At 70.5% G+C, this 53,385-nt stretch carries 48 protein-coding genes and 1 riboswitch; of the genes, 25 read left to right on the plus strand and 23 right to left on the minus strand.

Annotation, left to right across the window (positions count from 1 at the left end):
• Positions 1-43: 43 nt before the first annotated feature.
• Positions 44-2,245 carry an MMPL family transporter gene (locus tag ACWGO0_RS29795; RefSeq protein ID WP_453541788.1) on the minus strand — a complete coding sequence of 734 codons (2,202 nt, stop codon included), beginning with the start codon at positions 2,243-2,245 and terminating at the stop codon, positions 44-46.
• Positions 2,246-2,457: 212 nt separating this feature from the next.
• Positions 2,458-3,129 carry a hypothetical protein gene (locus ACWGO0_RS29800; RefSeq protein WP_453541791.1) on the minus strand — a complete coding sequence of 224 codons (672 nt, stop codon included), beginning with the start codon at positions 3,127-3,129 and terminating at the stop codon, positions 2,458-2,460.
• 277 nt (positions 3,130-3,406) lie between these two features.
• On the opposite strand from ACWGO0_RS29800, the gene ACWGO0_RS29805 reads away from it, so the two are divergent.
• Positions 3,407-4,504: a fatty acid desaturase family protein gene (locus tag ACWGO0_RS29805; RefSeq protein WP_453541794.1), complete on the plus strand. Its 1,098-nt coding sequence runs from the start codon at positions 3,407-3,409 to the stop codon at positions 4,502-4,504.
• Positions 4,505-4,594: 90 nt separating this feature from the next.
• Here the strand turns inward: ACWGO0_RS29805 and ACWGO0_RS29810 are convergent, their stop codons facing one another.
• The 11 genes from ACWGO0_RS29810 to ACWGO0_RS29860 form a co-directional block, all read right to left on the minus strand.
• A complete protein-coding gene (locus ACWGO0_RS29810; protein WP_453541797.1) occupies positions 4,595-5,812 on the minus strand; it encodes an ABC transporter permease in 1,218 nt (405 codons plus the stop codon).
• Entirely contained in the window at positions 5,809-6,522 is a 714-nt protein-coding gene (locus ACWGO0_RS29815) for an ABC transporter ATP-binding protein (RefSeq protein ID WP_453541800.1), read from the minus strand. The genes ACWGO0_RS29810 and ACWGO0_RS29815 overlap by 4 nt, the downstream gene beginning before the upstream one ends.
• On the minus strand, positions 6,519-7,775 hold the full coding sequence (locus tag ACWGO0_RS29820) for a peptidoglycan-binding protein (protein ID WP_453541803.1): 1,257 nt from the start codon (positions 7,773-7,775) through the stop codon (positions 6,519-6,521). Before ACWGO0_RS29820 ends, ACWGO0_RS29815 begins: the two co-directional genes overlap by 4 nt.
• On the minus strand, positions 7,772-8,326 hold the full coding sequence (locus ACWGO0_RS29825) for a hypothetical protein (protein WP_453541806.1): 555 nt from the start codon (positions 8,324-8,326) through the stop codon (positions 7,772-7,774). The genes ACWGO0_RS29820 and ACWGO0_RS29825 overlap by 4 nt, the downstream gene beginning before the upstream one ends.
• Positions 8,327-8,461: 135 nt before the next feature.
• A complete protein-coding gene (locus ACWGO0_RS29830; protein ID WP_453541809.1) occupies positions 8,462-9,973 on the minus strand; it encodes an ATP-binding protein in 1,512 nt (503 codons plus the stop codon).
• The gene (locus tag ACWGO0_RS29835; RefSeq protein ID WP_453541812.1) at positions 9,973-10,701 is read right to left on the minus strand and encodes a response regulator transcription factor; all 729 of its coding nucleotides are present in this window, start codon (positions 10,699-10,701) and stop codon (positions 9,973-9,975) included. Before ACWGO0_RS29835 ends, ACWGO0_RS29830 begins: the two co-directional genes overlap by 1 nt.
• A gap of 47 nt (positions 10,702-10,748) precedes the next feature.
• Complete coding sequence (locus ACWGO0_RS29840; protein ID WP_453541918.1) at positions 10,749-11,543, minus strand: serine hydrolase; 795 nt, start codon at positions 11,541-11,543, stop codon at positions 10,749-10,751.
• The gene (locus ACWGO0_RS29845; RefSeq protein ID WP_453541815.1) at positions 11,440-12,237 is read right to left on the minus strand and encodes an ATP-binding cassette domain-containing protein; all 798 of its coding nucleotides are present in this window, start codon (positions 12,235-12,237) and stop codon (positions 11,440-11,442) included. The genes ACWGO0_RS29840 and ACWGO0_RS29845 overlap by 104 nt, the downstream gene beginning before the upstream one ends.
• Before the next feature lie 208 nt (positions 12,238-12,445).
• The gene (locus ACWGO0_RS29850; protein WP_453541817.1) at positions 12,446-13,327 is read right to left on the minus strand and encodes an MBL fold metallo-hydrolase; all 882 of its coding nucleotides are present in this window, start codon (positions 13,325-13,327) and stop codon (positions 12,446-12,448) included.
• 11 nt (positions 13,328-13,338) lie between these two features.
• Positions 13,339-13,406, minus strand: a riboswitch (guanidine-III (ykkC-III) riboswitch).
• Positions 13,407-13,609: 203 nt separating this feature from the next.
• Positions 13,610-15,049 carry an NADP-dependent phosphogluconate dehydrogenase gene (gene gndA / locus ACWGO0_RS29855; RefSeq protein WP_453541820.1) on the minus strand — a complete coding sequence of 480 codons (1,440 nt, stop codon included), beginning with the start codon at positions 15,047-15,049 and terminating at the stop codon, positions 13,610-13,612.
• A 123-nt stretch (positions 15,050-15,172) separates the two neighbouring features.
• Positions 15,173-15,682, minus strand: coding sequence for a DUF5709 domain-containing protein (locus ACWGO0_RS29860; protein WP_453541823.1), 510 nt, complete (start codon positions 15,680-15,682; stop codon positions 15,173-15,175).
• A gap of 218 nt (positions 15,683-15,900) precedes the next feature.
• Here ACWGO0_RS29860 and ACWGO0_RS29865 point away from each other — a divergent pair, with 218 nt between their 5' ends.
• The 4 genes from ACWGO0_RS29865 (at position 15,901) to ACWGO0_RS29880 (ending at position 20,870) form a co-directional block, all read left to right on the plus strand.
• A complete protein-coding gene (locus ACWGO0_RS29865) occupies positions 15,901-16,053 on the plus strand; it encodes a hypothetical protein (RefSeq protein WP_453541826.1) in 153 nt (50 codons plus the stop codon).
• Positions 16,054-16,295: 242 nt separating this feature from the next.
• The gene (locus ACWGO0_RS29870; RefSeq protein ID WP_453541921.1) at positions 16,296-17,771 is read left to right on the plus strand and encodes a UDP-N-acetylmuramoyl-L-alanyl-D-glutamate--2,6-diaminopimelate ligase; all 1,476 of its coding nucleotides are present in this window, start codon (positions 16,296-16,298) and stop codon (positions 17,769-17,771) included.
• 149 nt (positions 17,772-17,920) lie between these two features.
• Positions 17,921-19,432, plus strand: coding sequence for a carboxylesterase/lipase family protein (locus ACWGO0_RS29875; protein ID WP_453541829.1), 1,512 nt, complete (start codon positions 17,921-17,923; stop codon positions 19,430-19,432).
• Positions 19,433-19,589: 157 nt separating this feature from the next.
• Complete coding sequence (locus ACWGO0_RS29880) at positions 19,590-20,870, plus strand: transglycosylase family protein (RefSeq protein ID WP_453541832.1); 1,281 nt, start codon at positions 19,590-19,592, stop codon at positions 20,868-20,870.
• On the opposite strand, the gene ACWGO0_RS29885 is transcribed toward ACWGO0_RS29880, so the two are convergent.
• Positions 20,840-22,039 carry a DMT family transporter gene (locus ACWGO0_RS29885; RefSeq protein WP_453541835.1) on the minus strand — a complete coding sequence of 400 codons (1,200 nt, stop codon included), beginning with the start codon at positions 22,037-22,039 and terminating at the stop codon, positions 20,840-20,842. The two genes, ACWGO0_RS29880 and ACWGO0_RS29885, sit on opposite strands and share 31 nt — an antisense overlap.
• A 223-nt stretch (positions 22,040-22,262) precedes the next feature.
• On the opposite strand from ACWGO0_RS29885, the gene ACWGO0_RS29890 reads away from it, so the two are divergent.
• Complete coding sequence (locus tag ACWGO0_RS29890; RefSeq protein ID WP_453541838.1) at positions 22,263-22,973, plus strand: (2Fe-2S)-binding protein; 711 nt, start codon at positions 22,263-22,265, stop codon at positions 22,971-22,973.
• A 4-nt stretch (positions 22,974-22,977) separates the two neighbouring features.
• Here ACWGO0_RS29890 and ACWGO0_RS29895 read toward each other — a convergent pair whose 3' ends face one another.
• A complete protein-coding gene (locus tag ACWGO0_RS29895) occupies positions 22,978-23,433 on the minus strand; it encodes an ATP-binding protein (protein WP_328907247.1) in 456 nt (151 codons plus the stop codon).
• A 127-nt stretch (positions 23,434-23,560) separates the two neighbouring features.
• Complete coding sequence (locus tag ACWGO0_RS29900) at positions 23,561-24,475, minus strand: RNA polymerase sigma factor SigF (protein ID WP_453541842.1); 915 nt, start codon at positions 24,473-24,475, stop codon at positions 23,561-23,563.
• A gap of 203 nt (positions 24,476-24,678) precedes the next feature.
• On the opposite strand from ACWGO0_RS29900, the gene ACWGO0_RS29905 reads away from it, so the two are divergent.
• Complete coding sequence (locus tag ACWGO0_RS29905; RefSeq protein WP_453541845.1) at positions 24,679-26,175, plus strand: SDR family NAD(P)-dependent oxidoreductase; 1,497 nt, start codon at positions 24,679-24,681, stop codon at positions 26,173-26,175.
• 363 nt (positions 26,176-26,538) lie between these two features.
• Positions 26,539-26,712, plus strand: coding sequence for a hypothetical protein (locus ACWGO0_RS29910; RefSeq protein WP_328907250.1), 174 nt, complete (start codon positions 26,539-26,541; stop codon positions 26,710-26,712).
• 13 nt (positions 26,713-26,725) lie between these two features.
• Here ACWGO0_RS29910 and ACWGO0_RS29915 read toward each other — a convergent pair whose 3' ends face one another.
• The 3 genes from ACWGO0_RS29915 to ACWGO0_RS29925 are packed head-to-tail and all read right to left on the minus strand — an operon-like array spanning position 26,726 to position 29,559.
• Positions 26,726-28,189 carry a lipase maturation factor family protein gene (locus tag ACWGO0_RS29915; RefSeq protein WP_453541848.1) on the minus strand — a complete coding sequence of 488 codons (1,464 nt, stop codon included), beginning with the start codon at positions 28,187-28,189 and terminating at the stop codon, positions 26,726-26,728.
• A 21-nt stretch (positions 28,190-28,210) separates the two neighbouring features.
• Positions 28,211-28,726 (minus strand): DUF1990 family protein, encoded by a 516-nt coding sequence (locus ACWGO0_RS29920; protein ID WP_453541851.1) that lies wholly within the window; start codon positions 28,724-28,726, stop codon positions 28,211-28,213.
• Entirely contained in the window at positions 28,723-29,559 is an 837-nt protein-coding gene (locus tag ACWGO0_RS29925) for a YndJ family protein (RefSeq protein WP_453541854.1), read from the minus strand. The genes ACWGO0_RS29920 and ACWGO0_RS29925 overlap by 4 nt, the downstream gene beginning before the upstream one ends.
• A gap of 183 nt (positions 29,560-29,742) precedes the next feature.
• On the opposite strand from ACWGO0_RS29925, the gene ACWGO0_RS29930 reads away from it, so the two are divergent.
• The 7 genes from ACWGO0_RS29930 (at position 29,743) to ACWGO0_RS29960 (ending at position 38,023) form a co-directional block, all read left to right on the plus strand.
• Positions 29,743-30,864, plus strand: coding sequence for a DUF6777 domain-containing protein (locus ACWGO0_RS29930; protein ID WP_453541856.1), 1,122 nt, complete (start codon positions 29,743-29,745; stop codon positions 30,862-30,864).
• 87 nt (positions 30,865-30,951) lie between these two features.
• Complete coding sequence (locus tag ACWGO0_RS29935; protein WP_453541859.1) at positions 30,952-33,021, plus strand: SpoIIE family protein phosphatase; 2,070 nt, start codon at positions 30,952-30,954, stop codon at positions 33,019-33,021.
• 364 nt (positions 33,022-33,385) lie between these two features.
• Positions 33,386-34,801 (plus strand): wax ester/triacylglycerol synthase family O-acyltransferase, encoded by a 1,416-nt coding sequence (locus ACWGO0_RS29940; protein WP_453541862.1) that lies wholly within the window; start codon positions 33,386-33,388, stop codon positions 34,799-34,801.
• A gap of 135 nt (positions 34,802-34,936) precedes the next feature.
• Entirely contained in the window at positions 34,937-35,944 is a 1,008-nt protein-coding gene (locus tag ACWGO0_RS29945; protein WP_453541865.1) for an aldo/keto reductase, read from the plus strand.
• 1 nt (position 35,945) lies between these two features.
• Positions 35,946-36,257 (plus strand): L-rhamnose mutarotase, encoded by a 312-nt coding sequence (locus tag ACWGO0_RS29950; RefSeq protein ID WP_453541868.1) that lies wholly within the window; start codon positions 35,946-35,948, stop codon positions 36,255-36,257.
• Between the two features lies 1 nt (position 36,258).
• A complete protein-coding gene (locus tag ACWGO0_RS29955) occupies positions 36,259-37,107 on the plus strand; it encodes an amidohydrolase family protein (protein ID WP_453541871.1) in 849 nt (282 codons plus the stop codon).
• A gap of 55 nt (positions 37,108-37,162) precedes the next feature.
• A complete protein-coding gene (locus ACWGO0_RS29960) occupies positions 37,163-38,023 on the plus strand; it encodes an Fpg/Nei family DNA glycosylase (RefSeq protein ID WP_453541874.1) in 861 nt (286 codons plus the stop codon).
• A 20-nt stretch (positions 38,024-38,043) separates the two neighbouring features.
• Here ACWGO0_RS29960 and ACWGO0_RS29965 read toward each other — a convergent pair whose 3' ends face one another.
• The gene (locus tag ACWGO0_RS29965) at positions 38,044-38,700 is read right to left on the minus strand and encodes a zf-HC2 domain-containing protein (protein WP_453541877.1); all 657 of its coding nucleotides are present in this window, start codon (positions 38,698-38,700) and stop codon (positions 38,044-38,046) included.
• Positions 38,701-38,782: 82 nt separating this feature from the next.
• On the opposite strand from ACWGO0_RS29965, the gene ACWGO0_RS29970 reads away from it, so the two are divergent.
• The 4 genes from ACWGO0_RS29970 (at position 38,783) to ACWGO0_RS29985 (ending at position 42,632) form a co-directional block, all read left to right on the plus strand.
• On the plus strand, positions 38,783-39,535 hold the full coding sequence (locus ACWGO0_RS29970) for a LytR/AlgR family response regulator transcription factor (RefSeq protein ID WP_453541880.1): 753 nt from the start codon (positions 38,783-38,785) through the stop codon (positions 39,533-39,535).
• 63 nt (positions 39,536-39,598) lie between these two features.
• Positions 39,599-39,961, plus strand: coding sequence for a hypothetical protein (locus ACWGO0_RS29975; RefSeq protein ID WP_453541883.1), 363 nt, complete (start codon positions 39,599-39,601; stop codon positions 39,959-39,961).
• Positions 39,958-41,448, plus strand: coding sequence for a sodium/solute symporter (locus ACWGO0_RS29980; RefSeq protein ID WP_453541886.1), 1,491 nt, complete (start codon positions 39,958-39,960; stop codon positions 41,446-41,448). Before ACWGO0_RS29975 ends, ACWGO0_RS29980 begins: the two co-directional genes overlap by 4 nt.
• Complete coding sequence (locus ACWGO0_RS29985) at positions 41,445-42,632, plus strand: sensor histidine kinase (RefSeq protein ID WP_453541889.1); 1,188 nt, start codon at positions 41,445-41,447, stop codon at positions 42,630-42,632. The genes ACWGO0_RS29980 and ACWGO0_RS29985 overlap by 4 nt, the downstream gene beginning before the upstream one ends.
• A gap of 16 nt (positions 42,633-42,648) precedes the next feature.
• Here ACWGO0_RS29985 and ACWGO0_RS29990 read toward each other — a convergent pair whose 3' ends face one another.
• Entirely contained in the window at positions 42,649-43,158 is a 510-nt protein-coding gene (locus tag ACWGO0_RS29990; RefSeq protein WP_453541892.1) for a hypothetical protein, read from the minus strand.
• 127 nt (positions 43,159-43,285) lie between these two features.
• On the opposite strand from ACWGO0_RS29990, the gene ACWGO0_RS29995 reads away from it, so the two are divergent.
• A complete protein-coding gene (locus tag ACWGO0_RS29995; RefSeq protein WP_453541895.1) occupies positions 43,286-43,483 on the plus strand; it encodes a zf-HC2 domain-containing protein in 198 nt (65 codons plus the stop codon).
• Here the strand turns inward: ACWGO0_RS29995 and ACWGO0_RS30000 are convergent.
• A complete protein-coding gene (locus tag ACWGO0_RS30000; RefSeq protein ID WP_453541898.1) occupies positions 43,417-43,986 on the minus strand; it encodes a sigma-70 family RNA polymerase sigma factor in 570 nt (189 codons plus the stop codon). The genes ACWGO0_RS29995 and ACWGO0_RS30000 overlap by 67 nt on opposite strands.
• A 258-nt stretch (positions 43,987-44,244) precedes the next feature.
• Between ACWGO0_RS30000 and ACWGO0_RS30005 the strand changes: the two genes are divergently transcribed.
• A complete protein-coding gene (locus tag ACWGO0_RS30005) occupies positions 44,245-45,456 on the plus strand; it encodes a CapA family protein (RefSeq protein WP_453541901.1) in 1,212 nt (403 codons plus the stop codon).
• Between the two features lie 29 nt (positions 45,457-45,485).
• On the opposite strand, the gene ACWGO0_RS30010 is transcribed toward ACWGO0_RS30005, so the two are convergent.
• Complete coding sequence (locus ACWGO0_RS30010; protein ID WP_453541904.1) at positions 45,486-48,389, minus strand: glycoside hydrolase domain-containing protein; 2,904 nt, start codon at positions 48,387-48,389, stop codon at positions 45,486-45,488.
• A 97-nt stretch (positions 48,390-48,486) separates the two neighbouring features.
• Between ACWGO0_RS30010 and ACWGO0_RS30015 the strand changes: the two genes are divergently transcribed.
• The 4 genes from ACWGO0_RS30015 (at position 48,487) to ACWGO0_RS30030 (ending at position 53,346) form a co-directional block, all read left to right on the plus strand.
• Positions 48,487-49,626, plus strand: coding sequence for an ROK family protein (locus ACWGO0_RS30015; protein ID WP_453541907.1), 1,140 nt, complete (start codon positions 48,487-48,489; stop codon positions 49,624-49,626).
• 94 nt (positions 49,627-49,720) lie between these two features.
• The gene (locus ACWGO0_RS30020) at positions 49,721-50,740 is read left to right on the plus strand and encodes an ABC transporter permease (protein ID WP_453541909.1); all 1,020 of its coding nucleotides are present in this window, start codon (positions 49,721-49,723) and stop codon (positions 50,738-50,740) included.
• On the plus strand, positions 50,737-51,657 hold the full coding sequence (locus ACWGO0_RS30025; protein WP_453541912.1) for a carbohydrate ABC transporter permease: 921 nt from the start codon (positions 50,737-50,739) through the stop codon (positions 51,655-51,657). Before ACWGO0_RS30020 ends, ACWGO0_RS30025 begins: the two co-directional genes overlap by 4 nt.
• Before the next feature lie 48 nt (positions 51,658-51,705).
• Positions 51,706-53,346 (plus strand): extracellular solute-binding protein, encoded by a 1,641-nt coding sequence (locus tag ACWGO0_RS30030; protein WP_453541915.1) that lies wholly within the window; start codon positions 51,706-51,708, stop codon positions 53,344-53,346.
• Positions 53,347-53,385: the final 39 nt, after the last annotated feature.

Here is a 53,385-nt window from a genome sequence, read left to right on the forward strand (position 1 = left end):
GGTGCACGCACCGGTCCGGCTCCGACGCCCGCTTGAACAGCGGTCAGTGTCTGGCGTCCGCATACTCCTTCTCAGTGCCGGGCACGAGGGCAGGCCCGGGTGCGGGTTGGCCTTCCACGGACAGGTGCGGCAATACCTTGTCCAGCCACCGTGGCAGCCACCAGTTGGCCTTGCCGAAGCGGTGCATGAGGGCCGGTACGAGGACCATCCGCAGGACGAGCACGTCGAGCAGGACGGCTACGGCGAGTCCGAGGCCGAACTCGGCGATCATCCGTGTTCCGCTGAAGAGGAACGAGCCGAAGACACAGGCCATGATGACGGCCGCGGCAGCCAGGACCCGTCCGGTCTCGGCCTGCCCGACCCGTACGGCACGCCGGTTGTCGCGGCGGTGGTGCCACTCCTCGTGCATCCGGCTGATCAGGAAGACCTGGTAGTCCATCGACAGCCCGAACAGAATCGCGATGATCATGATCGGGGCGGCGGCCTCCACCGGGCCGGCAGCCCCCAGGCCCAGCGCCTCCACTCCCCACCCCCACTGGAAGACCGCGACGATCGCACCGAACGCGACACCCATGGTCAGCAGGTTCATCCCGATGCCGATCAGCGGGACCAGGACACTGCGGAAAGCGATCATCATCAGCAGCCCGCCCAAGGCCACGATCACCGCCAGGAAGACCGGCAGCTTGCCGATCAGCACGTCGGCGAAGTCGGCCGCCATCGCCGTCGCACCCCCGACATGGACCTGCAGTCCGGTGCCCTGCTCCGCTTGCGGGATCACGTCGTCGCGCAGGTGCGTGATCAGATCGGCGGTCTCCACCGACTGGGGTGAGGTCGTGGGCACCACACGGACCATGCCGGTCGTTTCACCGGGCCGCATCGGCATCGCCGCGACCGAGGCCACGCCGTCCACGGAACGCATGTCGTCGGCGAGTGCGGTCAGAGCTGCCCCGTCCTGTGCCGCCGGCACCTCGGCGACGAGCATGAGGGGACCATTGGAACCGGGGCCGAAGCCCTTGGCCATCGTGTCGTAGGCCTGCCGCGTCGTCGTGGTCTGCGGGTCGTTGCCCGCGTCGGAGGCTCCCAGCCGCAGCGAGAACAGCGGCAGTGAGACCGCGACCATGACCAGGACCGCTAGCACGGCCTTGCCGGTGGGCCTGGCCTGCAGCCTGGCCGCCCACCGTCCCCACATCCCGACCGGCTCCAGGGCGACCGGTCCGTGCTCGGCCAGCTGCCTGCGCTGGGCCCGGCTGAGCACCCTGAGTTTCAGCAGACCGAGCAGGGCCGGCAGCAGCGTGATCGCGGCCAGCACCGTCAGGGCCACGGTCGCGGCGGCGGCGATGGCCATGCCGTTGAGGAAGCCGATCCCCAGCGCGAACATGCCCAGCAGCGCGATCATCACGGTCAGGCCGGCGAAGACCACCGCGCGGCCGGACGTATCAAGGGCCCGGGTGACGGAGTCCGCCACACTCAGACCGGACATCAGTCCCTTGCGGTGCCGGTTGACGATGAACAGGGCGTAGTCGATGCCCACGCCCAGACCCACCAGCATGGCCAGGGTCGGCGCGATGGAGGCGATACTCATGGTGTGGCTGGCCAGTCCGGTGGCCATGACCCCGGTGGCAACGCCCGCCACCCCCGTGAGGATCGGCAGCACGGCAGCCCATGCCGAGCGGAAGACCAGTCCCATCACCAGCAGCGCGGCGGCGATACCGATCAGTTCGCTGGTCCCGCCGGAGGACTCGTCCGCGTTCTTGACGGCTGCGCCGCCGATATTGACGTCCAGCCCGTCGGTGCGGGCGTCTTCGGCCAGGTCCATCACATGCTGGACCTGTGCGGGATCCGCCGCATCGGCGTCCTCGACGAGGTTCACCTGTGCGTAGGCGATGGTGCCGTCCTTGCTGATCTGCGCGGCGCCCTGCTCGCTGTACGGGCTGACCACCGCGGCGACACCCGGGGCGCGGGAGATCTCTGTGAGGGTGCTGCTCATCCGGTCCTTGACCGCGGGGTCGTTCACCGAACCGCCGGAGGTCTCCCACACCACCGTCTCGGTGTCTCCCGAGGAGGCGGGCATGGTCTTCTTGAGCAGGCCCATCGCCTTGCTCGACTCGGTGTCGGGCAGCGACATGCTGCTGCTGTAGCTGGTGCCGACCGCGGTGGACGCCGCGCCGAGGCCCACCAGCAGCCCCACCCACAGCAGGACGGTCACGAGCCGGTGCCGGTGGCACCAGCGGGCAAGGGTGGACATCAAACCTCCGAGGGCTGTTGCGTCAGGACATCGGGAGCCACTGCGGAGCCGTGACGTCCCGTGTAACGGTCATCGACCCCAGGAGATCCACTGATGCAGTGATCCGGTGATCCGGCGCTCCCGATTGCTTCCAACCCTGCCCGTCCGGCGTCCCGCAGTCGTCACACTCACACGTGCGATCGGAGCCGCTCAGCTACCACGAAAGCAGTAGGTCATCCCCCACCCAGCGCAGGCCGCGGCGGGCGAGGCCCGCACATCGGGGAGCCCGCCGCTCCTGCTTCCGCCTCCGTTCCCGGCCGACTCCCGGCACGGTCTGCCGGCGCGCGGCGCAGCCAGCTCTCCGTCGCCGTCGAGCCGGTCTGCGACGGTGCGAATCCGAAGGGGCTCAGCAGCTCGGCCTGGAGGCAGGCGAGCGTGGTGGCGTAGATGGGCAGACGTACGGCGTCCGCCCATCGGAGGACCGGGTTCATCAGGGTCTCAAGGGTCGTGTGGTGGGCGCCTGGGGCAACTCCTACGGCGGCCAGTCGCACGTGCTCTTCGCCCGCTGTCAGGGGCTGGAGTTCCCTTGAACGCGTCGTGGTTGGTGGCTCGAGTCCGTGGAGACCCAGGAGCGCCTTCTGTTCGTCCGCGCCGAAGACAACGCCAGGGGGCATCCACACCGCGGTTGCCAGGAGCGTCCCGGCGTCGGACTCGGCGACCAGGACATCGCCCGCCTCCAGACCGAAGTGAGCCAGCGTCAGACGCAGTTGGGGCTGGAACTCCGAGATGAATGCGGCCTGTTCGGCGGTCAGCCGATGGTCGCTGGTCAGGAGCCGGACGATTGCGTTGACATCCTGCAGTGATGCGCGGCGTGCGGTGACACGGCGTGCGTGGACAACTGTCATGACTTGCGCCTTTCGGTGTGGAAGGCGTTAACGCTATCGAAACGGGCGTAAGCGTTCTGTTCGCCGGCGTGGACTGCGAACTGCCGCATCGGCACGACGGCTCGACCGCCTGCCCACCATCAGGTGCCCGGTGTGCGGCGGCGGGGTGGGCGGCCTACCGCGTGCGTGGTAGGTGAGCGGCTCCGATTGCACGTGTGAGCGTGACGACCGCAAGGTCTCGTGCGGGCACGGTTGGAAGCCGCGGGGGATGCCGGATCGCCCAGAGATCGGAGACGTAATGTCCCAGGCCGTAGCCGCTGTCGCGGAAGATGTCCCTGACGGCGAGCACAAGGACCGAAGTGCTGAGAGCTCCGGAGTTGGTGGGAGCGCTTCGAGTGTCGCCGGTGCGGGGAGTGACTTTGCTCCGCTGCTGCGTGCCGTGAAGGGGCAGGGGCTTCTCGAGCGGCGCGGAGGCTGGTACGCGGCAGGCATTGCCGCCAATCTGGTCGCCCTGGGGGCGGTGGCCGCCGGCCTCGTGGTGCTCGGCGACTCCTGGTGGTCGCTGCTGCTGGCCCTGCCGTTGGCCGTCTTCTGGACCCGTACGGCATTCGTAGGACACGACGCGGGACATGCCCAGATATCCGGCCACCGTGCGGTGAGCCGGGCGATAGGTCTGGTGCACGCGAACCTGTTCCTGGGGATGAACGAGGCCTGGTGGAACGACAAGCACGTACGCCACCACGCTCATCCCAACCACGTCGACAAGGACCCCGATGTCGGGGCCGGCGCCCTGGTGTGGACCCAGAAGCAGGCTGCGCAGCGTAAGGGCTTCGCCCGCCGGCTCACCCGCAACCAGGCTCGGCTGTTCTTCCCGATGCTGCTCCTGGAGGGCATCGCGCTGAAGGTTTCCGGTCTGCGGTACCTGCGCCGGCAGCCGGCGGGGGAGCGGGTGCTGTCCGGAGCACTGATGATCGCCCACCTCGGTCTGTATGCCGGGTTCCTGCTCACTGTCATGTCCCCGGGCAAGGCCCTCGTCTTCGCACTGGTCCACCACGCGCTGTTCGGTCTCCACCTGGGCATGGCCTTCGCGCCGAACCACAAAGGCATGGAGATGCCCGCACCGGATGGTGAGCGCTGGGGACACCTGCAGCGACAGGTCCTCACTTCGCGCAACGTACGGGGCGCCGTCCTGACCGACTGGTTCCTGGGCGGGCTCAACTACCAGATCGAACACCATCTCTTCCCCAGCCTGCCCCGCCCGCACCTGAACCTGGCCCAGCCTCTGGTCCGGGAGCACTGCAGGCAGATCGGCATGCCGTACACGGAGACCGGACTGATCGAGTCCTACCGGCAGGCACTCCAGCACATGCACGAGGTCGGCGAACCCCTGCGCTAGCCACGCGGACGAGTCGAGCAGCCTTCGGCGGAAGTTGTGGGGGTGGTGCCCCCTGCCTCGGGGGAAGTGGGCAGGGGACACCACCGGTCCTCAGGAGGCGGCGAGCGCCTCTGTGGGTGGCAGGCGTGCTGCCCGTACGGCTGGGTAGAAGCCGGCCAGACCGCCGATGACGAGCGTGGCGCCCACCCCACCGAACATGGCCCAGGCGGGGACCACGGTGGGCCAGCCCTGGTAGGTGGCGTAACCTCCGGTGACGCCGATGCCCAGGAGCACGCCGCCGGCGCCGCCGAGGGCGGACAGCAGCAGGGATTCGCACAGGAACTGGGTACGGATCTGGCCCCGTGTCGCGCCGAGCGACCTGCGCAGGCCGATTTCGGCGCGGCGCTCCAACACCGAGATGACCATGGTGTTGGCCACGCCGACGCCGCCGACGAGCAGGGCGACAGCGCCGAGGCCGAGGAGCAGCCCGCTCAGGGTGTCGTCGGTGGCTTCCTTGGCCGCCAGGGCGTCGGAGGGCCGGGAGACCTCGACGGAGCTGGGGTCTTCGGGATTGGCGGTTGCACCGAGCACAGCCTGTACGTCGCTGACGGCCGCACCGTCCGCGCGAGTGTAGACAGTGCTCGGGTAACCGTCGAAGTCGAGTTCCCGTTCGGCGGCCTCCCAGCCGACGAACGCGCCGGAGTCCAGCTCGGATGCGAGCTCGTTGGCCTCAAGGATCCCCACGACGGTGAACCACTCACCTCCCAGCCACACCTGGGTGTCGGGGTCGGCCTCGGAAACGGCCAGTTGTTCAGCGGCCTTGGGACCCAGGACGACGGCCGGGTACTTCCCGTTGGCGTCATTGAGCCACTGGCCGGTCGCCACCTGGCCGCCGACGGTGGCGGGGAGGTCGGTGCGGGCGGCGTACACGCCGATGCCGCCGGTTTCCTGCTTGGGGATGCGGTCGTTGCGGTAGATCTTGGCGTCTGTCTTGCCGATGGCTGATACGGACTCGACAGAACCGATTCTGCCGACCATGTCGACGGCTTCATCGGGCAGATGCGCATCGCCGCCGCCGAATGACTGGCCCGGAGAGACGGTGAGCAGATTGGTGCCCAGTGCGTCCAGTTTGCGGTTGAGCTCCTCGCTGGACGACGTGGAGATACCCACGACGCCGATCATCGCGGCGATGCCGATGGCGATGCCGAGTGCGGAGAGGAACACGCGCATCGGGCGAGAGCGCAGGCCCGAGCCGCCGACGCGCAGTACGTCCGACGGGCTCAGACGGGCCGCCTTGGGGCGGGGCCTGGGTGGTGCTGCCGTACTCATATCCCGGCCCTCTCGTAGGCGTGGCCCGGTACGCCGGAGTCATGTTCGATGCGGCCGTCCTTGATACGGACCTCGCGGGGGAGAGATGCGGCGATGTCGCGGTCGTGGGTAATGATCACGACAGTGGTTCCGGACTCGTGCAATTCGTGGAGCAGTTCCATCACGACCGCGCCGGAGCGGGAGTCGAGCGCGCCGGTCGGCTCGTCGGCGAGGAGCAGCGGCGGATCGCCGAGTACGGCGCGGGCGATAGCGACGCGCTGCTTCTCGCCGCCGGACAGCTGGTGCGGTTCGTTGTGGAGCCTGTGGCCCAGGCCCACCCGGCGCAGGGTCTGTTCGGCGAGCTCGCGTCGTTCGCTGCGGGGCTTTCCGCTGTATAGCAGTCCGTCGGCCACGCTGTCCAGTGCGGGGACGCCAGGGGCAAGGTGGAACTGCTGAAACACGAAACCGATCGTGCCGGCACGCAGTGCGGACAGCTCGCGGTCGCTGAGATCAGCGATGTCGTGGCCGTCGATGGCCACGGTTCCGGTGGACGGCCGGCTGAGCGTACCGATGATGTTGAGCATGGTGGACTTGCCGGAACCGGAAGGACCCACCACGGCCAGGAGTTCACCGCGCTGTACGACCAGGTCGGCTCCGGCGAGTGCGGCCACATCTCCGTACGTCTTGGTCACGCCGGTCAGCTCGATCACCGGAGGGGCAGCGGGGCTCACTTGGGAACCCCTACGACCAGGCCCTCGGTGACTGCCTCGCCGGAGACCTCGACCAGCCCGCCGGCGAACATGCCGAGCTCGACCGGCACGTACTCGATGCCCTTGGTGCCGACGGTCTCCAGGGCGTAGCCGCCTTCGCGCAGCGCCACCAGGGCGTTGATCGGAACCGCCAGTACGTCCTTGCGGGTCTCGGCCTCAAGGGTGATGTCGACCGGTGCGGCCTGGTAGCGGCCGAGCTTCTTCTGGTCCTTCACTTCGAGCTCGACGGGCAGTGTGGCGTCCTTGGATTCGCTGCTGGAAGCCCCTGCGCCGCCGGCGCCGTCCTCGGCCGGCGCGGCGGTGGCCGCGGTGCCGATGTCCTTGACCGTGGCGTCGACCGTGGTGCCGTCGGGGAGCTTGACCGTGGCCTTCGTGCCGTCGTCGACCAGGTCCTCGAACTTCACCTCGAGGTCGACGGTGACGATGCGTTCCGTGCCGGTCCAGGTCAGGATGTCCCCGGTGGGTGAACTGCCGCTGGTGGCCATGATGTCGGCCACGCGCCGCTCGCCGGCGGCCACAACGGCGTCGCCCGGCGCAACATTTCCGGTCTCTTCCCTGCCGAGGTCCTCCTGCCATGCCTTCACGGCCTCGGCGGTGCCGTCGGTGTACTCGTCGTCCACGGTGAACCCGGTATGGCCGAGGGCGGCGAGATTCTCCTCCAGCAGTTTCACGTCCTTGCCTTCGCTGCCGGACCCGACCGTGCGGTACAGGGGAGTTGAACCGTACAGAAGCGGCACCTTCACATCATCGAGTCGGTACACGGTGCCGCCGCGCTTGATGGTGTCGCCCCCCTCCGGCAGCCAGGTGACCAGGCCCGAACCGCTGCTCTCTGCGCTCTGCTCGCCCTGTGTGGCCTCCTTGTCGGCGCCGGCGGACGAGGCGCTTCCGGAAGCAGCCTGAACCGAGGTGGCATCGCCGTAACCGAGGCTGCCGTTGACCGTTTCCGTGCGCGTGAGCGATGTGCTCTCGACCTTGGCGGTCTTGGGCGGGCCCGTCGGGGCTGCGGAGGCGGACGTATCGCTGTCGCCCCCCAGGGCCCCGGTCCCTGCGGCGACGCCCGCGGCTGCGGCGACGGCCACCGCGATGGTGATCACCGACGTGCGCAGCGGGCGCTTCCTGCGGCGACTCGTCGCCGGTGCCTTGTCGCCGGCGCCGTCGCCGCTCCCTGTGCGGTCCGCGGCCAGAAGGCTCTCGGTGCTCTCGTGGACGGTCACTGCCGGCCTCCCATCATGCCGCCGAGGAACTCACGGCACTCACCCATGGCGTCCTGGAAATTGGGATCGCTCATGTTCATCGACTCCCTGTCCAGGCCTTCGGGTCCCGGGTCGTCCATGTCGACACCGTTCTCCCGCATGCACGCGGCGAACTTCTTCATGTCTTCCAACTGCGCGGCATCCGGGTTGCCCTGGCCGCCCTGGCGGTCCTTCATCGCCTGCGGCGCCTTGTCGCGGCAGGCTTCCATCGCGGTGCGCAGCGCCTCGGAGTTCGCGCCTCCGCCCATCACCGATTGCATGTCCAGCTGCCCGGTCTCCGGGTCCGGGTCCTCCATGTCGACGCCGTTGTCGCGCATGCACGTCACGAACGCCTGAGACTGCTCCGCGTCGCTCTTCTCCGAGCCGCCACCGCCCGACGAGCCGCCCTCACCGTTGACGGAGGCCACCTTCGAGCTGTCGCCGTCCGAGCCGCCGCAGGCTGTCAGCAAGCCCATCGCCACGATCGCGGCGGCCGGAAGCGTCAGTACACGCGCCTTGAGCGCACTCCGCATCGTCACCACTCCTTGAATTCGAATGCCGCCGGCCGCTCACGCAGCCGACTTGCCGTACGAATGGCGATGCTGGCACCACAGGTTCAGCGCACCCTGGGCCCAACCTCAAAGGCACCTGGGAATCCCGAACCGGATTCAAGAAAGCGGCAGGACCACGCGGAAGGTCGCGCCCGTGCCCGGGGACTGCGCGGCCAGATCCATCCGGCCGCCGTGCGCCTCGACGATGGCAGCGGCGATCGAGAGCCCCAGCCCGGCGCCACCGCCGGTGCGGGCGGGATCGGCACGATACAGACGCTCGAACACGTACGGGGCATGGCCGGACGGCACTCCGGGGCCCGTGTCGGCCACCTCGAGCACCGCGGCCGGCCTGTCGGGGAGCAGCAGGGTGCCGGCGGCCGCGACGGCCGGGCCGAGCGCGTCAGGCCGCCTGGATCCGAGCCGTATCGTGATCTGTGCGCTGGGTGGCGTATGACGGTCGGCGTTGGCCAGCAGGTTGCCGAGCACTTGGCGTAGCTGAAACGGATCGCCGGTCGCGACTACGGGTTCGATCAGCCCGCCCGACTCGTCCAGGTCCAGGATCCGCACCACGCGGCTCGTGGAGCGGGCGTGAAGACCCCGTGCCACATCCACCGTGAGTTCCAGGAGATCGACGGGCGTCTGCTGCGGCTCGCGCTGCTCGTCGAGCCGGGCGAGCATCAGCAGGTCCTCCACGAGCACACCCATCCGAGCGGCCTCGGCCTCGATGCGCCGCATGGCGTCCTCGCCGTCACCGCCGCGCCGGTAGAGCTCGGCGAAGCCGCGAATAGAGGTCAAAGGAGTGCGCAGTTCGTGGGAGGCGTCGGCGAGGAAACGTCGCAGCTTCAGCTCGGAGGCCGCGCGGGCCGTGATCTCGTCCTCCACCCGGCCGAGCATGGCGTTCATCGCTCCGCCCAGGCGTCCCGGCTCGGTATGCGGATCGGTGTCAGGCACCCGCTGTGAAAGGTCCCCCGCCGCGATGAACCCGGCGGTGGCTTCCATCCGTGTCAGCGGGCGCAGTCCTACTCGAACCAGGAACGTGGCCCCGACACCCAGCAGGACGAGCGCGCCCGCCACGACAGCCGCGTCGATGACCAGCAACCGCTCAGTGGTCTCGTCGACCTGAGCCAGGGAGATCGCGGTGACGATGAATCCGCCCTTCTCCAGACCGGCCGTCGGCTCCACCACCCTGACCACGGCCCGCCAGGCGGCGCCGCCGTCCTCACCCGGGACCGTGAACGGCGCATCGGTACGGTCGGCCAGTTCGGCCGCCGCCGGCAGGACGGGGCCGGGCTCGGTGGCGTCCTCGGGGTACACGCCACGCTCACTGGTCTCTTCGTACAGGTAGATCCGGGAATCCGCGCCGAAGACCTCGGACAGGAATTTCTCGCCCGGGCTTTGGTTGGACTGCCCGCCCGTCGAGCCGCTGCCAAGGCTCCCTACCAGCCTCTGCTGCTGTCCCCCCAGTCCAGGAACCGCCAGCTGCCGGTCGACGCGGTCGACGAGATACGAGCGCAGCAGAAGCATCCCCGCCGTGCTGGCGCCTATGAGGGCGAGCGCCGTCAGGACCGCGCTCACCACCACGAGACGGGACCGCAGCGTCCAGTGACGCCAACGGCGAAGACGGGGCATCACTGCTCCCCGTGCGGCAGCCGCAGGCTGTATCCCACGCCCCGGACGGTGTGGATGAGCCGCGGACCGGTGGAATCGAGCTTCTTGCGCAGGTAATACACGTACGACTCCACGATCCGGCTGTCACCGCCGAAGTCGTAGGACCACACCCGGTCCAGGATCTGTGCCTTGCTGATGACGCGGCCCGGATGCTCCAGCAGGAAGCGCAGAAGGTTGAACTCGGTCGGCGACAGTTCGATACGCCGCCCGCCCCTGCGCACCTCGTGCCGGTCCTCGTCGAGCTCCAGGTCGGCATAGCGCAGCACCGGATCCGGTGCTGCTTCCATGTGCGCCCCTGTCACCGACCGGGTGCGGCGCAGAATGGCACGAATACGCAGCACCACCTCCTCCAGGCTGAACGGCTTCGCCACATAGTCGTCGCCGCCCGCCGTCAGCCCTCTGATCCGGTCGTCCAGCGAGTCCCGGGCCGTGAGGAACAACACCGGAACATCCTGCCCGGCCGCACGCAGCCGAGCCGCCACCTCGTAGCCATCAAGATCAGGAAGCATCACGTCCAGCACGATGAGAGACGGCCGCGTGGCCTCCGCTGCCGTCAACGCCTCGAAACCGGTCGCCGCCGCGACGACATCGAAACCGACCAGACGCAGGGTCTGGGACAGAAGATCACGGATGTTCGGCTCATCATCGACGACGAGTACGTTGGTCGGCGAGGGTGCGATGTCAGTCATGGTTTCATCCGTATCGCACCAACCTCAAAGGCAGCTGAGAACCACCTTCACGTCGCATCGGAGATCATGACCGAGGCAGCGGCCAGGGCGGCGTCCTCGACGAGCTCTATCCCCTCGGCTCGGGTGAGGTTGCCGTCGGACAGGACCGCAATGGCACAGTCGCGGCCGTCGAGGTTCACCCGCCCGATGCTGTTGATGTCCCACAGACCGGTCGCGGTACGTGGAAGCCAGCCGTTCTTGAGCGCCGCGCCGGAATCCGCGGCGGACACACCCCAGCCCTGATCATTCGCGACGTTCTCCATCAGTTTCCCGATGTAGTCCCGGTCGGCTCGGGTCAGGACCGACTCCGTTCCGAATATCGCCTCGAGGAGGATCAGTTGGTCTTCAGCCGTCGTCTGGGTGAGGCCCCAGTTCCCGCCCTGGCCTGCGGAGGTTGCGGTCAGCCCGAGACGTTCGTTGGCGGCATTCAGCCCCGCGGCGCCGCCGATGGTGTCCCACAGGGCGGTGGTCGCCGTGTTGTCGCTGTTCTGGATCATGCTTGCCGCCTGGGTACGTTCCTTCGGAGTCAGAACGCGCCCCGCATCCTGTGCCTGGAGCAGCAGCGTCGCCAGGATGTCGACCTTCACGATGCTGGCGGTGTCGTACTGATCGCTCCCGGACACGGCGCGGTCACCCGACTCCAAGTCCATCACCGCTACCGATATCTGCCCGTCGCCACCTGATGCCACCTCGGCGAGATCAGCCGCAAGCAGGTCGTCGAGATCGAGTTCGGGTGCCGTGGCCTGCTCCGTTTCGGCGCCTCGGCCGGTCGCGGGTGAGGTCACCGACGTCACGGCAGCCATACGCACAGGCTGATGATGCAGGCTCGCCGCACCGGCCACACAGCAGCCGAGCAGAGCGGCAAAGCCCGTCAGGACGACGAGGAGACGGCGACGCGGGCGGCGACGGACTGCGGATCCAACCATGCTGCGACGCTACGAAGCCCAGCTGTGGGCACCCTGGGACCAAGTTCAAGGACATCTGAGAGTCGCCTCGAAGCGGCGACCACGCAGCTCGACGCCGCTGGACCGGTTCGCTTCGATGCGACCCGGCGGGGTGCTGCGCGTGCGGATGGACCCGTCTGTTCGGCCGCGCCCAGAGCGTCCATGCGGCGGCCGGGACGCGGCCTCCGGTACGGAGATGCACCTGAGGCCGCGGCGGGCGGCGTATTTCACTCCCTGCCGTAGAGGCCCGCGACGAAGCCTGCACTGTGAGGTCCTGCCAGACCCTGGAGGCTCCGTGGGCATGAACCCGCACTCGACTGTGCCTTGTGCCTGGTGCCTGGACGTGACCGGCGGCCGGGCGGACCCTGCCCACCAGGGTCCGCAGCAGAGTCGTCTTGCCGGCACCGTCCCCGCCGACGGCGGCGGCCTGCCAGGGAACCGTGGCCAGGCTCACGTGGTCCAGAGCGGTGGTGGTGCCGAAGGCGACCTTTACGCCGAACGCACCCCAGTCCTGCCCGTTGGACAGGGAAGCGCGGGTGGCATCGGTGGTCACCGGGCGCCCCCGGCGGGAACGGCCTTACGAGCGGGCGTCCTGGGGGCGGCTGGGACCAGGTCCCGGCGGAAGCGCAGCACAGGGGACCGTAGACCTGCACACGGCGGACTTGGCCATGGTCGCCCGGAGTCGAAACGCTTCGAGTGAAGGTTGGCTGTCATGGGCCACGGGAGTTGACTGCAACGGAGCGCTCGAGATCTGGGACTGCCTACTCGGGTTGGTGGCAGATGACGAAGTCCGGGAACGGATGCCGTCCGGGCCGGTCGCCGATCTCATCGATCGCTGCGCGGATGTCGCGCAGTTGACTGGTGGTCATCTGTAGCGGTGGCTCGTCCGGCTGGTAGGTGGTCAGGACCGGGTAGTCCACACCTGGCTCGTTGGTCATCTCGATGTGGCAGCCGAGGATGTGGGTGACCGGTCGAGTGTCGGCGAACGCGATCAAGCGGTCGACAGTTCTGCCGAAGGCAGCCCAGTCCGCTACATACAGCCGCCCGGGATACACCGTGTCGCCAGTGAGCAGAATTCCAGTGTGCGGGTCGTAGTACGTGACGGCCGCTTCATGGTGGCCGGGGGTGGCGAGGCACTCCAGCACTCGGCCGCCGAGGTCGACCTGCGCCACCCGGTCGGGAGCGTCGGCGTACCCGAAGTACTTCCAGGCGCTGTTCAAATTCGGCTGAACGACCATGGTGTGGGGGCGGTCGGTGAACTGGGCGTCGCCCGCGATGTGGTCGCCGTGGGCGTGGGTGTGCAGGACGAGCAGCGTGTAGCCGTCCCGGGGATGCTCGGCCAGCCAACGCCCGATCAGGTCATCGACAACCCGGCGCAGCGGAAAGAACTCGGCGGACTCGGTGGCTCCGGTGTCGATGAGTACGGCTCGGGCGTTGCCGAAGATCAGGAACAGGAACGGCGCCTCGTAGTTGATCGCCATGTTCTGGCGCAGGATGAACGTGTGCTCATCGTATGCGTGGACCTGGATGTCGGGATCGTCGTTGTGCTTCGCCGACGGTGATCCATGGATCCAGTTGACGTCCAGCACGCGAGGCTCGGGCGCGTCGGACACAAAATCGACCAGCTGCGTATTTCGGTCCATGACGTCTCCTGAGAGCGTCGTCTCAGCAGGCCGGGTACGGCGCACATCTCGTCCGGGGCAGGCGCTTACGCGCCTCCGGGCGGAAACTACTACGAGCAGTCCCGACCGATCAACCGTTCATCTGCGAACTCCCTCGATCAAGACTTACCACCGCTCATCGGGCGGTTCCGGCCTTGGTCAAGTTCCTCGGTGCGGTGAGGCAGTGGGCTTAAAAGGATCTCCCGGTGCAGCGAGTCGCATCCGGGGCGAACCCGCCCCGGCATCAGCTGTTGCGGGTGTCGGTCAGCTTTCGACTTCGGTCTTGTCGCCGCCCCAGAGGGTGTGAAATGCGCCGTCGCGGTCGATGCGGTGGTACGTGTGTGCGCCGAAGTAGTCGCGCTGACCTTGGGTAAGGGCGGCGGGGAGTCGTTCGGCGCGCAGAGAGTCGTAGTAGGCGAGGGTGGTGGCGAAGGCAGGGGTGGGGACGCCCTGGGTGACGGCGGTGGCGATCACGGTGCGCCAGTCGTTCTGTGCGGCGGTGATCTCTTGGGCGAAGCTCTTGTCGGAGAGGAGGCTTGGCATCTGAGGCTGGGCTTCGTAGGCGCTGGTGATTCTGTCGAGGAACGCGGCCCGGATGATGCATCCGCCGCGCCAGATCGCGGCGACCTTGCCGAGGTCGATGTTCCAGGCGTATTGCTCGCTGCCGGCCGCGATCTCGTGGAAGCCCTGGGTGTAGGCGACGACCTTCGAGGCATACAGCGCCTGCTCGACCTGGTCGGCGAATGCCGCCGCCTCGTCCTCGCCGAGCTTGCGGGCGGTCGGTCCGGCGAGGTGGCGTGAGGCATCACGGAGGGCGGCGTGGCCGGAGACGGAGCGGGCGAAGACGGCCTCGGCGATACCGGAGACGGGAACGCCCAGGTCAAGGGCGATCTGCACGGTCCAGCGGCCGGTTCCCTTCTGCTCCGCCTGGTCGAGCACGACATCCACGAAAGGCTTACCGGTCGCCGCATCGACATGCGAGAGGACTTCTGCCGTGATCTCGATGAGGTAGGAGTCCAGGCGTCCGGTGTTCCAGGCGCGGAAGATGTCCGCGATCTGCGCGGGGGAGTAGCCCGCGACGGCGCGCAACAGGTCGTACGCCTCCGCGATCAGCTGCATGTCCGCGTACTCGATGCCGTTGTGGACCATCTTCACGAAGTGCCCGGCGCCGTCGGGACCGATATGGGCGGTGCAGGGAGTGCCGTCCTCGGCGCGGGCGGCGATCTTCTCCAGCATCGGCCCCAGCGACGCGTACGACTCCGTGGAGCCGCCCGGCATGATGCTCGGCCCGTGCAGCGCGCCCTCCTCGCCGCCCGAGATTCCGGTACCGACGAAGTGGATACCCCGCTCGCGCAGCTCCTTCTCGCGGCGGCGGGTGTCCTCGAAGTGGGCGTTGCCGCCGTCGATGATGACGTCACCCTCCTCCAGGAGCGGGGCGAACTCCTGGATCACCGCGTCCGTGGGTTCGCCCGCCTTCACCATCACGACGAGGCGGCGCGGGCGCTCCAGCGCGGCGACGAACTCCTCCGGGGTGCGCGCGGGGACGAAGTCGCCCTCGTCGCCGAACTCCTTCACCAGGTCGTCGGTCTTCGCGGCCGTACGGTTGTGAAGCGCGACGGTGAAGCCGTTCCTGGCGAAGTTACGGGCGAGATTGCTGCCCATCACCGCGAGCCCTGTGACGCCGATCTGCGCAGTGCCGGTCATCTGTGGTGTGCTCCTGAACGTTGTGGGATCCCGTCGGGGCAGTGTTCCCGGGACGGCCGGATGGATACGTACCGCCGGATGAACATGTACGGCTGCTGGATACGTATGGCCGCGCCGACGGGTTCAGCGCGTCGTCACTTCTCCCGCGGGCGGTGACTCGTCGTCGAGCGGGGTGCCGTCGAGCGGTTCCTCGTCGTCGGGCACGACATGCATGGCGGCCTCCTCGGCCGACGCGGCGGCTCCGTCGATTCCGACGTCCCGGGCGGTCAGCGTGTGCGGCACACTGCCCTCGGCCTGCTGGGTGAGCCGGCCCGCGCGGACGATGCCGACCTCGGCGTCCCAGAGCTCCCCGTCGCCCCCGGCCAGGTCGCCCGGTCCGTCGTCCGCGTCGGAGATGTCGGGCAGCTCCCGCGTCAGCCGGCGGTCGAGGGACTGCCCGCTGTGCTGTTCCGCGGCGGTGGTGCCCTCGTCGTCGACGGCCCATGGCCGTTCGGGCGGGGAGTACCCCTCGTCCAGGACATCGGTGATGCCCGAGGTGTCCAGGGTGTCCTCGACATCGAGGAAATCGTCAGGGTCGGAGGCTTCCGGTCCCTGGGGCTGGTAGACGTCGTCCCCCCGGTCGCTGTCAGTCATGGCATGTCCTTTCGATCCGGGGGCGAGTGCGGTACCACCGCGTTCGCGGGGGCCAGGGGAGCTTCTTCCGCATCCGACTCAACGTCCCTGTGTATGCAATTCCACTCCGGTCCGGGAGGAGTCGCCAACGGAAGGGGGCCACCGGCGGCGGGGCGGCCGACGGAGCGACTCCGTGTGCGGCGGAACTCGGGAGGTCCGACCGGACGTACACTCGGCCCATGGGTCGTACACGTGCCACGAGGGAGAGCCTGCCGCAGGCCGCCTTCGTGCTGCGCCCGGCCACGGCCCGTCCGGCGGCTGCCGGACCGGTGAGCGCCGCCGCCACCGGTGCGCCCGAAGCCGGCCGCACCGCTCTGCACGGTAACGGCTAGCGATCTTCCCTTTCGGTCACGTTCAGTGACCGCCGACGGTTCCGCAGGGGCTCAGCCCCCTGACCACCGCTCCTCGACGAACACGGCGGGCCTCCTGCCCCGCTGAACTTCCGCGTCCCGTCTCACCGGACCGCGCGCACCACCACCGGCTCCACATCACCACGCAGCCCCCGGAACATCGCCGGGTGCTGCTGTCCGGCGACGGCCGCACCGACGCGCCGAGCCACTTCGAAGGGATCACTGTGAAGCTGAGCGAGCTGCTGGCCGGACAGGAACACCAGATTCTCCAGGGCGACCCCGCGCGTACCTCGATCACCGCGGGCACGACCTTCGACGCCGAACTGGCCGCACCCGGCTCGTTGTTCGTCGCCGTGCCCGGCTACCAGGGCGGGGGCCCCGAAGCCGTCGCACCGGCCGTCGCGCGCGGAGCGGCGGCGGTGCTCGTCGGCGCCGAGGCGCCGGAACACCCGGCACCCGCGGCGGACGTGTGCGTGGTCAGGGTGCCCGACATCCGGGCCGCCGCCGCTGTCGTCGCCTCGCGCTACTTCGGTGAACCCGGCCGGGCGATGGACATGATCGCGATCACCGGAACGAACGGGAAGACGTCGGTCTCGTACATGGTCGAATCCGTGCTGCGGATCGCCGAGGGCGCGAAGGCCGGGGTCATCGGCACGGCCGGCAGCCGGATCGGTGACGAGCTGATCCCGATGCCGCAGTCGGTCCTGACCACACCGGAGACACCGGACCTCCAGTATCTGCTGGGCTGCATGCGTGACCGCGGTGTCGGCACCGTGGTCCTGGAGGCCACCTCGATGGGCCTGCTGACGCACCGGGTGGACCGCACCTTCATCGACGTCGGGGTCTTCACCAACCTGACCCAGGACCACCTGGACGACCACGGAACGATGGAGAACTACCGGGACGCCAAACTGCGCCTGTTCCAGGGCCTGTGCCGGCTTGCCGTGATCAACGTCGACGACCCGGTGGGCGCCGCGATCCGGGACGCGGCGCCCGGCGCCGTGACCACGTACGCCCTCGACGCCGAGGCCGACTACCGGGCCACCGACCTCACGGTCGACGCCTCCGGCACGCGGTTCACCCTCCATCACGACGGCCGCAAGTATCCGGCGGCGATCCCCTCACCCGGCCGGTTCTCGGTGGCCAACGCCCTCGCCACGGTGGCCGCCTGTCACATCCTCGGCCACGACCTGGCAGGACTGGTCGCCGCGCTCGAACAGATGCCGCAGATCCCGGGCCGCTTCGAGCGGGTCACGACCCCGTCCGGGACCTCGGTGATCGTGGACTACGCCCACTCCCCGGACTCCCTGAGCAAGGTCCTGACGACCATTCGCGGATTCGCGCGTGCCAGGGTCATCACCGTCTTCGGCTGCGGCGGCGACCGCGACACCACCAAGCGGGCCGACATGGGAACGATCGCCGGATCCGGCTCCGACCTCTGCGTCCTGACCTCCGACAACCCCCGCCACGAGGACCCCGAAGCGATCCTCGACCAGATCGCCCCGGCGCTCACCGCGACCGGAACCCCCTTCGAACGGTTCGTGGACCGGCGCGAGGCGATCGAGTTCGCCCTCTCCGCCGCGGGGCCGGACGACATCGTCCTGATCGCGGGGAAGGGAAGCGAGCCGCACCAGATCGTCGGCGACGCGCTGCTTCCCTTCAGTGACATGGCCACCGTGCGTGAACTCACGGAGGCATAGAACCACTCGGACCGCCCCCCGGAGACTCACATCGCGGATGCGCCAATCGTGACGATCTTGGTGTTGGCCGCCGGGGCCCGCTCACTGGCACGCTGAACCCGCGCCCGGGGGAGGCGCACGGCGGCGAGTGAGGGAGTGAGGGAGTGGCGATGACGGTGTTCACGACGGAGGCCGGACGGGTACGGGGCCGGCCGGCCACCCGCGACACCGGGGTCGCCGCCGTGCTCGGCATCCCTTACGCCGCACCGCCGTTCGGAGCCGGCCGCTTCCGGGAGCCGGGACCCGCGCCCGCCTGGGACGGCGTACGGGACTGCGTGGCGTTCGGCCCCGTCGCACCGCAGTCGGCGGAACTCCCCGGCGCGCCTTGCTGGTCGCCCGGTGACGAGGACATCCTCACCGTCAACATCTGGACCCCGGGAGGCGAGGGCGACGCCCTCCCGGTGCTGGTCTGGATCCACGGAGGTGCTTATGTCTTCGGCTCCTCCGCGCAGCCCGACTTCGACGGCGCCGCGCTCGCCGGACAGGGTCTGGTCGTCGTCACCCTCAACTACCGTCTGGGCTTCGAGGGGTTCGGCCATGTTCCGGCCGCCGAAGGCGAGGACGCCTGCCCCGACAACCGGGGGCTCCTCGACCAGATCGCCGCACTGGAGTGGGTGCGCGACAACATCGCCGCGTTCGGCGGAGCGCCCGCCGATGTCACCGTGGCCGGGCAGTCGTCGGGCGCTACGGCCGTAGCCTGCCTGATGGTGATGGACCGTGCGCGGGGGCTCTTCCGCCGTGCCATCGCACACAGCGCGGTCAACGCCTGCGCGCCGCTGCGGACCGCCGCGCGGACCACCGCCGAAGTGGCCGCCGCGGCAGGCGTCCCCCCGTCCCGCGCGGGCCTGCTCTCCGCGTCCCCGCAGGAACTCGTCGCCGCCTCCGATCAGGTCGTCGACGGCTACCGCCGGGACCCTGCGTCCGGGCAGCGCCACTACGACCCGGCGATCTACGGCCCGGTCGTGGACGGCGACACCCTGCGCGCGGATCCCCTCACCGCGATCGCCGCCGGGGCCGGCCGCGAGGTGGACCTGATGGTCTGCCACACCACGGAGGAGTTCTGGCTGCTCGACGCAGTGGGCAGCAGCGCGAAGATCACCACCGACGATCAGCTCAGCGTCTTCGCCTCGGACTACGCTCTGCCCGCCGAACTCGTGGACGGCTACCGCGCACTCATGCCGGGCGCACCGGCGCTCGACGTCTTCCTCGCGGTGTACGGAGACCTGCTCTTCGCCGAGTACAGCAGCAGACTCGCCGATTCCCACGCCCGGGCAGGCGGCAAGGCGTACCTCTCGCGCTTCGACCGCCGTCGCGGCGGCAGCGGTGAGCCGGTCCGCGCCTGGCACTGCGCGGACGTCCCCTTCGCCTTCGGCACCCTCGATGAAGCGAGCGTCCACTTCCTGATCGGCGGCCCTCCAGGACCGGCCGACCGCGCCCTGTCCGGCCGGATGATGCGGTCCTGGGCGGAGTTCGCCACCACCGGCGACCCCGGCTGGCCGCCCATCGGCGCCACCACGGGCGCCGTGATGGTCTGGGGTGCCGAAGAAGGCGGGAGCGAAACACCGGGCGAGGCGTTCCGCGAGCTGTGGCGCACGGCGGGATATCCGCTGCTGGCACCCTGAGCGCGTTCGTACGCCACCACTCGCGACACACCCCTCACCGAGCCGGGCGTGCGGCGCCCCGGCCGCCGCGCGCCCCTGGCTCCCTTGTCATCACCCGCCCGCTGCGCCTAAGTTGGCCGATTGCGACGTGTCCAATCTGCCAGTGGGGGAGCAAGTCATGGCCGCGAACGGACGGCACCGCAGATACCAGCCCAGCCGCATCAACCGTGCCTCGCTCACGGTGACGGCGGGCGGCGCGGGCATCGCGCTCCCGCTCATCACCGCCGCGTCGGCGGGTGCCGCGTCGACCGATGTGTGGGAGAAGGTCGCCGCCTGCGAGTCGACCAGCAACTGGCACATCAACACGGGCAACGGCTACTACGGTGGCCTGCAGTTCACCCGGTCCACCTGGGCCGCGTACGGCGGCACCGCCTACGCGCCGCGCGCCGACCTCGCCACCAGGGACCAGCAGATCGCGGTCGCCGAGAAGGTGCTCGACGGGCAGGGGCCCGGCGCCTGGCCGACCTGTTCCGTACGCGCGGGACTGACACGCGGGGGCGACGCCCCCGACATCGCCCCGCAGTCGCAGGGGACCAGACCGGCCGCCGCGCCGAAGAAGGCCACCCCGCGCGCGCAGCCGAAGACCGCGGCCTCGCCGACGACGGTGCCCGGCCAGCGGGAGTCGTACACGGTCGCCCGCGGCGACTCGCTGTCCGGCATCGCCACCACCGAGGACGTCCGGGGCGGCTGGCAGCGCCTCTACGCGGCGAACCGCCAGGTCGTCGGAGACGACCCCGACCTCATCCTCCCCGGGCAGCGGCTCAGCCTGGACGTGGCCAAGGCACCCGGCACGGCCCCGAAGCCCGCCTCGAAGCCCGCCTCGAAACCTGTGGCGAAGGCGCCGGCGAAGCCCGCCCCGAAGCAGTCGGCAGCGCCCGAGGCGAAGCCCGAGCAGGCAGCGAAGCAGGCGCCCAAGAAGGAACCCAAGCGGGAAGCGAAGCAGGAGCCGAAGAAGAGCCCGCGTACGGACCGGTCGTCGGACCGTGCGGAGAAGCAGTCCGGCCTCACCGCACCGGTGGCCGCCCGGACCGGCACGCCGTACCACCAGTCCGGCTCATGGGCGAGCGGCTACCACACAGGAGTCGACTTCCCCGTCCCCACCGGCACATCCGTGAAGGCGGTGTCCGCCGGGAAGGTCGTCTCGGCCGGCTGGGCGGGGGCGTACGGCTACGAGGTCGTCATCCGGCACGGCGACGGCAGGTACAGCCAGTACGCGCACCTGTCGGCGCTGCACGTACGCGCTGGCCAGCAGGTCGGCAGCGGCCAGCGGATCGCCCGCTCCGGCTCCACCGGCAACAGCACAGGACCGCACCTGCACTTCGAGATCCGTACGGGCGCGGGCTACGGCTCCGACATCGACCCGCTTGCCTACCTCCGGGCGGGCGGCGTCAAAATCTGAACCGGGCCGGTCCGCCGGGTGCTCCCGGTGGCCGGCTCGTCCTGCCGGGCGGGCCCCGCGAAGGTGCGCCCGCCGCTGAACTTCACGCTCCCCACGCCGCGGCCCTGCGGCAGCGTCAGCGTCAACGGCAGTGAATTCGGCGCCGGAAAGGAAGCCGTGGACGCCACCTCGGCAGACGTACGGTCCGAGGCCCGGCTCCGCGGCGTGCGTCGCACCGCAGCCGTGCTGCCCTCGGTGTTGGCCGCCTGCGCAGGCACGACGTCCGGCACCGCGCCCGCCGAAGCGTCGGGTACCGCATCGGGCACGGCCTTTGGCGCCGCTCCCATCCGTTCCGCCCCGAGCCGCTCCGTGGTCAGGAGGATCAGCCCGGCCGCCGTCACCGCACCGCAGAACAGTGCGAGCAGGGTGCCCGCCAGGCCGTAACGGAACTGCTCGCCGAAGAGGGTGAGGCCCACCGCCGCCGCGACCACCGGATTCACCACCGTCACGATCGCCAGCGGCGCGGTCAGACCGGCCCCGCGGTACGCGGCCTGGGAGAGCAGGAGTCCGGCCGACGCGAGCCCCGCGATCACCAGCAGGGTCGGCAGCCCGGAACCCACCGAACCCGACGTCCACTCCACGGCCACGGTCTTCGTGAACACCGACGCCATACCGAAGGCGATCCCGGCTCCGGTGGCCAGCAGGACGCTGCGCACCATCGGGACGCGGATCCCCTTCGCGAGGAGGAAGAGCGCGGCGACCCCGCCGAACGTCACCGTGGCCAGCATCAACTGCTGCGGGCCGCCCAGTGCGTGCGACTCCGCGTTCCCCACCAGGGCCAGCAGACCGGCGAGGCCGACGGTGGCCATCGCGGCGCCGCGCCAGGCCGTCGACCCAGCCCTGCGGCGTACGAACAGGGCGGCCATGGGCAGGGCGAAGACGATCGTCAGGGCACCGAGGGGCTGGACGAGGCTGAGGGGCCCGTAGGCCAGGGCCACCACGTGCAGCACCGCGCCCACGCCGTTCAGCGCGACCGCGGCCCACCAGGCGGTGTTGCGCAGGAGGGCGGCGTACGAGCGGCCGTCTCCACCCGCGGCGACGCGCTCCTGGACGATCGCCCCGGCCGCGTAGGCGACCGCGGAGACCAGTGACAGCAGCACAGACAGCGCGAGGGAACTCATGTAGACCACGATGTCCTGTCGGGGCCGCCGAGTCGTCGTCCCTGAGGCGGCGATTCGACGTACTGCTCTAGTAGTACGAATACGGGTCCTGTGTCCTCCTCTCGACGGTAGTCCTCCTTGCCCAGGTCCTCAGAAGTTGCGGCCCTGCGAGTACGGTGAGCTCCGAACGCGGCACTTTGGGTGGTCGAAACGGGGATGTACGGGCAGGAAACGGCCCGAGGGGGAGCATTCGATGGACGGGACCTCGGCGACCACGCCCGGCGGCTTCTTCGCCCTGCGTACCGCGCCCGTCCCCGGCGGAGCCCACCGGCCGCTGGCCGAGCTCTACGCGGGGGACCTCGCACCCCTGACGGCCCGTGTCGATACGGTCGCCGCCCGTCTGCGCACCCCCGAGCGAAGGGTCGCCGCGTCCATCGCGCAGCTCGGACTGGCCGCCCGGCTCTGGTCGATCGCTCTGGGCCCCGCCGCCCTGACGGGCCGCCTGCCGGACCTCTCGCCCACCCGGCTCCGCTGGGACCCCGCGCACACCGCGCCCGACGAGCTGTGGCTCTCGGGCACCGAGACCTTCCCGGGCACCGCCGACCGGATCCGGGAAGCCGTCCAGTTCGGGCACCTCGTGCCGCTCGCCGACGCGATGCGCGCCGAGGGGAACATCTCCGCGCGGCTGCTGTGGGGCAACGCGGGCTCGGCGCTGGGGGGCGCCGTGCGGGAACTGGTCACGTGGGCGCGCGCCCACGGGCGCCCGGACGCGGCCGAGCGGGCGCGGGCCCTGGCCGCCGACCTCTTCGGCCATCCGGACCTTCGTACCACCGGAACCCCGCACGGCCCGGCGTTCCGGCGGCGCAGCTGCTGTCTGTACTACCGGTGCCCGGCCGGCGGCCTCTGCGGCGACTGCGTCTTCGACCACAGGCCCGGGCCGTCCGCGGTCGCCGCCTCCGAGTGACGTTTCAGGTGCTGAGCTGGAACTCGGCGCGGATGCGCTTGCCGACCGGCACGCGCTCGGCGGTGAGCCGGTCGCACAGGGCCACGACGATCTCCATCCCGTGGCCGCCGAGGCGGGCGGGGTCGGGTGCGTAGAGGACGGGAAGCGCGGTGCTGCTGTCGTACACCGTGACGCTGATGCTCTCGGCGGTGCCTTCCAGCTCCAGCAGGTACGGACCGTGGCTGTAGCGCTCGGCGTTGGTGATCAGTTCGCTCACCGCGAGCATCAGATCGCTGCGGGTGTGCTCACGCAGGACCGCGAGCCACTCCGCCACGAGCCGGGTCAGGAAACGGTCCGCCAGTGCGCGGGCCTGCGCTATGCAGCCCGGCTCGCCCGCGAACACCTCGGCGGTGTGCAGTACCTCCGTGCACCGGAACCCCTGACCGGGGTCGTCCGGCCGAGAGGTGGCCTGTTCATTCATAGCTCCAGCCAAGGCGCCGCAGGGAGGTCGGAGACCTGTTCTCGCCGTTCGTCTACCCGCGTCGAGAGATCCCACTCCGGGGGATGTCCCCAGATCCTAGACGCTTCGCACTCCGCCGCGCGGCGGTTCAGGCCTCCACGGACATTCCCGAACGCAGCCGCTGCACGATCCTGCTCAGCAGACGCGAGACGTGCATCTGGGAGACCCCGAGCCGGTCACCGATCTGGGACTGCGTCATCTCCTGGCCGAAGCGCATCTGCACGATGCTGCGCTCTCGGTCGTCGAGCTTCTCCAGGAGCGGCGCCAGGGTGTGGAGGTTCTCCACGCTCTCCATGCCGGGGTCGGCCTCGCCCAGCAGATCGGCGTAGGCCCGCTGGTCCTGACCGGAATCGCTGTCCGCCGAAGGCGTGTCCAGCGAGCCGGCCGAGTAGCCGTTGGCCGCGACGAGGCCCTCGATGATCTCTTCCTCGGGGAGATCCAGATGAGCGGCGAGCTCGGCGACGGTGGGGTCGCGGTCCAGCTCGGCCGAGAGCTGCTCCTTGGACTTCGCCAGATCGACCCGCAGCTCCTGGAGGCGCCGGGGCACATGGACGGCCCACGTGGTGTCACGGAAGAACCGCTTGATCTCGCCGACGATGTACGGCACGGCGAAGGTGGCGAACTCGACCTCCCGGGAGAGGTCGAACCGGTCGATGGCCTTGATCAGACCGATCGTGCCCACCTGGATGATGTCCTCGGTGTCGTCACCGCCGCGGTTGCGGAAGCGGGACGCGGCATAGCGCACCAGGGAGAGATTCATCTCGATGAGGGTGTTGCGCGCGTACTGGTACTCGGGCGTTCCCTCTTCGAGCGTCTGCAGCTCGTCGAAGAACATCCGGGACAGTGCGCGGGCGTCCTGCGGGGCCACCTTCCCGGTGTCCTCGATCCAGGGAAGTGCACCGGTACCGGCGGCTGTTGCGGCAAATGTCCGTGTACCTACCTGGTGGTCCCTCTGCGCGGATGCGCCGGTCGCTCCGGTGGTTCGCACTGACATTGCCGTCATGGTGTCGCCCTCCTGGTTGCCGATGGTGTGGAACCTCGTATGCCCGGTTCAAACGAAGTCATGCCTTCCGGATTCGACGGAGTTCTTCGAGCGCGAAATGGGCCGCCGTCGGACCATGGCAAACTTGATCGGGGCGTTCGGCCCGTAGTAACGCGGCCTGGCGCAGCCTGTGGCCGGCATCTTCGAGTAACAGAGGAACGGCCATGACGGTGACAGTTGACAGCCCGGAGCTCGATCCCGGAGCCGGTGAGTTCGGTCCCGGCATCGACCCTGAGCGGCTCGCTGTCTGTCTGAGCGTGCTCGACGAGCTCGACACCATCGACGTCGACCACCCGGACGCGATCGCCGTCCGCCGTGCCACCGCGGGCGTCTACCGCACGGTGAAGCAGCGCCGCAGGCAGGAGCGCCGCGCCGCCAAGACCGCCAACGACAAGGCGGTCACGGAGGCCACCGCGACCGGCTCCGCCGTGCGCATCGACGACGAGACCGAGGGCATTCTGCCCTCGTCGGTCACCGAAGCGGGCCGGATCGCCGGGATACTCGAACGCCCGCGCTCCTGCTACATCTGCAAGACGCGGTACGTCGAGGTCGACTACTTCTACCACCAGCTCTGCCAGAAGTGCGCCGCCGAGAACCGCGCCAAGCGCGACGCCCGCGCCGACCTCACCGGCAAGCGCGCCCTGCTCACCGGCGGTCGCGCCAAGATCGGCATGTACATCGCGCTGCGGCTGCTGCGCGACGGTGCGCACACGACCATCACCACCCGCTTCCCCAAGGACGCCGTCCGCCGCTTCAAGGCCATGGAGGACTCGGCGGACTGGCTGCACCGCCTGGAGGTCGTCGGCATGGATCTGCGCGACCCCGCGCAGGCGGTCGCCGTGGCCGACCAGGTCGCCGAGCAGGGCCCGCTGGACATCCTCATCAACAACGCGACGCAGACCGTGCGCCGTCTGCCCTCCGCCTATGCCGCGCTGATCGAGGGCGAGAGCGCCCCCCTTCCCGCCGGAGAGCTCCCCGCCCACCACGTGATCGGCGCCTTCGGCTCCGGCGCGGTGGACGGTCTGGCCACGCTGCCCGCCGGAATCTCCGGCATCGACGCCCAGCACGTCGCCGATCTCGCTCTGGTCGCGGGCAACGCCAGCGTCGCCCGGCACTTGGACGGCACCGCCATCGACGCGGGTGGCCTGGTCCCCGATGTCGTCGACACCAACACCTGGGTGCAGACCATCGAGCAGATCTCCCCGGTGGAGCTGCTCGAAACCCAGCTGTGCAACTACACGGCGCCGTTCATCCTGATCAGCAAGCTCCGCCCGGCGATGGCCGACGCCGCCAAGAAGTCGGCGAGCGGTCGCGCGTACGTCGTCAACGTCTCCGCGATGGAAGGCGTCTTCGGCCGCGGCTACAAGGGCGCGGGGCACCCGAACACGAACGCCGCAAAAGCCGCGATGAACATGGTGACGCGGACCAGCGCCCAGGAGATGTTCCAGACCGACGGCATCCTGATGACCTCCGTCGACACCGGCTGGATCACCGACGAGCGCCCGCACTTCGACAAGCTGCGCCTCGCCGAGGAGGGCTTCCACGCGCCCCTCGACCTGGTCGACGGCGCCGCCCGGGTCTACGACCCGATCGTGCGCGGCGAGGACGGCGAGGACCTCTTCGGGTGCTTCCTCAAGGACTACGCGCCCGCGAACTGGTAGCACCGGGCACAGCGAGTACGACGACGACGGCGGTCCGTGTCCACGGGCCGCCGTCGCTCTGTCCCGGTATGTATGGATATGGCTCCGGTCGAGCGGGATCGTTGGCTGAAAGTGACCCAGGCCATACGTTCTGTCGAGCGCGGGCGCGCTCATTTGGTTACTCTGGGGGCAACGGACGCCACCAAAGGAATCCACAAAGATTCCTCGGCCGTCCTGGGACAGGTCCGTAACCGGGCCGCCGTCCCGCCCCCTACGGGCGCCACCGCGACCGAGCTGTTCCTGCCCCTGCCCCGGGGCGGCCGATGCACGGTTTCGCGCCGTCGCGTCCTTGACCCGGGGGTACGCGACACAAAGGAGTGCGCGGTGACACCAGAACTGACGAAGTACGAGAAGCGACCGGACGAACGGTACGGAGAGCGGGCCCGCAGGCCCGAGAAGCTCCGGAACCTGGAGGTCTGGGCGAGGTCCGCACCGATCCGGCTGGCCGGCTACGAGGACGACCTCGCCGAGCCGCACATCCTGCCCGGCATCGACTGACCGCCCGCACCGGTCACTGTTCTCCGAGCCCCGTCCTTCCGCCTCGGCGGGAGGGCGGGGCCATTGGCGGCGTCAGCGAGGCGGGCCGCATGAACTCGCGCACGTAGTCGCGGTGCCACCAGTTCCGGGTCTCCCGCAGCTCGCGCCACGAGGTGTACCGGTAGCGGTACACACGGGCGCGGACGTGTACGGGCGGGGCGTCGGGGAACGGGTTGTGCCGCAGCAGCCGCAGGGTGTCGCGGTCGTTCTCCAGCAGCCGTTCGACGAACGGCCCGAACCAGGACCGGGCGTACGCGGGGGAGAGCGCGGCGAACCACATCATCCAGTCGAGCCGCAGATGGTACGGGGCGAACTGGCGCGGCAGCCGTCCGGGATCGCCAGGCTTGCCGCGGAAGCCGTACTCCTGCCAGTGCGTGCCCTCGTGGATCACCGGTTCGCCGGTCCCCTCGACGACGACTTCCAGCCGCACCCGGCTGATGCTGCCGAACGCCCCGTAGGTGTTGACGAGGTGGAGCGGGTCGAAGGACCGGTTCATCACCTGGCGTCGGGAGAGCAGGTTGCGGGCGGGCCGGTAGCTGAGGGCCACGATCAGGACCGTGACGGCGATGACCACCACCTCGTACCAGAGGGGTGGTGCGGACTGCGCGGGCGGTTCCCCGGCGACGAGGGACCAGTCGACGGCCGACAGGGCGAGCGTGATGGTGAGCCAGTTCAGCCAGGCGAAGTTGCCCGAGAGCACCAGCCACAGCTGGGTGACGATCATCAGTCCGGCGGCCAGGCTCGCCACCGGCTGCGGGGTGAAGAGCAGGAACGGGACCAGGAGCTGGGTGACGTGGTTCGCGGCCACCTCCACCCGGTGCGCGGGCTTCGGCAGGTGGTGGAAGAACCAGCTCAGCGGGCCAGGCATCGGCTGGGTCTCGTGATGGAACTCCAGACAGGTCAGCCGGCGCCAGCATGAGTCACCGCGGATCTTGATGAGCCCGGCACCGAACTCCACGCGGAACAGCAGCCAGCGCAGCAGCCACAGCACGAGTACGGGCGTCGCCGTGTCCCCGCTGCCCAGGAAGACGGCCAGGAATCCCGTTTCCAGCAGCAACGACTCCCAGCCGAAGCCGTACCAGACCTGGCCGACCTGGACGATCGACAGATACAGAACCCAGGGCAGCGCCCACAGGAGCATCCCGGCCCAGAGAGGGACGAGCGAGTCCACCCCGGCGATCAGCGCCAGGGCGATGGCGCAGCCGGTCCACGCCACGACGGCGAAGAGGCGGTCCGAGTAGTGGAGCCGGAAGAGGCCGGGAGCGAGGCGCCAGTGGGTGTGCCGCAGAAGGGTCGGTACGGGCAGCATCCCGCGTTCGCCGATCAGTGCCCGGAACTGGAGCGCCGCGGCGAGGAAGGCGACCAGATAGAGGACGGCGAGAGCCCGCTGGAAGATCAGCCTGCTCAGCCAGTAGCCATCTGCGGTGAACCACTCCATCGCCTCCAGTATCGGCCACGGTCACGGCCGGCGGGTGGCGACCGTCCGGCGCAGGGTGCGGCCGAGCCGGCGCGCGTACCACCGCTGCACCGGCGGTACGAGCGGTCCGGCGAGCCGTGCGTACCAGGAGGCGGGCCGGGAGAAGGCCATGACCGTGAACCACACCGACCCGTCGTCGTCGAGGTTCACCACGAAGCACTCCTCGCCGCGCTCCGGATGCCGGTCCAGGGTGCCGTAGGCGAAGCCGGTGCGCCGGCTCTCGTACACCGCCCAGACCACCTCGCACTGCGCGGTGATCCGGAGCGGTCCGATGCCCAGGGAGACCGCGACGCCGGTTCCGGGCTCGGCCCGTGGGGCGGTCGCGTTCACCCCCGCCCCCGCCGCCCGGTGCATGCGCCACTCGGTGACGGCCGCGCCGGCCGCCTCGAAGTCCTCCTTGCCCCTGCCCACCCTGGTCCGGTGGTGGAGGTGGTGGTAGCCGTCGGGGAGCGGGCCGAGGAGGGTCGCGCCGACCTCGGGGTACGTGAGCGTGCTCATGCGGTCCTGCCTTCCGGAGGGGTGCGGTCCTGGAGCCTGCGCCAGGCGAGCACCGAGCAGAGTGCGAAGCCCAGTGCGTTGCCGAGGCCGTGTGTGGCGGCCATCCAGGTCAGGGTGGGGTGGGGAATGCCGGTGGCCTCACCGAGCGCCCAGCTCAGTGCGAGCACCATGGTGGCGGCGAGGACCGCGGCCGAGGTGACGAGCAGGATCCGGGTGGTGCGGTCGGGACGGCCGGTGCGGACGGTGCGCAGCGTCAGCAGGGCGACGGACCACATTCCGGCCGTCAGGACGACTGCCCCGGCCAGCTCCGCCCAGTCCCCGATGAAGTAGCCGATCAGTACGAGCAGGGTGCCCACCGGCACGCTCAGCGCGGCGAAGCGGCCCGCAGGTGTGCCGGTGACCCGGCAGAGCAGCCCCGCCACCAGCGCGGCGGCGAATCCGGCGAAGTGGAAGTGCGGCACGGTCAGCGCGAGGATCCCGAGGTCGAAGCCGAACAGTTCGAGTCCCGAGCGCTCCGCGACCAGGGCGAGCGCGGCGACCGAGGGCGTCACCAGGGCGGTGTGCAGGGCGATCTCCGTGGGATGCGCGCTGCGGGTACGGGCCGCGCGCAGCGGTGCGTGCAGCGCCAGGGCCACGGCGCCGAGCGCGTAACAGACGGCGAGCGAGGTGGCGGGGAGGCCGCGCGGCAGCCAGAGGGACACGGCGCCCGGAACGGCGAAGAGCGGCCACAGCCGCCGCATCCGGTCGAGCTCCGGGGCCTCCATCAGCCGCAGCCCGGCGGGCACGACGACGAGCATGCCCAGCATCACGATCGCGTTCACCAGTACGGACATGACCCGCCCCTCTCGTATTGAACGTGTTCAAACGGCTCGTTGCTGAGATTAGAGCCTTTCTTGAACATGTTCAAGTGCCTTCGGTGGCTGTCGGGACGGTGATCGTTCGGCTTGCGGGCGGGCCTGGAGTGCGGCAGAGATGAGGGGACTCATCGGTTCGAGGTGAACAGGCAGGAGAGCTCCGTGCGCTCACCCCAACGTCCGCGGCGTACCGCGTTGGCCGCCCTGTCCTTCGGTGTCCTCCTGGTCACGGGCTGCGCCCAGGACGGAGGGAGTGGCGAGAACGGCACCAAGGGCACCGCGGGCGGCAAGGAGCTCCTCCTCCAGCCGGCCGCGGAGCCCGGCCCCGACCCGTTCAGCGGCTCCAGTGCCGGTTCCCCGCCCCCGGCGGCCACCGCGTCACCCGCCGCCCTCGCGGGGGTCAGGGCGCGCACCGTCTCCGGATCCACCCCAGGGCTCTACGGCGGCACCCGGTCCGAGGCGAGCTGCGACGTCGAGGAGCAGCTGCGCTTCCTGACCGCGGACCGGGCCAAGGGCCGCGCCTTCGCCGAAGCCGCCGGAATCCGCCAGAAGGAGATCCCGGCATTCCTGCGCGGCCTCACCCCCGTACTGCTGAGGTCCGACATCCGTGTCACCGGTCATGGGTACGCCGAAGGGTCGCCCACGGCCTTCCAGTCCGTGCTCCAGGCGGGCACCGCCGTGCTGGCCGACACGCACGGCTCGCCCCGGGTCCGCTGCGCGTGCGGCAACCCGCTCGGCTCGCCGGTCGTCATGAAGGGCACCATGGAGTACCGCGGCAAGGAGTGGGCGGGCTACGACCCGAACCGGGTCCTGGTCATCGAGGCCAGCATGCTGGCGATCACGGACTTCGTCATCGCGGACGTCGACGACGGCACCTGGATCGAGCGGCCGGCCGGTGACGACGGGGCGCAGGACAGGACTCCCGACGACCCGCCGCCCTTCGACCCGGGGGACGGCATCGTGTCCTCGCCCGACGCCTCCACGCCGCCGCCCGCCTCGGATCCGGCAACGCCCGCGCCTCCTTCGGAGACCAGCGGCCCCGACCCCTCGGTGCCGCAGGACGTGCCGACGGACGAGCCGGCCGACGAGGGGGTGGACGCGCCGCTGGAGGAGGTCGTGGAGGTGCCGGCGGACGAGTCGTACGCCACCCCGCCCGATCCGGTGGGCGACTCGGCCGGTTCGGGCGACTCGGGCGAGGAGCCGGCCGGGCCGGGTCAGTACCCGGACGGAGCGGTGCCGCCGATGCCCGACGGACCCGATGTGCCGGAGTCGTTCGCGGGCTGACGGCGGCGGGTGCCCGGGGGAGGGGTGAGAGGGTGCCCGCAGTCGAGTGGCTCGAAGAATCGGACAATTGATGGCAGAGTGATCCATATGGATGATCGGGGAGCGGGTGCCCTGTCACTCCCGGAAGACTGGCCCGCCCACCCGGACCTCAGCCTGGCCCTGAACCGAATGGGCAGCTTCGACTGGGATCTGGACAGCGGACTCATGCACATGGACCAGCCCGCACTCGACGTGTTCGACCTGCGGCCCGAGGAGTACGACAACCGGCCGATCACGCTGTCCACCCGCGTTCCGTCGGACGAAGGCGTGCGGCTGGACGTGCTGGTCTCGCAGGCCCTCAAGGGCGGGCGCAGCAACTACGGCGCGTACTTCCGCATCCTGCGGCGCGACGGCAGCCTGCAGTGGACCCACACTCAGGGATTCATCCGCCGGGACGGCACCGGCCGGCCCCACCGCATCATCGGGATCGTCCGCGACGCCACCCAGGAACTGTCCGACTCCACCGCCCGCCGGGAGCTGGACGAGGAGCGGCGGAAGCGGACCAGTGTGGTGGAGGGCACCACGGCTGCCCTCGCCCACGCCCGCACGGTCAAGGACGTCACCGACGTACTGAAGAACTCCCAGGACGGCCTCGCCAACCTCGGCGCGGCCAGCCTCGTCATGGGACTGCTGGAGGCCGGGCGCATCCATCTCGTGGCCGACGGACCCGACGGGGCCTATGTGCCGGGCACGCGCTACACCCGTTCGGACGAGCCGTACCCGATGAGTGAAGTCGTCCGTACCCTCGCGCCCCGCTTCATCGAATCGGCCGAGGACTTCGCCGCCTCGTACCCCATCCTGTGGCCGCACATCAGCCACCTCGGCATCACCGCCGCGGCCTATATGCCGCTGATCGCGCAGGCCCGGCCCATCGGGGCGCTCGGGCTCCTCTACAGCGACAAGGCGGGGTTCACCGACGACGAGCGGAATCTGCTGGTGGCCCTGGGCAGCTCGATTGCCCAGAGCCTTCAGCGCGCCATGCTGTACGAGCAGGAGCACGACCTCGCCGAAGGCCTCCAGCAGGCGATGCTGCCCCGCAGAATCCCCGAGGTGCCCGGGGCGCAGGTCGCCGTCCGCTACCGCTCCGCGCGGATGGGCAGGGACATCGGTGGCGACTGGTACGACATCATTCCGCTGCCGGGCGGCCGGGTCGGAGCCGTCATCGGGGACGTACAGGGCCACGACACGCACGCGGCTGCGGTCATGGGGCAGCTCAGGATCGTCCTGCGGGCCTACGCCGCCGAGGGGCACAGCCCCGCCACGGTCATGGCGCGGGCCTCCGTCTTCCTCCACGAACTCGACACCGACCGCTTCGCGACGTGCAGCTACGCCGAGGTCGACCTGCGGACCGGAGTGGTGCAGATGGTCCGCGCGGGGCACGTCGACCCGCTCGTACGGGACGTCGACGGGAGCTGCCGCCGGCTGCCGGTCGAGGGTGGGCTGCCGCTGGGGCTCTCCGCCGAGTTCGGGCGGCTCGACTACCCGGTCAGCACGGTCGAGCTGGACCCCGGCCAGGCGATGGTGCTGTACACGGACGGCCTGGTGGAGATGCCGGGTTCCGATCTCGACGAGGGCATGCAACTGCTGGTCGACCTGGTGACCAAGGGGCCCAAGGACCTCGAAGAACTGGCCGACGGCCTCTGCGAGGCGGTCGACGAGCGGGGCGGCGAGGACGACGTGGCGATGCTCCTGCTGCGCCGCAAGGCGGCCCACGCCCCCCAGCCCGGCGGCCGGCTCCAGCAGCACGTCGCGCAGAACGACCCGGAGGCGCTGAGCTGCGCCCGCCACATGATCAGGGCCGCCGTTCAGGCATGGGGCGCGGGGGAGCGGGCCGACGAGATCGAGCTCGCCGCCGACGAGCTGATCACCAACGCTCTGATGCACACCGACGGCGGGGCGATCGTGACGATCAGAGTCCTCGCCGGCCCCGAGCGGCGGCTGCGGGTCGACGTCGAGGACCGCTCCAGCGCGCTGCCCCGGCGCAGGGACGCGGGGGAGTCCGGGGTCTCGGGGCGGGGACTGATGCTCGTCGAGCGGCTGGGCGAGGTCTGGGGCGTGGAATCACGGGGCACCGGCAAGTGCGTGTGGTGCGAATTCCTCATCCCGGAGCGGGCGTAGGGCCTGTCCGGCGGACCATGACCGGGGCCACGGCGTCTGGCACGGCACCTCGCGGCGTTGCCGAACCGCCCGCATAGCTCCTTCCCCAAGCTCTCAACTTCGTTCGAGCAGGGGAGACCCCACCTGAGGACGCTCCGGCGCCTTGCGATGCACCGCACCAGACGCCGCGTCCTATCCGGTCCTGATCCGCCGGACAGGCCCTAGCCCTACCCGGAAGTAACTGAACGTAACATGTCTGTCCTTGACCGTGACCGTCCACCGGCGATTGACTGCGGGGGCGCGGGGGGAGCGCGCGGGCGGTGAGCCCGGCTCTCCTTTTCGCGCCCCGGTCCTGCCGTTCTGCCTTCCACGACATGAGGACCCATTGGGTACCGAGCTACTGACACCGCTTGACCTCGCCTTCTGGCACCTCGAATCCGACGCGCACCCGATGCACCTCGGCGCGCTCGCCGTCTTCACACCGGCTCCCGGCGCCGGACCCGCCGACATCCTGGACCTCCTCGGCGCCCGCGCCGCCGCCATTCCCCGGCTGCGGATGCGCGTACGGGACGTCCTGCTGCCCGTCGGCGGCTCGGCCTGGTCGGTGCACAAGGAGTTCGACGTACACCGCCATGTGATCCGGGTGGTCCTGGACGACGGCGACTTCATGGCGGAGGCGACCCGGCTCGCCGGGGAGCTGATGGAGCAGCCGCTCGAACGCGGTCTGCCGCCGTGGCAGATGTATCTGCTGAGCGGCGCCGACGACGGGCCGTTCGCCGTGCTCGTCAAGCTGCACCACGCACTCGCGGACGGGATGCGCGCCGTCGCCATCGGCGCCGGGATCTTCGACCAGATCGCCGGGGTGGCCGCCGGAGCCGGCCGCGGACCGGTGCGCCGGCGCGTTCCCGTGCCCCCTCGGTCCTGGATGCCGGGGCCGCGCCAGGTGGCGGGCATGGCACTGGACCGGATCGGGGAGGTCGGGCGGGCGCTCGGGGTGGGTGCCTCCGTCGTCCGGGCCAGCCGCCTCGACCTGCACGTCTCGACCGCGCTCACCGCGGGCTCCAGCGGCACCCGCCGGCTGGCCACGGCGGAGCTGGACGCCGACGTGGTCCAGGGCATCCGCAGGGCCGAAGGCGGTACGGCCAACGACGTCCTGCTGGCCGTCGTCGCCGGGGGGCTGCGGCGGTGGATGCTGGAACGCGGCGAGGAACTGCCGGGTGCCGACCCCCGCGCGCTCGTCCCCGTCTCCCGGCGCAGGCCGCGCGCGACGACGGGCAACGGGAACAGGCTCTCCGCCTACCTCCTCGGGCTGCCCGTCAGCGAACCCGATGCCCGCGCACGGCTGCGCGCGGTGCGGACCGCCATGGACCGCAACAAGTCGGCGGGGCCGCTGCGGGGGGCCGGTGCCGTCGCCGTACTCGCCGATCAGCTGCCGCCGCTGGTCCACCGGTTCGGTGCTCCCCTGGCCGGGAACGCCGCCCGGATCCTGTTCGACGTCCTGGTCACCAGCGTGCCGCTGCCGCGCTCGGCGCTCTCCCTCGGCGGCTGCCCGCTGAGCGCCGTCTACCCGATGGCACCCCTGGCCCGCGGCCAGGCGCTGGCCGTGGCCCTGTCCACGTACGGAGGGCGGGTCCAGGTCGGTCTGGTGGCCGACGGCAAGGCGCTGCCGGACCTCGAAAGCCTGGCGACCGCGATCGAGGAGGAGCTCGCGGAACTGCGGTCACTGATCACGGCCCCGGTCACCGAGCCGGCCATGACACCGGAGGACTCCTTGGACCTCCAGGCCGCGCCCACCGCCTGATAGATCGGACTGATTACCGAGAACACACCGCCCCCGGCCGGTTCCTCTCGCGTTCAGGGTGTTGACGCGCCCCAGTGATCCGATGAATATTCGCTGTGAGTGCCAAGCGATCATCGGGTAGGGGACGGCGGAGACATGCAACGGAACAGGCTCGGGAGCAGCGCGGTCGAGATCACCCGGCTCTCCTTCGGAGCAGCCGCCATCGGCAACCTCTTCACCACCGTCGACCCCGCCCAGGCCGCGGCGGCCGTGGACGCGGCCTGGGACGAGGGCATCCGCTACTTCGACACCGCACCGCACTACGGGCTCGGTCTCTCCGAGCGGCGGCTCGGCGAGGCGCTGCGGGACCGGCCCCGCGACGACTACGCCGTGTCCACCAAGGTCGGCCGGATCCTCGACCCGCTGCCCGCGGGCGAGGTCCCGGCCACCAACGGGCTCTCCGAAGGGTTCGCCGTGCGCGCCACCCACCGGCGCCGCTGGGACTTCAGCGCCGACGGCGTACGGCGCTCCATCGAGGACAGCCTGGAACGGCTGGGCCTCGACCGTATCGACATCGCCTACCTCCACGACCCCGACGACCACGAGGAGGCGGCCTTCCGCGAGGGCTACCCGGCGCTGGAGAAACTCCGGGCCGAGGGCATTGTCGGAGCCATCGGCGCGGGCATGAACCAGACGGCGATGCTCACCCGCTTCCTGCGCGACACCGACGTCGACACCGTGCTCTGCGCCGGCCGCTACACCCTCCTCGACCACAGTGCCCTGGCCACGGTGCTGCCGGAGGCCGCCGAGCGCGGCCGGAGCGTCGTCGTCGGCGGCGTCTTCAACTCGGGCCTCCTCGCCGACCCGCGCCCCGGCGCGACGTACGACTACGCGGCAGCGCCCCTCTCGCTCCTCGACCGGGCCCTGCGCATGAAGGCCGTCGTCGAGGGATACGGCGTACCGCTGCGCGCCGCAGCCCTGCACTACCCGCTCGCCCACCCGGCCGTCGCCGGAGTGCTCGTCGGCACCCGCTCCCCCGACGAGGTACGGGACGCGGCGGCGCTGCTCCGCCAGGAGATCCCGGACGCCCTCTGGGACGACCTGCGCGCCGAAGGACTCCTCAACGACGAGCCGGGTGCCGACGGGCACCGGGAAGGGAACTGACATGAGGATCGCTCTGCACACCAAGGTCCGCGCCGACCGCGTCGAGGAGTACGAGGCGGCGCACCGCGAAGTGCCCGCGGAGCTCACCACCGCGATCCGCGCGGCGGGGGCCACCTCCTGGACGATCTGGCGCAGCGGCACCGACCTCTTCCACCTCGTCGAATGCGAGGACTACGCCCGGCTCCTCGCCGAACTGGAGACCCTGCCCGTCAACGTGGCCTGGCAGGCCCGGATGGACGAACTCCTCGACGTCGCCCACGACTACACCCCGGACGGGGCCGGAGCCGGTCTGCCCGTGGCCTGGGAGCTCTGACATGACACCCGTCGTCGACGCCCACCACCACGTGTGGGACCTCTCCGTACGCGACCAGGACTGGATCACCGGCGAGGAACTCGCCCCCATCCGGCGTACGTTCACCCTCGCCGATCTGGAGCCCGAGGCCCGCGCCGCCGGTGTGACCGCCACCGTCCTCGTCCAGACCGTCACAGTCGCCGAGGAGACCCCCGAGTTCCTCGCACTCGCCGAGTGCAGCACCCTGGTCGCGGGTGTCGTCGGCTGGACCGACCTCACCGCACCCGGCATCACCGACACCCTCGCCGCGCTGCGGGCCCTGCCCGGCGGCGACCGGCTCGTCGGCATCCGGCACCAGGTGCAGGGCGAGCCCGACCCCGAGTGGCTGCTGCGCCCCGACGTCCTGCGCGGCCTTGCCGCCGTCGCCGACGCCGGACTGGCCTACGACCTGATCGTCCTGCCCCACCAGCTGCCCGCCGCCGCGAAGGCCGCCGCACTGCTGCCCGGCCTCACCTTCGTCCTCGACCACGCGGGCAAACCACCCGTGGCCCAGCGGCGTACGCACCCGTGGGCCGACGACCTGCGGACGCTGGCGGACCGGCCCAACACGGTCTGCAAGCTCTCCGGCCTGGTCACCGAGGCCGAGCTGCGCTCCTGGACCGTCGAGGACCTGCGCCCGTACGCGGAGACGGTCATCGGCGCCTTCGGCCCGGACCGGCTGATGTTCGGCTCGGACTGGCCGGTGTGCCGGCTGGCGGCGAGTTACGCCGAGGTCGTCGACGCCGCCCGCACCCTGACCGCGGACCTCACCGGCGATGAACAGCGGGCCGTCTTCGCGGACACCGCCACCCGCGTGTACGGGCTGGGCTGAGCCGCCCGCGGGTCGCGGGGAGGCAACCGCCGCGGCGCTGCGGCAGGCTGGAGGCATGCCCGAACTGCCGGAAGTCGAAGCGCTGCGGGTCTTCCTCGACGATCACCTGGTCGGCAAGGAGATCGCCCGTGTCCTGCCGCTCGCGATCAGCGTCCTCAAGACGTACGACCCGCCGCTGTCCGCCCTCGACGGCGCGACCGTCACCGCCGTGGCCCGACACGGCAAGTTCCTCGACATCACCGCGGGGGGACTGCATCTGGTCACCCACCTCGCACGGGCCGGCTGGCTCCACTGGAAGGACAGCTTTCCCGCCGCACCGCCACGGCCCGGCAAGGGTCCCCTCGCGCTGCGCGTGATCCTCGCCGGGGGAGACGGCTTCGACCTCACCGAGATGGGTACCACCAAACGGCTCTCGGTCCACCTGGTGCACGACCCGGCGCAGGTGCCCGGTGTCCAGCGGCTGGGGCCCGATCCGCTCGACGACTCCTTCGACCGCGCCGCGTTCGCCGCGCTGCTCGCCGGGGAACGTCGCCGGATCAAAGGAGCCCTGCGGGACCAGTCGCTCATCGCGGGCATCGGCAACGCGTACAGCGACGAGATCCTGCACGTCGCGAAGATGTCCCCGTTCAAGCTGACGTCCGGCCTGAGTGAGGACGACATCACCGGGCTGTACGGCGCGCTGCGCACCACCCTCACCGACGCGGTCGAACGCTCCAGCGGACTCGAAGCGGGCAAACTCAAGGCGGAGAAGAAGAGCGGCATGAGGGTCCACGGGCGCACCGGCCTGCCGTGCCCCGTTTGCGGCGACACGATCCTGGAGGTCTCCTTCAGCGACTCCTCGCTCCAGTACTGCCCCACCTGCCAGACGGGCGGCAAGCCGCTCGCCGACCGCCGGCTCTCGCGACTGCTGAAATAGCCGCCCGCCCGGTACATCGGTCAGCGGGTGACCGTGACGAGGCGCTGCCCCACGGCCGTGCGCACCTCGAAGCGGTCGATGGTGTCCTCGGGCATGGCCGCGCCGCCGCTCACCCGGACCGGTTCGCCGTCGGGACGGGCGGCCGACCAGGTGGTCACCGTCTGCTCGCCGCCGTCCCGCCCCACCGCGACCAGCGCACACGCCCCCGCCTCCGGAACCCGGTCCACCCACAGGTCCACGTCCGTCCCCCACTCCCGCGCCCCGGTCGTCACCGCGGCCACCACCCCCGACGCCGCGTCCCGTCCCGCCCACCGCTCCGCCTGGGCGCGCCCGGGACCCTCCGGCGAACCGGCCACCACCAAGGGCCCGCCCACCGCCAGCACGGCCGCCGCCGCCACCAGCGCCGCCCGCCGCCACCGCGCCCTCCGCCGCAGGGCCGCCACCGAGGCGACCGTCCGGTCCAGGAGCGCGGCGTCCGGCTCCCGTACCAGCTCCACCTCCTCCGGCGCTGGGCGCCCGTACTCCGCCAGCAGAGCCGTCACCGCACCGAACTCACTCACCTGCCACCGGCACGCGGGGCACCCCGCGAGATGCTCCTCGAAACGGAAGGCGCCGGCGGCGCCGAGCACGCCGAGGGCATAGGCGCCCGAGGCGCGACGGTGATCGGGGGAGTGCATGCAGTGAGGTACGCGGGGAACGCGTGAATCACTCACGCCGCCCGGACCCGGACAGACTCGCGGGGCCCTAAACTCCGGCCTCATGCTGCGCGTACTCGCCGTCGACGACGAACAACCCGCCCTGGAGGAACTTCTCTACCTCCTGCGCGCCGATCCCCGTATCCGCAGCGCCGAAGGGGCGACCGGGGCCACCGAGGCGCTGCGCCGTATCGGCGGCGCCGTCGACGCGGGCCCCGACGATCCGTCCGCCATCGACGTGGTGTTCCTCGACATCCACATGGCGGGCCTCACCGGGCTCGACGTCGCCCAGCTGCTGGCCGGGTTCGCCGCGCCTCCGCTCATCGTGTTCGTCACCGCGCACGAAGGCTTCGCCGTGCACGCGTTCGACCTCAAGGCCGTCGACTACGTACTCAAGCCCGTGCGCCGGGAACGTCTCGCAGAGGCCGTACGCCGGGTCGCCGAGCAGGTCGGTGACCGGTCCGCGTCCGTCCACGACGCCGCCGCCGACCAGATACCGGTCGAGCTCGGCGGAGTCACCCGCTTCGTCCCCATCGACGACATCGCGTACGCAGAGGCGCAGGGCGACTACGCACGGCTCCACACCGTCTCGGGCAGCCATCTGGTCCGGATTCCGCTGACCACCCTCGAAGAGCGCTGGCGCTCCCGGGGCTTCGTACGCATCCACCGTCGCCACCTGGTGGCGCTGAGCCGCATCGACGAACTCCGGCTCGACGCAGGCAGCATGAGCGTACGCATCGGCGATGCGGAGCTCGCCGTGAGCCGCCGCCACAGCCGCTCGCTCCGGGATCTCCTCATGCGCCAGACCGGCCGCTGACCAGCGCCGACCCCCGGACCTGCCCTTCCCAGAGCGCTCCTTCGGCGCCTACACTCCGGGCCCATGTCCGCAGAGCCCACACCCCGGCGTGAAGTGGTGACGGGGGAGCCGCGGCGGGTGCGCCCGCTGCCCCGCTACCGCGCCCAGTCGGAGATCGACGAGCAGACGGCGCTCGGCGGTGCCTATGTGCGCTCGCTGATGCGCAGCCAGCTGCGCGCCGGACTCACCGCCTTCGCCGTGCTGGCCCTCGTCGCGGGCACCCTGCCCCTGGTCTTCGCCGCGCTGGACAGTGCCGCGGTCGTCTGGGCGGTACTCGGCTTCGCCGCCTACCCGCCGCTGACCCTGATCGCCTGGTGGTACGTGCGGCGCGCCGAACGCAACGAGCGGGACTTCGCCAGGCTCGTGGAAGGCCGCCCCGCCCAGTGAGCAGCCCCGACCACCTGGCGTCGGTGGTGGCGGTCGCGCTCGTCGTGCTCGCCACCGTCCTCGTCGGCGGATTCGGACTCCGGATCTCACGGACCACATCGGACTTCTACGTCGCGTCCAGAACCGTACGGCCCCGCCTCAACGCGGCGGCCATCAGCGGCGAGTACCTCTCCGCAGCCTCCTTCCTCGGCATCGCGGGTCTCGTCCTCGTGCACGGCCCCGACATGCTCTGGTACCCCGTCGGATACACCGCCGGATATCTGGTGCTGCTGGTGTTCGTCGCCGCGCCGCTGCGCCGCTCGGGGGCGTACACCCTGCCCGACTTCGCCGAAGGCCGGCTCGAATCCCGCCAGGTGCGCAGGCTCGTCAGTGTCTTCGTGGTGGGCGCGGGCTGGCTGTACCTCGTACCGCAGCTCCAGGGCGCCGGGCTCACCCTGCAGATCCTCACCGGGGCGCCCGGCTGGCTCGGCGACGTGCTCGTCGCCTCCGTCGTGGTGATCGCCGTCGCCGCGGGCGGCATGCGCTCCATCACCTTCGTCCAGGTCTTCCAGTACTGGCTGAAGCTGACCGCCCTGCTCGTGCCCGCGATCTTCCTGGTGCTGGCCTGGCAGGGCGACGGCCGGCCCCGCGTCTCGTTCGACGAGCAGATCTCCGTCTTCCGCGCCGACCATCCGCTGTACGCGACGTACGGGCTGATCGTGGCCACCTTCCTCGGCACCATGGGACTGCCCCACGTCGTCGTCCGCTTCTACACCAGCCCCAACGGGCGCGACGCCCGCCGCACCACCGTCGCCGTCCTCGCCCTGGTCGGCATGTTCTATGTGCTGCCGCCCGTCTACGGGGCACTGGGCCGGCTGTACGCCCCCGAGCTGATGCACGGCGGGGACGCCGACGCCGCCGTGCTCCTCCTGCCCGCACGGGTCATCGGCGGCGTGGGCGGCGACCTCCTCGGCGCGCTCATCGCCGGTGGCGCCTTCGCCGCGTTCCTGTCGACGGCCTCCGGGCTCACCATGGCCGTCGCCGGAGTGATCACCCAGGACGTGCTGCCCTCGCGCGGTGTACGGCACTTCCGGCTGGCCACCGTCCTCGCCATGGCCGTACCGCTGGCCGGTTCGCTGCTCGTCAGCCGGGTGCCGGTGGCCGACGCGGTGGGGATGGCGTTCGCCGTGTCCGCCTCGTCCTTCTGCCCGCTGCTCGTCCTCGGCATCTGGTGGCGGCGGCTCACCCCGCCCGGGGCGATCGCCGGACTGCTGCTCGGCGGCGGCTCGGCGCTGCTGTCCGTCGCCATCACCGTCAGCGGCGCGGTGCGCCCGCCCGGCTGGCCGCACGCCCTGCTCGCCTGGCCCGCCGTCTGGTCCGTACCCGTGGGGTTCCTCGCGATGATCCTCGTATCGCTCGCCACCCCCGGCCGGATACCGCCCGGCACCAACGCCGCCATGACCCGCTTCCATCTGCCGGAAGCACTGACCTCGGGGAGAGCACGATGACCGGGGCCGGTATCGCCGTACTCGCCGTGGTGGTCCTGCTGCTGTTCGGCACGGGCTATCTGCTGGGCCGCACGGGCCGGCCCGTACGTACCAGTGACGTCGGCACCCCGGTGGAGCACGCCACGTTCGAGACCCTGCACACCGCCTCGCTCGCGGCGCCGCCGCTGCGGGCCGGACTCACCGAGGAGAGCGCGCGCCGGTCGGCGGGCCGGCTGCGCTCACTGCTGGGAACGGACGCGCTCTGCCTCACCGACCGCGACCGGATCCTGGTGTGGGACGGCGACGGGGACCATCACGGCAAGGGGGTGATGGAGCACGTCCAGGGTCTTCTGGCGAGCGGCCGGGACACCGCGTTCCACACCGGCTGCGAGGACCTCGACTGCCCGCTGCGCTGGGCCGTGGCCGTCCCGCTGACCGTCGACCACCGGGTGCTCGGCACGCTGGTCGCCTACGCCCCCCGCGAATCGGCCGTGCTGGCGCGGGCGGCGGGGGAGGTGGCCCGCTGGGTCTGCGTACAGCTGGAACTCGCCGAACTCGACCGCTCCCGCACGAAGCTCATCGAGGCCGAGATCAAGGCCCTGCGGGCACAGATCTCGCCACACTTCATCTTCAACTCCCTGGCGGCGATCGCCTCGTTCGTCCGCACCGACCCGGAGCAGGCGCGGGAACTCCTGCTGGAGTTCGCCGACTTCACCCGCTACTCGTTCCGCCGCCACGGGGAGTTCACCACCCTCGCCGACGAGCTGCACTCCATCGACCAGTACCTCGCGCTGGTGCGGGCCCGCTTCGGCGAACGGCTGGCCGTCACGCTCCAGGTCGCCCCCGAGGTTCTTCCCGTCGCGCTGCCGTTCCTCTGCCTCCAGCCCCTGGTCGAGAACGCCGTCAAGCACGGCCTCGAAGGCGCAGTCACCGCCAGCCGCATCACCATCAGCGCCCTGGACGCCGGGTCGGAGGCCGAGGTCGTCATCGAGGACGACGGCACCGGCATGGACCCGGACCGGCTGCGCGAGATCCTGCGCGGCGAGGGCGGCACCTCGACCGGCATCGGCCTGCTCAATGTGGACGAGCGGCTGAGGCAGGTGTACGGAGACGACTATGGCCTCGTCATCGAGACGGGGGTCGGCGCGGGCATGAAGATCACCCTGCGACTGCCCAAGTACCGTGCCGGGGTGCACGGTTCATGAAGCGGCCCGTGGTGCCTCAGTAGAGGTGCACGGCCAGATGCCCCAGCGGCAGCCCGAGCTGCCACGCCGGAGTCCACACCTGGGCGGCCTCCTCCTCCGCGCGCTCCGGCGGCGCCCAGGAGGGTGCGCCGATCGCGTCGAGGTCCGCGGCGAGCAGTTCGGTCTCCTCCAGCCACCGCCAGGCCGCGCGCGCCAGCGCAGCGTCGGGGTCCGGCGGGCCGTCGTGAGCCGCTCGCCGGCCGAGCTCGTCGAGGCGCTCGCAGATCCACTGCCGCCAGGACGTTCCGTACGCCGTCAGCAGCCGTAACTCGTCCACCCGGGCGGCGGGCAGCGCGTCGGCCACCGCCCCGTCGGAGAGAAAGATCGTGAGCGCGAGGGCATCCCGCCCGGCCCGGTACTCCAGCGTCGTCGGCTCCATGAGATCGCCGGTCAGCAGCAGCTCGTCCGCGATGTACTCGGCGTAAAGCCAGGCCATCGGGATCAGCAGCCCGCCCCCACCGGTCCCATCCGTGCGTTCGGGACGCATCCCGCCTCGCCTCTTTCCTAAACTCGCCACAGGGCTTCAGGGAGCATTGAACCGGGGGCGCATGCCCCGCGTGGGCAGAAGAGAAAGACCGGTCGGTCCGAATTGGCCCAGGAGACAGGAGGTTGAGATGAGCGCCGACCGTGCCGACGGCCCACACGTGCGGCAGTTGCTCGGCGCGTACGTCCTGGACGCACTGGCCGCCGCGGAGTGCGCCACGGTCTCGCGGCACCTCCAGTGCTGCGACGGCTGTGCGGGTGCCTATGTCGAGGTCGCGGAGGCATCGGCCATGCTCGGCCTGCTCAACGCGGAGGACTTGCTGGAGTAGCCGGGCAGACTGCGGGACAGCAGCCGCAGCGCGTAGTACGAACGGGACTTGACGGTGCCCGCGGGTATGCCGAGCACCTGCGCCGTCTCGCCCACGCTCATTCCGCGGAAGTAGATCTGCACCAGCACCGCGCGGTGCTCCGGGCTGAGCGTCCTCACGGCCTCCCGCACATCGAGCGCGCGCACCGCCGAGTCCGCCGTGTCCTGAGGGGCGGGGGCACTCTCCAGGACGGCGTCGCTCACCTCCGCCGGGCGGGCCAGACGCGAGCGGCGGGCGTCGATCGCGAGGCGGCGCCCCACGGTGAAGAGCCACGGGCGCATCGATTCGTAGGGGGCGTCGAACGCCTCCGGGTGCTGCCAGGCGCGTACCAGCGTCTCCTGGAGCAGATCCTCCGCGCGCTGCCGGTCACCGAAGGTCAGGCCCAGCAGGAAGTGGAACAGCGCGGGCCCGTGCTCGCGCTGGAGATCCGCGAGGGCCCGCTCGCCGGTCTTCGTCGTGGTCATGGTGAACGTCCCTTCCCGGAGAGGCCCCTGCCGCCTCGCTGCCGCCTGCCGTATACGAACGCATCCGGGCCAGGAGGAACAGGCGGTGCACCGAGCTGTGCGACGAGCGGTCGCACGGAGCGGCGAGTGGTGCGGTGAACGGTCGGGCGACGGCGATACGACCGATTCAGGGAGGCTCGGGGCTTTGATCCTTGACTCGGCGGTATGAAGATATGTGTAGTCAGATGCCCGTAATCAGTCGAACTGGGAGCCGGACAGATGACGAAGCGCATCGAGAAGGGCACGGTGGCCGTCGTCACCGTGCTGCTCGCCGCCGCAACCGCTTGTAGCGGGCAGCGGACCCCGGCCACGAGTGACCCCGCGAGCCCCCCGGCCACCGGACAGGGAGGCGGGAGAGCGGGGGCCGTCGCCGCCGACAAGGCCCGCGCCTTCACGCTCCTGGCCTCCGGCGACGTCCTGCCGCACTCCTCGGTCATCGACCGGGCGGCGGCGGACGCCGGCGGCCGGGGATACGACTTCCGCCCGATGCTCGCAGGCGCCGCACCCGTCGTCTCCGGGGCGGACCTGGCGATCTGTCATATGGAGACGGTGTACGGGAAGGAGGGTGGTCCCTACACCGGCTACCCCACCTTCAAATCGCCGCCGGAGGTGGCGAAGGGTCTGCGCGCCACCGGATTCGACTCCTGTTCCACCGCCTCCAACCACACGCTGGACGACGGAGCGGGCGGCATCCGCCGCACTCTCGACGCCCTCGACAAGCAGGGCATCGCGCACGCCGGTTCCGCACGCTCCGCCGCCGAGGCCGCCCGGCCCACCCTCCTGAACGCGGGCAAGGGCAAAAACGCCGCCAAGGTCGCCCACCTCGCCTACACCTACGGAACCAACGACTTCCCGCTGCCGGAAGGCCGGCCCTGGGCGGTCAACCTGATCGACGAACAGAAGATCGTCGCCGACGCGCGGGCGGCCCGCAGGGCGGGCGCAGACGTGGTGGCCGTCTCCCTGCACTGGGGCACCGAATGGCAGGACGAGCCCGACGCGAAGCAGCTCACCCTCGGCCGGAGCCTCACCGCCGCCACCTCCGACGGCCGCCCCGACATCGACCTGATCCTCGGCACGCACGCCCATGTCCCGCAGGCGTACGAGAAGGTCAACGGCACCTGGATCGTCTACGGCATGGGCGACCAGATCGCCGGGGCGATGATCAACTACCAGGGTGCCCAGGACCCGCGGGGCAACCAGAGCTCCATGGGCCGCTTCACCTTCGAGCCGCCCGCGGAACCCGGGAAGCGCTGGACCGTGAAGAAGGCCGAATTCATCCCCCAGTGGTACGACACCGGCACCGGCCGGGTCGTCAACCTCAACGCCTCCATCGACGAGGGAGCCGAACACCACCGCGAGGTACGCGACCGCATCCGCGACATCGTCCTCGGCCGCGGTGCTGCCGAGGACGGCCTCCTCATGGGGAAGTAACCCGACTCATGGGGAAGTAGCCCGACGGATCACGGGGAAGCGACTCCCACGGAGAGCAGCCAGCCGCGTCCCGGGTCGACCGGGACCGGCTCACCCGCCGCGAAGGACCGCTCCGGCTGGAAGCCCTCGATCGCCGGTGCGTACGCCGCCACCGGTCCGTCCGCCCCGCTCAGCACGCACTCCACCGGCTGCGCCGCCCAGGAGGCCAGCGCGGTGGCTGTCCCGCCGGGGCCCTCCCAGGTCGAGGCGAGCACATCGGGACGTCCGGTGGAAACGGGTGGGGCCTCCGCCCACCAGCCGGTCAGTTCCGCCTCCGGAAGCCGCAGTTCGTCGAAGGCACGCCACAGCGGGCGGACATCGGTCATCGGCGCCCGCGCCGTCATCCCGAAGACCAGCCCGCGCCAGGGGTTGCCGCCGCCCTCCAGCATCTCGCCCATCAGGCCGAAGGGGATCCCGGACAGTTCCACCAGCCAGTACGCCGGGTCGGTGTTCTCGTAGTCGAAGAGCTCGCCGAGCCAGAGCCGGTCGGTGTACGGCATCAGTTCCGCGTACAGATTGGCGCTGGAGGCGAAACCGTCCGGCTCCCGGAACTGGTTGCAGGAGTGCAGGTCGATCAAGGGCGGGGCGGAGCCCGGCCGCGAGAGGGCCTTGCGCACCCGCTTCATCGTCGTACGGTCGTACGCCACGTCGTCGAGATACAGCCCGTCGACGCCGACCCGGTGGCGCAGCCGGTCGATTCCGCACACATAGGAGTTGTGCCAGCGCGAGTCGCCGGAGGTGACCACGGCGACATCGCCGACGTCGGAGGCCACCCACCCCGGGACGTAGTCGGTGCCCAGGTGCTCGCGCAGCCAGGCGTGCCCGCCGCCGGGACCCGGCGCGAGCACCTCGTCCCCGAGCGAGGCCAGGGCGGGCAGTTCTGGAGTGTGCCGGGTCAGTTCGCGCACGGTGTCGTACACCTTCACCCGGATGCCGAGCCGGTGGGCGTCCTGGGTGTAGCCGCGCAGGACGTCGGCGGCGAGCAGCGGGTCGTTGATGTACGGGTTGGGCGGGGTGGCGTGGTGCAGATTGACGACGTTGGCGCCGTACTCCGCGACCTCCGCCGGGGACGCGTAGGCGTGGTAGTAGCGGTCGGTGAGCTGATCCGCCGGCCGGAGCGGTTTGAACGGAGTGAGCAGCAGCCGTAGTTCGAAGCGTCGGCTTTCCCCGGCGGCGAGCCGCAGCGGACCGCTGAACGCGGTCACGGTCCGGACACCGTCAGCCGTCCGCAGCCGGACGCCGCCCTCCCCGTCACCGGCCCAGGAACACGGGGTGACCAGCGGCTTCTCGCGGTAGTAGTTGGTGTTGAGCGGGCGGGCGTAGTGCTCGTCGCGGAGCGACAGCTGAAGACCGGCCGACGGTGCGCCGAGCCAGAGGGCGTCCTGATTGCGGACCGGGGTGTCCCAGCTCCAGTCGAAGGAGTCCGGGCATTCCTGTCCGGGCAGCCCGAGACCCATCGCGTACCGCGCGACCCCGGTGTGGAGCGGCACTTCGAGCCGTACCTCGGTGTCGAGCGCCGCGGTCGCCTCCAGGGTCGCCCGTACGACGAGGAAGCCGTCGGCCTCCAGCTCGCCCTCGGTACGCAGCCGCACTCCCGGCCCGGTCGCCGTGGTGGACCAGCGGACCCGGGCGGGTCCCGGCTGGTCGAGCTCCAGCGGCCCCTGGTCGAGAGGGCGGCCGACCGTGAGGGACACCGGGGCGGCCAGCAGGTCGCGCTCCGGGCCCTCGGTGCCGGTCACCTGGGGGGTGAACGAGGAGATGAGGCGGTGCGGCAGACCGTCGTCGCCCAGTTCCACGGACCGCCCGAGGATGTCGAGGCGCCGCCCTGCCGTCTTCACCGGGGTGAACGGCTCCACCACCTCGTCGTCCTGGCCGAGCGTCGAGTCCAGCCAGCGCAGGCGTGCGAGCCTGGCCGGCTCACCCGCGCCGTGGTCGGCGACGCTCTCCGGCCCGACGGTGATCCGCAGCGGCAGCACCCGTTCCGCCGCGCCACGCGCGCGGACGGCGATCTCACCCTCGTACACACCGGGCTCGGCGTCCTGCGGCACATCCAGCCCGAACCAGAGCGCGTGCACCTGTCCGGCGGCGATGTCGGTCCGTTTCTCGAAGCTCAGGCCGCGCGCGTCGGTTCCCCCCGTGCTGAGGCACCGGGAGGGGAACGGCAGACCGCGGACCTCGGCGGTGACCTCCGCCAGCGCCGCGACCGCGTGGATCCCGGCCTGGAGTACGTAGAACTCGCCCCGCGCCGCGGTGCCCGCGAACGCGGAGAACGGCGCCGACCTCGCCCAGCGCGCGGGCAACGCGCCGATCCGGCCGAGGGGGTGCGCCCGGTCCTCGCCGAAGAGCAGGAACGGCTCTCGCGGATGCTCCCGTGTCAGGGCGGCCCGCTCCTCGGCGGTGGCCGCGAAGCCCAGCGGCGCGAAGGAGTCGACGGCGCTCACCGCCTCGTAACGGAACGTCTGCGCCCGCTCCAGGCCCGGCCAGCCGCTCTCCGGGTCCCGGAGGCCGCAGCGGTGCACCCAGTCGGGATCGGCTGTCCTGGTGGGCTGCCGGTAGACGGACTGCGGGTAGTAGGGGCGGCCGGTGTGCGCGTACGGCAGATAGTGCACGGCGTACTCGCCGGGGCCCTCGACCGGCTCGAAGGCGATCCGGCCGCGTTCGGCCGTCACCTCCACGGTCAGCGTGTTGCGGATCCGGCGGCCCGACGGGGCGAGCACCAGCACATCGACGGAGCCCGGTTCCGGATCGGTGCGCCGCCAGGGCAGTTCGGCTGCCACCGCGTCACCGCCCGTGCCCGCGCTCACGCGGACCAGCATCCGGTGATTGCCGTAGGCATCGCTGTCCCATGAACCGAGCCCGCACTCCAGCTCCGGATGCCGATCCTGCTCAGCCATGTCCGCACTCCCTCAAGGGCGCTATTTATTAGGTAAGTTGCTCAATTGCCATGGGACACCATGGAGAGCCGACGATCACGCTGTCAAGGGAGCTGCCATGGACCGGGGTGGGGACGCCTCGCTGTTGCGCCGGCTGAACGCGGCTGCGGCGCTGCGAATCGTGCGCGAGCGCGACGAGGTCACCGTGCCGGAACTCGCCGGGCTGATCGGGGTGTCCCGGCCGACGGCCCAGGACCTCACCGCCCAGCTGCTGCGCGAGGGCAGGCTCGTGGAACTGGGGGCCAACAGCGGGTCCGTGGGGCGCCCGGCGCGGCGATTCCGCTTCCGGGCCGAGGCCGGGCACGTGCTCGGCATCGACATCGGGGCCCACAAGATCCTGGTCCTGGCCGCCGATCTGCTCGGCCGCACGGTCGCCACGGAGCGGATCGCCGTCACCCCCGAACTCCCGGCACGGGAGAGGCTGGACGCGGTGCGCAGGGCGATCGCCGGCTGTCTGGCGCAGCCGGCCGCGGCCGGGGTCGCCCCGCTCGCCACGGGCATCGGCACCAGCGGCATGGTGGACACCCGGGGCCGGGTCGCCGAGAGCGACTCGCTGCCCGGCTGGACCGGTCTGGACCTGGCTGATGAGCTGGCCGGCGCCGCCCGGGGCCGCGTCGTCGTGGGCAACGACATCCAGCTGGCGACCCTCGCCGAATGCACCACCGGAGTGGCCGTCGGAGTGCCGGACTGCGTCTGCCTCTACGTCGGCAACAGGCTCGGCATCGGCCTCTGGCTCCGCGGTGACCTGCACCGGGGCTTCAACGGGGCGGCGGGGGAGATGGTCTCGGACGACGGCTGGTCGCTCTCCTACCAGCGCCTGCTCGACTGGTTCGCCGGGCACCGGGGCGACGGGGAACCCACCCGGGAGAACGCCGCCCGCGCCGTGGTGACGGCAGCGGCGGCGGGCGACCGGGGCGCCCGCTACACCCTGCGCGCCTTCGCCGAGGCCCTGGCCGACAGCCTGGCGCGGCACGTGGCCGTGCTCGACCCGCAGGCGGTGGTACTCGGCGGGGGCATCTCACGGGCCGGAGCGCTGCTCAGCGAGCCTTTCGCCGCACGGCTCGCCGCCCTCTGCCCCCATGCGCCGGTCGTACGGATCTCCGCACTCGGAGAGGAATCGACCGCAATCGGGGCAGCCCGGCTGGCATTGGAACACATCGAGCACGGCGCGCAGAAAAGTCCAACTCCTCAGGACTAATTGGCTGTTGACGTGGGCCTGCGGCGATTCGATGATGTGGCCACTCTTTTCCGAAAGTTGGTTTCTAAACTCGTCGTGCCGTCAGGCCCCCGTCATGCCGTCAGGCCAGGGAGAACGTGTGACATCCCCTGCAACAACCACCAGCCCCCGGGCCGCCTCGCCACCGAAAGCCCCCACGCCCCCCGGCGGACTGCCGCCCCTGCGGCGGATACCCCTGCGGGTCCGGCTGCGCAACAACTGGGTGATGCTCGCCCTGATGGCCCCGGGCCTGCTGTTCTTCGCCGTCTTCTTCTACGCGCCGATGCTCGGCAACATCGTCGCCTTCCAGGACTACCAGCCCTTCATCGGCTTCAAGGAAAGCCCCCTGGTGGGCCTCGCCAACTTCCAGGAGGTCTTCGCCGACCCCGCGTTCTGGGAGTCGGTACGCAACACACTGGCCTTCGCCGCCCTCCAACTGATCTTCTTCTTCCCCGCGCCGCTGGCCCTGGCGCTGCTCATCAACAGCCTCGTCAGCACCCGCGTAAAGAAGTTCGTCCAGAGCGTCGTCTACCTCCCCCACTTCATCTCGTGGGTGCTGGTCGTCGCCCTCTTCCAGCAGGTGCTGGGCGGAGCGGGACTGATCAGCAACTTCCTGCGCGACCAGGGGCTCACGCCCCTCGACGTGATGGACGACCCCTCCACCTTCCCGATCCTGATCACCGCGCAGGTGATCTGGAAGGACATCGGCTGGGGCATGATCATCTATCTGGCGGCGCTCGCCAACGTCGACCAGAGCCTGTACGAGTCCGCGGCCGTCGACGGCGCCGGACGCTGGCGCCGGATGTGGCACATCACGCTGCCGGCCGTGCGAGGCGTCACGGTCATGCTGCTGGTCCTGCGCCTCGGTGACGTACTGTCCGTCGGCTTCGAGCAGTTCCTGCTCCAGCGCGACGCGGTCGGCGCGAGGGCCGCCGAAGTCCTCGACACCTACGTCTACTACCACGGCGTCGTCTACGGCGACTGGGGTATCGGAGCCGCCGCCGGCCTGGTCAAGGGCGTCGTCGGCGCCCTGATGATCTGGGGCGCAAACCGGCTGGCCCACGCATTCGGAGAGCAAGGGGTGTACAGCAAATGAGCATCGGAGCACCCCTGTTGAAGCCGCGGCCCGCGGACCGCAGGCCCGCCTGGGAAGAACCGCCCACCCGGCTCGGCTCGGCCGCCAAGGCCCTCGTCATCACCGTCGTCGTGATCGTGATGACGGTGCCCTTCGTGGTCGTGCTCTCCACCAGCCTCGCCTCACGCGAGGAGATCACGGCGGCGGGCGGCTTCGTCCTCTTCCCGACCGAGCCGACCCTGGAGGCGTACCGCACGATCCTCTCCGGCGGTCTGGTCACCCGCGCGGTCACCGTCAGCGTACTGATCACCACGGTCGGGACGGCACTCTCGCTGCTCACCACCATCGCCCTGGCCTACGCGCTGAGCAAGCGGGGTGTGCCCGGCAGCAAACCCGTCCTGCTGCTCATCCTGTTCACGCTGCTCTTCGCACCCGGCATGATCCCGATGTACGTCATGGTCAAGCAGCTCAGCCTGCTGGACTCCTACTGGGCGCTGATCCTGCCCGGCCTGGTCAACGCGTTCAACCTGGTCGTGATGCGGGCGTTCTTCATGAACATCCCCGAGGAGCTCTACCAGGCCGCGCGGATCGACGGCGCCGGTGACTGGCGCATCCTGACCCGGATCGTCCTCCCGCTCTCCAAGGGCGTCATCGCCGTCGTCGGCCTCTTCTACGCGGTGACGTACTGGAACGCGTTCTTCAACGCGATGCTCTACCTCAACGACTCCGGGAAGTGGCCGATCCAGCTGCTCCTGCGCACCTACGTCGTGCAGAACAAGCAGCTGGCCGCCGACCAGCTCGGCGTGGCCCACATGCCGCCCCAGCAGTCGATCTCCATGGCCGTGGTCATGCTCGCGCTGATCCCGATCCTGATGCTCTACCCGTTCCTCCAGAAGTACTTCACCAAGGGCGTCCTCACCGGCGCCATCAAGGGCTGACCCACGCCCTTCCCCGTCCGTCCCCCTCATCCCGTTGCGGAGATCCCCATGACAGGCATGTCCCGACGCACCTTCCTGAGCCTGAGCACCGCCGTCGCGGCCGGTGCGGCCACCACCGCGCTCACCGGCTGCGGAACGTCCACGGCCAACAAGGGCGAAGCCGCCTCGGCCAAGGTGAAGCTGCCCTCGTACGCCCCCTTCACCAAGGTCACGCCCGACCTTCCGGCCAACGCCAAGGGGCTCTCCGCGGGCTTCCTCTCGTACCCGAAGGAGCTGATCCAGAGCGTCGCGAAGGCACCGGGCGACGGCTCGAAGGTCACGGTGCTCACCGAGATCTGGACCCAGCCGCCGCTCCCCAAGGGCTCCAACCAGCACTGGCAGAAGCTCAACAAGGAACTGAACGTCGACCTCTCGGCGATCCTCGGCACCGACCCCGGCTACGAACAGAAGTTCTCCGCCACGGTCGCGGGCGGCGAGCTGCCCGACCTGATGTGGATCCCGCCGAACCAGGGCATCCAGCACATCGCCGAACTGCTCGAAGCGAAGTGCGCGGACATCACCGAGTACGTCTCCGGCGACGCGGTCAAGGAGTACCCCAACCTCGCCGCGATGACCCCCGCCCACTGGAAGACCGCTGTCGTCAACGGCAAGATCTGGGGCGCGCCCAGCCCCTACCCCGCCTTCGGACAGGTCTACGGCGGCAACCCCAAGGTCTGGGAGAAGGCTGGCGGTCTCTCCGCGAGCAGCCCCGAGGAGTTCCTGTCCAAGTGCAAGGAGGTGACAGGCGGCAACGTATGGGCGCTGGAACCGATCTACGTCAACGCCGTCAGCGTCATGAGCCAGTGCTTCGGCGCCCCCAACAAGTGGCGGCTGAACAAGGACGGCTCGCTCACCTGGTTCCAGGAGACCGACGAGTACATGGAGGCCCTGAACTTCGTCATCGGTCTGAAGAAGGCGGGCGTCTTCTACCCGGGCAACCCGGAGATGGCCGACGCGTATCTGAAGATGGCCCAGGGCACCATCGGTGCGGTGGTCTTCGCCAACCCCTCGGGCGGTCGCAACAACCTCCGTACCAATGACCCGTCGCTCGGCGCCGAGATCATGATCCCGTTCGCTGCGGGGGGCGCGCAGCCCAACCACCACTACCACCTGGGCACGATCGGCTACACGGCCATCAAGAAGGGCGACGAGAAGCGCGTACGCATGCTGCTCGGCATCCTCGACTACCTCGCCGCGCCCTACGGCACGAAGGAGCGCGAGTTCGTCGAGTTCGGTACCGAGGGAGCCGACTTCACCTACGACGCCAAGGGCTTCCCCCAGCGTACGAAGAAGGGGAAGCAGCAGGTCGAAGGGCTCTACAGCGGCCTGTCCACCGCCACGACCGCTCCCTTCGTGCTCCAGCCCTCGTTCTTCCCCGGCACCCAGGGGCCCGAGGACGTGCGGACGATCTACGAGGTCGAGCAGAAGCTCACCGAGACCGCGATTGCCAATCCGGTCGTCGGCCACTACTCGGACGCCTACACCGAGCACTACGGACGGATGTCGACGGAGGCCGGCGACCTGGTCAACGACATCGTGAGCGGCCGTAAGAAGATCAGCGAGTGGAAGCCGTTCTGGTCCGAGTGGCGTTCCAAGGGACTGGACAAGATGGCCGGGGAGTTCCAGAAGTCGATCGCGCAGAGCGCGTGAGGCACGGCGGCGCGGGCGCCCGCCACCGGCGGGCCCGCC

This window comes from Streptomyces sp. NPDC055749, from assembly GCF_053617235.1.

Bases quoted from the DNA above. Each gene is read 5' to 3' on its own strand.
- ACWGO0_RS29810 (WP_453541797.1), bottom strand. From the start codon at position 5,812: ATGAGTACGGCAGCACCACCCAGGCCCCGCCCCAAGGCGGCCCGTCTG.
- ACWGO0_RS29945 (WP_453541865.1), top strand. From the start codon at position 34,937: ATGCAACGGAACAGGCTCGGGAGCAGCGCGGTCGAGATCACCCGGCTC.
- ACWGO0_RS29985 (WP_453541889.1), top strand. From the start codon at position 41,445: ATGACCGGGGCCGGTATCGCCGTACTCGCCGTGGTGGTCCTGCTGCTG.
- ACWGO0_RS29825 (WP_453541806.1), bottom strand. From the start codon at position 8,326: ATGCGGAGTGCGCTCAAGGCGCGTGTACTGACGCTTCCGGCCGCCGCG.
- ACWGO0_RS29835 (WP_453541812.1), bottom strand. From the start codon at position 10,701: ATGACTGACATCGCACCCTCGCCGACCAACGTACTCGTCGTCGATGAT.
- ACWGO0_RS29865 (WP_453541826.1), top strand. From the start codon at position 15,901: ATGGGTCGTACACGTGCCACGAGGGAGAGCCTGCCGCAGGCCGCCTTC.
- ACWGO0_RS29830 (WP_453541809.1), bottom strand. From the start codon at position 9,973: ATGCCCCGTCTTCGCCGTTGGCGTCACTGGACGCTGCGGTCCCGTCTC.
- ACWGO0_RS29990 (WP_453541892.1), bottom strand. From the start codon at position 43,158: ATGCGTCCCGAACGCACGGATGGGACCGGTGGGGGCGGGCTGCTGATC.
- ACWGO0_RS29935 (WP_453541859.1), top strand. From the start codon at position 30,952: ATGGATGATCGGGGAGCGGGTGCCCTGTCACTCCCGGAAGACTGGCCC.
- ACWGO0_RS29805 (WP_453541794.1), top strand. From the start codon at position 3,407: ATGTCCCAGGCCGTAGCCGCTGTCGCGGAAGATGTCCCTGACGGCGAG.
- ACWGO0_RS30025 (WP_453541912.1), top strand. From the start codon at position 50,737: ATGAGCATCGGAGCACCCCTGTTGAAGCCGCGGCCCGCGGACCGCAGG.
- ACWGO0_RS29890 (WP_453541838.1), top strand. From the start codon at position 22,263: ATGGACGGGACCTCGGCGACCACGCCCGGCGGCTTCTTCGCCCTGCGT.
- ACWGO0_RS29950 (WP_453541868.1), top strand. From the start codon at position 35,946: ATGAGGATCGCTCTGCACACCAAGGTCCGCGCCGACCGCGTCGAGGAG.
- ACWGO0_RS29915 (WP_453541848.1), bottom strand. From the start codon at position 28,189: ATGGAGTGGTTCACCGCAGATGGCTACTGGCTGAGCAGGCTGATCTTC.
- ACWGO0_RS29800 (WP_453541791.1), bottom strand. From the start codon at position 3,129: ATGACAGTTGTCCACGCACGCCGTGTCACCGCACGCCGCGCATCACTG.
- ACWGO0_RS29955 (WP_453541871.1), top strand. From the start codon at position 36,259: ATGACACCCGTCGTCGACGCCCACCACCACGTGTGGGACCTCTCCGTA.
- ACWGO0_RS29840 (WP_453541918.1), bottom strand. From the start codon at position 11,543: ATGGCTGCCGTGACGTCGGTGACCTCACCCGCGACCGGCCGAGGCGCC.
- ACWGO0_RS29860 (WP_453541823.1), bottom strand. From the start codon at position 15,682: ATGACTGACAGCGACCGGGGGGACGACGTCTACCAGCCCCAGGGACCG.
- ACWGO0_RS30015 (WP_453541907.1), top strand. From the start codon at position 48,487: ATGGACCGGGGTGGGGACGCCTCGCTGTTGCGCCGGCTGAACGCGGCT.
- ACWGO0_RS29875 (WP_453541829.1), top strand. From the start codon at position 17,921: ATGACGGTGTTCACGACGGAGGCCGGACGGGTACGGGGCCGGCCGGCC.
- ACWGO0_RS29895 (WP_328907247.1), bottom strand. From the start codon at position 23,433: ATGAATGAACAGGCCACCTCTCGGCCGGACGACCCCGGTCAGGGGTTC.
- ACWGO0_RS29880 (WP_453541832.1), top strand. From the start codon at position 19,590: ATGGCCGCGAACGGACGGCACCGCAGATACCAGCCCAGCCGCATCAAC.
- ACWGO0_RS29960 (WP_453541874.1), top strand. From the start codon at position 37,163: ATGCCCGAACTGCCGGAAGTCGAAGCGCTGCGGGTCTTCCTCGACGAT.
- ACWGO0_RS30000 (WP_453541898.1), bottom strand. From the start codon at position 43,986: ATGACCACGACGAAGACCGGCGAGCGGGCCCTCGCGGATCTCCAGCGC.
- ACWGO0_RS29905 (WP_453541845.1), top strand. From the start codon at position 24,679: ATGACGGTGACAGTTGACAGCCCGGAGCTCGATCCCGGAGCCGGTGAG.
- ACWGO0_RS30010 (WP_453541904.1), bottom strand. From the start codon at position 48,389: ATGGCTGAGCAGGATCGGCATCCGGAGCTGGAGTGCGGGCTCGGTTCA.
- ACWGO0_RS29925 (WP_453541854.1), bottom strand. From the start codon at position 29,559: ATGTCCGTACTGGTGAACGCGATCGTGATGCTGGGCATGCTCGTCGTC.
- ACWGO0_RS29995 (WP_453541895.1), top strand. From the start codon at position 43,286: ATGAGCGCCGACCGTGCCGACGGCCCACACGTGCGGCAGTTGCTCGGC.
- ACWGO0_RS29850 (WP_453541817.1), bottom strand. From the start codon at position 13,327: ATGGACCGAAATACGCAGCTGGTCGATTTTGTGTCCGACGCGCCCGAG.
- ACWGO0_RS29975 (WP_453541883.1), top strand. From the start codon at position 39,599: ATGTCCGCAGAGCCCACACCCCGGCGTGAAGTGGTGACGGGGGAGCCG.
- ACWGO0_RS30005 (WP_453541901.1), top strand. From the start codon at position 44,245: ATGACGAAGCGCATCGAGAAGGGCACGGTGGCCGTCGTCACCGTGCTG.
- ACWGO0_RS29965 (WP_453541877.1), bottom strand. From the start codon at position 38,700: ATGCACTCCCCCGATCACCGTCGCGCCTCGGGCGCCTATGCCCTCGGC.
- ACWGO0_RS30020 (WP_453541909.1), top strand. From the start codon at position 49,721: ATGCCGTCAGGCCAGGGAGAACGTGTGACATCCCCTGCAACAACCACC.
- ACWGO0_RS29920 (WP_453541851.1), bottom strand. From the start codon at position 28,726: ATGAGCACGCTCACGTACCCCGAGGTCGGCGCGACCCTCCTCGGCCCG.
- ACWGO0_RS29970 (WP_453541880.1), top strand. From the start codon at position 38,783: ATGCTGCGCGTACTCGCCGTCGACGACGAACAACCCGCCCTGGAGGAA.
- gndA (WP_453541820.1), bottom strand. From the start codon at position 15,049: ATGACCGGCACTGCGCAGATCGGCGTCACAGGGCTCGCGGTGATGGGC.
- ACWGO0_RS29900 (WP_453541842.1), bottom strand. From the start codon at position 24,475: ATGACGGCAATGTCAGTGCGAACCACCGGAGCGACCGGCGCATCCGCG.
- ACWGO0_RS29795 (WP_453541788.1), bottom strand. From the start codon at position 2,245: ATGTCCACCCTTGCCCGCTGGTGCCACCGGCACCGGCTCGTGACCGTC.
- ACWGO0_RS30030 (WP_453541915.1), top strand. From the start codon at position 51,706: ATGACAGGCATGTCCCGACGCACCTTCCTGAGCCTGAGCACCGCCGTC.